Source organism: Armatimonadota bacterium (genome assembly GCA_016223145.1).
Taxonomy (GTDB): Bacteria; Armatimonadota; Fimbriimonadia; order Fimbriimonadales; family Fimbriimonadaceae; genus Nitrosymbiomonas.
This window is the reverse complement of the sequence record JACRPN010000004.1, coordinates 1-57,671: the sequence shown is the minus strand read 5'-3', so window position 1 is coordinate 57,671 and position 57,671 is coordinate 1. Positions and strand designations below refer to the sequence as shown.

Genomic DNA, 57,671 nt, shown 5'->3' with positions numbered 1-57,671 from the left:
ATGGGGCAATGAAGACTACGCTGACGGGCAGTTTCAGAAGGTGAAAGAAGCGTTTGTGGACAAGGGGGTGCCGGTTCTCCTGGGGGAATATGCCGTCGGGCTGAAGAAGAAGTTTCCGGGCATGAGGCCGTTTCAGCAGGACTGGGTGAGCTATATCACCCGCTCGGCGTACCGGCACGGCGTGGTCCCGATGTACTGGGACGTCGGGTATGAGACCGGACTCTTCCATCGGACGACCGGTGCTCAGCAGGATCCCGAGCTGATTCGGATCCTCGTCGAGGCCTGCAAATGATCGGACTTGTTTGTGCGGCCGTGCTCATTGCTTCTCATCAAGGGGCTACCATGCGACAAATACAAGTTGACATCCGGGCCGTCGAAGGACCGCTCACGGGAATGTTTCGCGCGTGCATCGGGGCCGGAAGGGCGAACGAAGGTCTTCGTGCGGATTGGCAGCGGCAGCTCCGACAGGCAAAGCAGGCGTGCGGTTTCGAGTACATCCGGATGCACGGCCTACTGTGCGATGACATGGGCGTCTATCACGAGGAGCACGGCAAGCCGGTCTATAACTGGCAGTACATCGACGAGCTCTACGACTTTCTCGTCGATCTGAAAGTGCGCCCGTTTGTGGAGTTGGGATTCATGCCGAACGGGCTGGCCAGCGGCAAGAAGACGATCTTCTGGTGGCGCGGGAACGTGACGCCGCCGAAGGACTACAGCAAGTGGGCTGACCTCATCGCCGCCTTGACCCGGCATTGGATCGAGCGCTACGGCCTCGTGGAAGTGAAGAAGTGGTACTTCGAGGTCTGGAACGAGCCGAACCTGGACGGCTTCTGGGCGGGCGACCAAAAGGAGTATTTCAAGCTCTATTCGGTAACGGCACAGGCGATCAAGGCGGTCGAACCTTCGCTGCGCGTCGGGGGACCCGCGACAGCAGGCGCGGCATGGGTGCAGGAATTCATCCGCTATTGCGTTGAGAGCCATTCGCCACTGGACTTTATAACGACCCACAGCTACGGCGTCGACGTCGGCCATCTGGACGAATATGGTGGCCGCGGGACCGTGCTTAGCAAGAACCCGGATTCGATCATCGGCGACGTCAAGCGGGTGCGCCAACAGATCAAGGACTCCTCGATGCCCACACTTCCGCTTCATTTCACGGAATGGAGCTCGTCCTATACGCCGGCGGACCCTGTGCACGATAGCTACGTCAGCGCTCCGTACATTCTGGAAAAGCTGAAGTCAACATTGGGCGTTGTCGACTCGATGTCGTATTGGACTTTCACCGACATCTTCGAGGAAGCCGGTCCCCGGGCAACGCCCTTCCACGGCGGCTTTGGGCTCATCAACTATCAGGACATCAAGAAGCCCGCATTCCGAGCGTACGAGTACCTGAACAAGCTCGGGCCCAAGAAGCTGCGTTGCAGTGATTCTCGGGCTCTTGTGGCTGCGGACGACAAAGGCGTTCAGGCCCTGTTCTGGGACTTCACCAACCCGATACCCGAGAATGTCAACAATCAGCAGTTCTTCATTACCGACGTCAAGCCGAAGCCGAAGGGCAATGTCCGTCTTCTGTTCGCGGGTATGAAGGCCGGTGAGTATCGAGTGAAGGTCTACCGGGTCGGATACCGCGTCAACGATCCCTACGCCGACTACCTTGATCTGGGCCGGCCCAGCCAGCTCACCCGCGCTCAACTGGCCAAGATCATGAAGCGAAACGGTGGCGGCCCGATTCGTGAGGAGACCGTCAGGGTTCGCCGGGATGGATCGCTCGTCCGCGAGTATCCTATGCGCGAGAACGACGTCTATCTCGTGACCGTCGAGCCGACGTCATCAAGACCGAGGCAAACGCTATGACCGTTCTTCTTCTCGCAAGCCTGATTGCCTTCCAGCAGCCGTCTCGGCAGATCGTTCTCGGCGCGGACGACAAGCCCGCGTTCGCGCAGGCCCCCTCCGGGTTCGATACGCCGCGCGAGGGCGCTGCCCACGGAAAGGTCGAGGTCGTCGAATACGACTCTAAGTCGGTTGGAGTCAAGCGCAAGATGGTCGTCTATACGCCTCCAAACTATTCGGCCAAGAGGAAGTACCCGGTGATCTACCTCCTGCACGGCATCGGCGGTACCGAATGGGAGTGGCCGGGCGCAGGCCTTGCCAACGTGATCCTCGACAACCTGATCGCGGACGGCAAGGCGACGCCGATGATTGCGGTGATGCCCAATGGCAGGGCAAGGCCCAACGATCGCGCCGAAGGGAACGTGTTTGAAAGCGCCCCGGCGTTCGGCGTGTTCGACAAGGACCTGCTCGGGAGCGTCATCCCGTATGTCGACTCCCACTACGCCACCATAGCGGACCGGGATCACCGGGCGCTGACTGGGCTCTCGATGGGAGGCGGACAGTCCCTCAACTTTGGCCTAGCAAACACAAACACCTTTGCCTACGTGGGCGGGTTCTCATCCGCGCCAAACACCCTGGCTCCCGAGAAGCTCGTCCCCGATCCTGAAAAGGCGAAGTCGCTCAAGCTCCTTTGGGTTTCCTGCGGCGACAAGGACGGCCTGATCGGTATCAGCCAAGGCGTGCATCGCTACCTGAAGGAAAAGGGCGTGCCCCACGTGTGGCACGTCGATTTCGGCGGCCACGATTTTCCGGTCTGGAAGAACGATCTTTATTGGTTCGCCCAGAAGATCTTCCGCGCGGCCGGCCAATCGGCCGAAGCTCCCAAAGCCCTCCGGGACCGTGCCAAGCGCCTCGAGAACGCCGAGGCGTCCGCTTTCCTCAGGAATCACGCTCCCGATGGCCCGTAGACGACCTGAGACCTCCGTAGATTCAAATCGGGCCGGCAAACCCGCCATTCTCTCCATGGGGTGGGAGAGGTGGTCCCGACAGAATCGGAATCGCCCCGACCAGGACTTGTTCTATGGATTACGGCAACGGGGCCCGCTCCATTGTCGGCTATGACTTCGGTCAGATCGGTTCGCCGCCAAACTGCCGCACCGCGGAAAATCGTATCCGTGGCAGGCGGTCCTTTCTGGAATGCGATGTGCAGATTGGGCTCAGGTTCAGCGCCAAGCGGAACAGGCTCAAGTTCGGGACACTAGAGAAAGGCAGTTCGGCCTCAATGATCTGCGCTCTGGCGGGCCACCTTTTCAAGAACTGCTGAGAACCTTGTCGCACTTGCTTTCAGCATGTGCGCCTTGGCGTCGCAAGGGGGCGGCGCACCGAATCCTCGATCCTCAGCAGACCGCGGCCAGGGCTGGAGCCCGTGCAGCATAGGGCGGACTTGCTCCAAGGACCCGCACGATGCTCTCAGTACCAAGCACTCCTCCCATCGATCTCAAGCTCAGCCTCGACATGCGCGAACGCTACGAGCGACGCGCCAACCGCGACTTCCTCAGCTCCGCCCCAGACGACCGAACCGACCTCTACACCCGGTTCCGGCCCACCCTTGACCTGCAGTGCGGCGAAGTCAGCGCGGTGCTGCAGTACCAGTTCGCGTTCGGCCAGTGCACCACCCCCACCTCTTTCAACTCGCCGCAAGAGCAGACAGTGTCGCTTGCCTTCGTGAGGATTCCTCAGCCCAAAGGCTCGATCACGCTGGGCCGGCAAAGGCTGATCGAAGTTAACGACCGCCTCGTCGGGCATCTGGAGTGGAACAACGTCGCTCGATCCTATGATGGCGTCCGCTATGTTCGGGGCCCTTGGGAAGCTTTCTATTTCAAGTTTGGCGTCGGCAAGCCCTTGCCGAAGAACGTCGGCCTCGTGGGTCTCGCGCACAGGAGCAACCTCGGCCAGACGATGGCCGTGCTCAAAACCGACAAGACGGTCGCAGGCCCGACCCGTATCACGACGCTGAACCACTTGGCCAAGACGCGCCGGGACGCTACGGAGTATGAGTTCGAGGCAGCCCTTCAAGCGGGACGCGTCGCCGGGAAGGACCACCGCGCCTGGGCGATCCACACCGGGGCGACCTGGATTCAAAGCAAAGCGAGCAAGGTCTATGTGAACCTGAATGCCGCCAGCGGCGGACATAACCCTAACCGCAGCGAAACCTTCGACAACCTCTACCCTGCGGCTCACAAGTTCTATGGAAGCATGGACATGACTGCGTGGAAGAACATGGCCGAGGTGGCGGGCGGGTGGCAGTTCTGTCCTGAACCCAAAACCGACGTGCACGTTCACGGCCACTACTTCCAGCTTCTGGATTCAAAAGATGCATGGTACGGCAAGATGGGCGCCCCAAACAAGGGTCCGAACGGGGTGTTCCTCGATCCGACCGGCAAGAGCGGAAGGCAGGTCGGGCTGGAACTCGATCTGGACGTTACGCACCGGCTTTCGAAGTCCGCGACTCTGCAGTTTGGCTTAGCGGAGCTACTACCCGGCTCGTTCATCAAGAAGTTGAACGGCGGCTCCGCGAGTCCGCAAACTTGGGTCTATGTGATGCTTTTGCAGAAGACCTAAAGGGTTGGGTGAAAGGAAACTGGCGATTTGCAGGATGTATTCCGGAGAGCTGTAGGTCGTAGGTGGCAGGTCGCTGGTCGCGGGGTCGCAGGTTGCGGGTTTCGGGTCACAGGTCGTGGGGCGTAGGTTGCGGGGGGCACTCCCCTCCTCCTGCTCTGGAGGAGAAGGGGGTTGGGGGGTGGAGGTTCCGGGAGGTGAGTGGCGCGTGCCTCTCACACCACCCACCGTCCATCCTCCCCCGGTCCCCCCTTTGCGTCCTCGGTGTGAAAGCCCGTGCCCTTTCGCTTCAGCCCGCGAACGGGCGATAATGGAAGCAGAGGACCCGGACCCCCATGCCGAAACTGCCAAGCCACTTCAAGAAGTTCATGACCGAGCAACCCGCCGTGGGCGCCGCCTATGGCAAGTTGAGCGACGCCGTAGCCGAGGCGGGCCCGCTCGACGCAAAGACGCGCGCGCTCGTCAAGCTGGGGCTTTCGCTCGGCGCCAAGATGGAGGGAGCGGTCCATAGTCAGGCGCGCAAAGCCTTGGAAGCCGGCGCCACCCGCGAGGAGATCCGCCATGCGGTGCTCCAGGCCACGACGACCCTCGGCTTCCCGCAGATGATGACCGGTATTGCCTGGGTGGAGGACGTGTTTCGGAAGGAAGACGAGCGGGGATAGCCGGTAGCCGCCGGCTTTAGCCTGCGTGGGAAGGGGGTATGGAACACAGGGACACAGGGACAGAAGGGCCCTCTCGAGGCGCTGCCCTAGAGCGACCCCAGCGCCCCTTCGATCCTCTCGGCGGCTTCATCAGCAAACGGAGAGATGCCAGGGTTTTCCAGCCACTTTGCCATCAGCCTTGGGTCCTGCGAGTCGACGACAATCTCGCCGCCTTCCTGCCTCACGACCACCGTGCAGGGTAGAAATACGCCGATCTTTGGGTCGATCGCCAGAACCTGAGACGCGAGCACGGGATTGCAGACCCCGAGGATCGTGTAGGGCTCGATGTCCTTGGCGATCTTGTTCTTGAAGATCGCCTGAACGTCGATCTCCGAGAGCGTCCCAAAGCCCGCTTGCTGAAGCACCGCTTTGACCCGCTCGACCACCTCGGCGAAATCTCCCGCCACCCTGTATTCCGTGCAAAAGCTCATTGCTATCTTCTACCTCAACCCTTCATTGGATGGGTGGCGGTTCCAGGGCAATCGCACGATGACGTGGACCATCGGACACACGTCGGTGAAGCCCGCGAACAGCAACCCCACGCCGACAAAGGCGGTCAAAAAGAGCCAGTTCAGGCTGACCAGAGTTGCGAGCGATAAGCTCGCGAGAACGAGAATGCCGACGGCCAGGCGCACCTGCCGCTCGATGGTCCAAAGGGTTTGCTTCATGGTGAAGAGAGGCAGGGGGCTGGGGCGAGGATTCACATGGGTCCGCCATGGGTGAGGATGAACGAGGGTGTGTGAGGCCGAGCGAGAGTGAATGATTAGGACCACTCCCCCTTCGGCGGGGAGATGGGTGAACAAAGCGAATCGAAGGTCCCGATGCGGTCGCGGCCCAGTGAGGAAGAAGACGCGATGCGAAAGGGTGAACGCGGAAGAGCCTTCCCACACCGCGGGGGAGAGGACAGGCCGTCCGAGCCTGGCCGGATCGGGAGTCGGGTGACAATTCGATTTCACGCTCCGGCAATCGCCCTGCATCACCCCGCGCCGCAGATGCCCGAGTCCAGCTCTTGGCGGACCCTTAAGCGCGCGCGGTGAAGGCGCGATTTCAGGTTTCTCACACCGATCCCCAACCGCTCGGCGGCCTCCTCGGCGGAAAGCTGCTCGATGTCGCGCAGCATGTAGGCCTCGCGATAGGGTTCTGGCAGCCGCTCGACGGCATGCCGAACGCACTCCCTGATTCGCCCCTCATCGAGCATTGCGTCAAAGTCGGGCGCGACAAAGGGCTCCTCGGCGTCGGCGAGCGCCAGGATCGGAGCCAGGGCCTCCTTGTGCTTCATCCTGCGGCAAATGCGGCGGCCGATGGTGGCCAGCCAACCGCGCATCGCACTGGGGTCGCGAAGCTGGTCCATGGCGCGGTAGGCGGCGAGGAGAGTCTCCACGAGCACGTCCTGGGCGTCGTCGTAGTTGCCACAGACGCGCGCAATCTGCCGATAGACCGCGTCTTTGTGCTCAGCGACCAGCCGCTCGTAGCGGCTGTCTGAATCAAGGGTGGGGATGGCGATAAGCTAATGATGGCCTATCGCCGCCTTGCTTGTCCCAGCCTTCAAAATTCACTCCTCGTGCCTCGCGACCTCAGCTCTCCTGCTGGGCCAGGCCCTCCTTCCCCTGAAACAGGAAGTACAGCACCGGAACCGCGAACCTTGAGAGCAGCGTCGAGGCGATTTCCCCCGCCATGAGCGAGATCGCAAGGCCCTGAAAGATCGGATCGAATAGAATCACAAACGACCCCACGATGACCGCCGCCGCCGTGAGCAGCATCGGGCGGAACCGCGTGGCGCCCGCGTCGATCACCGCCTGCTCCAGAGGCAGCCCCTGACGCCGGCGAAGCTCGATGAAATCCACCAGGATGATGGAGTTTCTCACGATGATCCCCGCCCCGGCGATGAAGCCGATGATCGAGGTCGCGGTCACAAAGGCGCCCATCAGCGCGTGGCCGGGGAGGATGCCGATGAGCGTAAGCGGGATCGGCGCCATGATGACCAGGGGCGTCTTGAAGTTTTGGAACCAGGCGACCACCAGGATGTAGATGAGCACCATCACCGCCGCAAAGGCGATGCCGAGATCGCGAAAGACCTCATACGTGATGTGCCACTCGCCGTCCCACTTCATCGTGCTGGCGTCCGTGGTCTCGGGGAGATGCGTCGAGAGCACGTTAAGCTTGGCCCCGCTGGATAGCTTCAGCTTGTCGATGGCGGCATTCATCTGCAGGATCGCATAGACCGGGCTCTCCTGTCGGCCCACGACGTCGCCGGTCACGTAGACCACCGGGAGCAGGTTCTTGTGATAGATGCTCTTGTCTGTGGCCACTTCAATGGGGTCAACGATCTCCGTCAAAGGCACGGCGGCGCCCCCCCTGGAGAGCACCGTCAAGCCTGTCAGGTCCGAGATGCTGCTCCGGGCGCTTCGCTCGGTTCTTAGCGTGATCGGAATGTCTTCGCGTGCTCCCTCATCGTGCAGGAGGCCAACTTGTGCGCCGCTCAATGCCGTTGCGAGCGCGCGGTTGGCGTCCGCCACGTCCACGCCCAGGATGCCGGCCTTGGTGTCGTCCACCTTGAAGCGGATCGTCCGCTGGTCGTCGTCGACGTACCAATCCACGTCGGAGACGCCCTCCGTGGTCTCGAAGACCTCTTTGACGCGCCTGGCCGCGTCGAGGCGGGCCTCCTGATCGGGGCCATAGACCTCGGCCACGAGCGTCTGGAGCACAGGCGGCCCCGGAGGGATTTCGGCGACCTTGACCCTTGCTCCCAGCTTCTTTCCGAGGGCCACCAGGTCACCCCGAATGCGCTTGACGATCTCGTGGCTCTGGGATTTGCGCTCGCCCTTGGGCGCCAGGTTAACCTGGATATCGGCCTGGTAGCTCATCGAGCGGTTGAAGTAGTGCCGTACCAGGCCATTGAAGTTGTAGGGGCTCGCCGTGCCGATGTAGATCTGGTAATCGGTGACTTCCGGCACCTTGGCGCCGTAATCAGCTAGCTGGCGAGCCACGGCAGCGGTCTTCTCCAGGCTGGTACCCGTGGGCATGTCCACGATCACCTGGAACTCGTTCTTGTTGTCGAACGGGAGCATCTTCACGATCGCCGACTTCGTGGCGATCAGCGCGAAGGACCCCAGGAGCAGAAGGATGATCAGCCCAAAGAAACCGAGCCGCGCCTTCCAGGACCGCAGCAGCGGCGTCATGATCTGACGGTAGACCCTGGTGAGAAAGTCCTCCTTGCCTTCGCCATGGTGGGCTTCGTGCTTTGCGGTCTTGAGCAGGCGCACGGCGGCCCAAGGAGTGACCACAAACGCGATTAGCAGCGAGAAGAGCATCGCGGCGCTCGCGCCAACGGGGATCGGGCGCATATAGGGCCCCATCAGCCCACCGACGAACGCCATGGGCAAGATCGCCGCGATGACCGTGAAGGTCGCAAGGATAGTGGGGTTGCCCACCTCGTCCACGGCAAGCACGGCGGTCTTGAGCGTGCCTTGGCGGTCGGCTTCGGGAAGGCGCAGATGGCGAACGATGTTCTCGACCACGACAATGGCGTCATCGACCAGGATGCCGATCGAGAAGATCAGCGCAAAAAGCGTGATCCGGTTCAGCGTGAAGCCATAGAGGTAGAAGACGAGGAGCGTGAGCGCGAGCGTGACCGGGATTGCCACGAGCACGACGAGCGATTCCTTCTTCCCAAGCGCCAGGGCGATGAGAACGGTCACCGAAATGACGGCGAGGAACATGTGATAGAGCAGCTCGCCGGACTTCTCGCTGGCGCTTTCGCCGTAGTTTCGGGTCTCGGTGAGCGTCACGTCGCCGGGGATCAGGGTGCCTTTGAGAGTCTCGACCTTGGCGAGCACGCGGTGGGCCACGTCGATGGCGTTCGCTCCCTGGCGTTTGGCGACGCTGATGGTCACGGCTTGCCGAAGCTCCGGGCCCTTGGCAGGGTCCTTGCTCGCCGGGCCATAGCCGAACTGAACGTAGCTGCGGGCTTCCTCGGGGCCATCGGCGACGGTAGCGACGTCCTCGACGTGCAGGATCCGGCCTCCTTGGGACCCAATTGGAGTCTTGGCCACGTCCTCTCTGGTCTTGAAGTAACCGCCGGCCTTGACGGAAATTTCGGCGTTGCCCTGGCCAAAGGCGCCTGCTTGCGCGCTCTGGTTGGATGCGCCTAGCGCACGGGCGACGGCATCGCTTCCGAGTCCATAGCCCGCCAGCTTGGCCTGGTCCAACGTGACACGGACCTCACGCCTCAGGCCGCCGATGATGGCGGTCTCGGAGACCTCGCCGACGGATTTGATCTGCTCCTCGACGCGGCCGGCGATCTGGCGCAGCTCGTAGGAGCCGAGGGACGGGCTGTGCAGCGTAAGGGCGAGAATCGGGACGTCGTCGATCGATCGAGGCTTGATGATCGGTTCGCCCGCGCCGGGAGGGATGTTGTCGAAATGGGATTGGAGCTTCTCGCGAAGTCGGACAAACGCCCTTTCCTGATCCTGTCCCACCAAAAACCGGACCACGACCATGCCCTGGCCCGGGCTGCTGGTGGAATACACATATTCGACGCCGGGGATCTCCCAGATCAACTTCTCCATCGGGGTCGTCACGCGACGCTCGACGTCCGCCGCCGAAGCGCCCGGAAACGGCACGATCACGTCGGCCATCGGCACGATGATCTGGGGCTCTTCCTCGCGCGGGGTCTTGAGGACCGCGAGCCCGCCAAGCAGGAACGAGGCGATGATGAGCAGCGGGGTCAGCTTCGAATTGACGAACGCTGAGGCGAGCTTGCCGGCTATTCCGACCTTCACTGGCCCGCCACCTTCGCGCCGTCACGAGCGTTCTCGCGGCCGCGGGCGACGATCCGGTCGCCGGGAGCAAGCCCAGAGAGCACTTGGAGACGCTCTCCCAGGGTCCTGCCGGTGGTGATCAGCCGAAGGCGGATGGTGCCCTCAGCGTTGACGGCGAAGATGTACCAAAGGCCCTCCTTCTGCCAGGCCGCCTGTTTGGGGACCAGAATCGCTTTGGTTTCGCCAAGAGGAACGAAAGCGCGGCCGAACATCCCAGACCGGGCCTCACCCTCTTCGGGCAGCGCGATCTTGACGAGGAACGTGTGGCTGGCCCTTTCGCCCTGAGGAACGACCTCGTCCACCTTGCCCTGAAGGTCCGCGCCCGTCGCATCGATGTGGACCGATATCGGGTCGCCGACCTTGAGCCTGCCGATGTGCTTTTCGGGGATCGAAGCCTCCAGCCGGAGCCTGCCGCCCTCCAGAGTGAGGAGCGGAGAGCCCGGGGTCGCCATCGCGCCGGGATCGACGAGCCGCGCCACGATGCGCCCTGCGAATGGGGCGGGAACCGACGCATAGGCCAGGGAGACCCTTGCCGAACCCAATGCGGCCTTCATCTGGGTCGCCTGAGCGCGGGCGCCTTGCACCTCGCTCTCGCGCACACGGTTGTTGAGCGCGGAGGCGCGCGCCTGGGCCAGTCCGGCTTGAGCCTGCGTGAGGCCCGCTTGAGCCTGCTGAACGGCTTCTCGCGCGGCGCGGAGGTCCTCGGTTCGTGTGCCTTCCTGGGCGATGCGCAACGCCTCGGCAGCCGAATCGCGCTGGGCGACGGCGAGCTCATAGGCGTTCTGGGCGACGTCTAGCTCCTTCTTCGGAATGGCGCCCTGGGACGCAAGGCTGGCCACGCGGTCGAGGCGGGTCTTTGCGAGGCGCACGTTGGATTCCGCCTGCTCGAGTGCCAGCCTGGCTTGTGCCTTCTCTTGGGTGCGGGGCCCCGCCAAGGCCAGGTCGAGTTTGGCTTGAGAGGCGTTGACGTTCGCTTGAGCCATGGCCACCTGCGCCTCGGCCTGGGCGATGCGTGCCACGCTGGATTTCGATTCGAGCGCGCGCATGGTCTCGGCGGTCCGGACGCCGGCGAGCGAGGCATTGAGGTTGGCGTTTGCCGCTTCGACGCCCGATGAGAGCTCGCGGCTGTCGAGCGAGACAAGGAGCTGCCCCAAGCGAACGTCGTCACCCTCCCGAACGCTGACCGACGTTACGCGCCCCATGACCTTCGAGCTTAGGGTTGCGTTGAGCTGGGCGCGCACGGCGCCGCTGGCCTCGTAGACCTCGGGGATGGAGGTTTCAGAGACGGTTTCGAGGGTCAGGCCCGAGACGGGCTCGCCTGCGGAGAGTTCGGCGGGAGTGGGTTTGGGAGCACTGCACCCGGCAACCGCCAGCAAGAGCCCTCCCCAAAGGGTTCGTTTATCCATGATCTGCTTGGGAGAGGCCGCGATTTGGCGCAAAGATTCATAAAGCTGCCCATTTAGCCTATGCCCCATGGCATCGGCACGAAAGAGAAATCCCAACAAATTCGCCACCCTAAGGAATCGAGCGCAATCTAGGCGTAGAAGGACGGATGATCGAACATAGCGAGGCCTTGATCAAAGAGGGCAAGTGGGACGAGGCCGAGGCCGCGCTCCAGATTTTCGTCGATGCACATCCGGTTCACCCCAAGGGGCATGCGCTGCTCGCCATGTGCCTGGGGCGCAAGGGCGACATCCCTGGCGCTTCGTTGCATTTCCAGCGGGCTTGGGCCCTGGACCCGACCGATTGGGGAACGGGCAAGAACTTGATCAAGTGCTATGAGTACCACGGGAAGCACAGTGAGGCGCTCGAGGTTGCGCACCGCATCCAGGACCTGCGCCCGAGCGACCAAGAGAATATCGCCGCGATCGCGCGGTTCAAAACGGCGCTCAACATCCTGGACCCGACGTACTGATTTGTGGGTTTTAGGTCTGTTCGGACCCTCAACGCAGGGCTTTGAACTTCAACCCACAAAGTGGGTAGCCACACAGCAAGAGGACTAACGGCAGTCAGGGCTCACACAAAAGGAGGCCACGCAGTGGCCAGCCGGTTCAGAGCGTCCCAGGTGTAGCTCGTGGGCGTGGGAGACGGCCAGCCCGAACCCTGCCTGGCTGTCCTGTTGCCAAGGATGCCGTTCCTATATTCTATGTTCACCAGATTCCCTAAGAGTAGTCTTGTTTCCTATCTCAGCAGTCTGCGACTGCAGCCACCCGAACCCTACACGTCCTCTGATTGCCCACCCGAAGGGTGGCCGGCCGAAGAGTTGTTATAGTCCTCCTCCATCGCCATCTGGCCATCGTAGAAGTACCGCGTCGTCGGGTTGTTCCCGGCCTGGTTTTCGTCATAGTGCCCAGAGCCAAAGAACGGGTTCTCCGGCGGGACCCAGGTGATGGTCAGGCCTTCGATCTTCTCGATTCTCATGCCGTCCGCGCGGTATTCATAGCGTGCGCCGGAGGTCGGTCCGCAGATGTCCGTCGCGCGGTTCAGCGCATCCCAGTTGTAACGCCAGGAACCCGTCTGCTCAAAATCCCGCCAGCTGCGGTTGCCCAGGATGTCGTTATTGAAGTCTACATCCATCGTATATTCCAAGTTTTGCCTCGACTCGACGCGCAACCCCGATGATCGGGGCAGCAACCCGAAACCTACACTCCCTCTGATTGCCCACCCGAAGGAGGGCTCGCCGCATTATGCAGTGGCCCATCGGAAGCTGCCTGCACTATTGAGTTCATCTCCACAGTCGTAATTGGCTCAATATCCGAAGCTAATGTTGCGAAGCGCGACCTAATGAACTCCTCGACTGTTTCCTGCTCAGAGAGCTCCTTAATGGTTATCCAATCGAAGCGCATGCTTCCCGTCAAGAAGGCCGCCCTATTTACTCTCCGTACGAGACCACAACTGAATCCTCCTCGGCGTTGCATGGCGTCTCTTAGCTGACACAGGGACGAATAGGCTTCATTTACGCGTCTTCGAGGTGACTCGTGGGAGGTGCCGGTGTACGCTGAAAGTGCTTTCTCGGCTAATCCACGTAACTTCTTGTCAGCAATCATCGACGAGGGCACATTATCTGGCCCGTCTTCCTTCGCCATATTAAGGAACCAGTGAAGCCATCGCATGGGTTCAGTCTCCGCCGATGTTCTTGCTACCCCAGTCAAGCGAAATCCTATCGATTGGATCAAAAGCCGCAGCCTCTCCACCTAAAAACATGAACCACTCAGCATACTGAAGTAACATCACACCCGCTGCAATCGCCTTTGCACCACCGTGAGCCAAGATGGCTCCGCCGATGCGCGCGAATGGGTTGCTACTTGCCGCAAGCCCTTGACCCATTCTCGAAAGTGCACTTCCGACACCGAACATCATCTGGGCCAGGGCAAATAGTGCGTAGCCGGCCTGATTTGCCACAAGTTGGGCTGCTAACTTAGCTAAGTTCATGCCGCCAATGGTAACTAAGAGTGGCTGAATAGCAGCCTTAAAGGCGTCCCATAGGTCGTTTTCGCCAGATGCGTCAAACTTGTTAACTGGATTATTCGTTGCATATTGGAAGTAGTTTCTCCCATCTTGTGCAGGATCCTCGCTCACAAACCTCCCCGTAGTCGGCTCGTAATACCGAGCCCTCATATAGATGAGCCCGGATTCATCATCCTGAACATGCCCAAGGTTAGCGCAATAGCGTGGTTTGGGGTCGCCGGTGGTGTTCCCGGAACGGATTTTCCCCCAGACGTCATATTCTCTTTGGTCCCCGACCGAATAATATGGGGTGCTGCCCGACCGCCCGATCGTCGCGATCATGTTCCCATGCCCATCAAAGATCGGAAAGCCGACCGTGGTCGTGCTCCCGTTGTACGTCTCCATGTAGTCGATGCCGCGGGCGCCGATCCCGTATCTCGTCAGCAGAGCCGTGTTGTTCGAGTGCGCCTCGTAGTTCTCCACTTGCATCTGCCCGTCGTAGAAGTAGCCCGGCGCGGCAAGACGCGAGGTCTCTCCAAACCTTACTTGCGCTTCTCGCATCCCGATAGCCATTCCCCTCTCCAGGACCATCCCCATCTTAGCTCAAGACGAACCACATTCCGAGCACTCTAGCTCTCCACTACCAGCAGTCTGCGACTGCAGCCACCCGAACCTCACAATTCCTCTGATTGCCCACCCGAAGGGTGGCTAGCCCGTTGCAGACAGTCAACCTCTGACCAATTCCCATATCAAGCCAGTAGATGCTATGAACACAAAGATAGAAGACCTAAGCGCTGCCACTATGTACGAGGCTCTCCGAACACCGGCACTGTATCCAGGCGGCCTATCGCAAACCCGAAGCCGAAAGTAATCATATATTGAGACTGAAGCAAGGGCCACAATGCCGAAAATGAGTATTGCAGTACTGATCGCCCCAACAGTGAGTGCAACAACAAGACCAGCTATCTCAGGGTACGGAGCACAAATTGCTTTCCTTACTGTACGTTCGTCTGCCGATCGCGTCACCATCCCCTGAACAATTGCATATTGCGTCATTGATAGTAAGCCATAAACGACAAACGCTGCGATAGTGGCTACCACAATATCCATGTCATCCTCCAAAGAGAGTATCGAGAATATCGAGGCCTGAGCCTACTAGCTGTTCGTCGATTACGAATGCCTCGACTAAGAATCTGTTCATAACCATTGCCGCGATAGCAGATCCCGCAACAGCTCGGCCTCTACGCATGTACACATCACCTTCCACGATTAAGCCTCTGGCTTCAGCCTTCAACATCTGCGTCTCGAAATTGAATGCTTTGGCTGCTTCAATACGATCGGGATCGTTTGAAATGGGCAAGATTGACGGCCTCCAATCCGCCTGACTTAGCATGAATAATCCGTCACACTTCATTTTGAAGCCTAGGCCGAAGTAGATCGCACCAGCCATCATCAGGGCCAAACCAACAGCATAGGCAATGAGTTCTGCACGAGAGAAGTGGCCGTCTGCATCTACGCAGGCTACAGGGTTATTTAGGGCATATACATACCAGTTTCTGCCATCAAGGTGGCTATCTTCACTCACAAACCTCCCGGTCCAGGGCTCGTAATAGCGCGCTCTCATGTAGATGAGGCCGGACTCGTCGTCTTGCACATGCCCCAAGTTGGCGCAATAGCGGTTCTTCGGGTCTCCGGTCGTATTCCCGGCCCTGATGCGTCCCCAGACGTCGTATTCTCTCTGGTCGCCGACTGAATAGTAAGGCGAGGAAGTAGACCTTCCAATCGTCGCGATCATATTGCCGTGGCCATCATAGATCGGGAATGCGACGGTGGCTGTGCCGCCATTGTAGGATCGCTCCAAGTAGTCAATGCCTCTTGCGCCGATGCCGTATTTGGTCAGCCAGTTGTTCCCGCTCAGGTAGGTCTCCTTGGATTCCACCTGCATCTGCCCGTCATAGAAGAAGCGGGCCGAATAGTCCACGTCTCCGGGGTCGGCTTCGCCCTCCTCATGCGCCAGGCCCGACACGTGGTTCTTGTAGACCCGCATCCCATCGGCCCGATAGATGTAATCGTCATGCCCAACCCCTGAGGAGAAGTACGTCATTCGGTTCAGGGCGTCCCAGGTGTAGCTCGTGGGCGTGGGAGACGGCCAGCCCGAGCCCTGCCTGGCTGTCCTGTTGCCAAGGATGTCGTTGGTATAGCTTGAGTATCCGGGGCTCGCGGTCATTCTGTTCAGGTTGTCGTAGGTCCAGGAGCCTGAGATCGTCGAGTCTGAGGCTCGGTTGCCCGCGTCGTCATAGGTCCAGGTCTGGTACTCGTTCGAGATACCGTCATTGTAGTCTACGTTGACGAGGTAATCCAAGGACGAATCGTAGCCGTAGTATTCCGTGCGGTCGGTGGCCCAACTGCTGCCCGAACCGTGTTTCCAGGTGGTGGCGGTGCGAAGGCGGGTGGAGGTGCTGTAGGTGTAGTCCTGGGCCAGGAGGGGCGCACCGGTGAAGGCGCCGCCGGAATAGATGTCCCAATAGTGCTCGACGTTGGACGCCCTGCCGGCCGGGTCGTAGAGATAGCGTGCGCGGGCTCTTCGCGTGGCGGGGTGGCTGTTGTCATACCACCTTTGGCCAGAGCCGGGGGTCCAGCTGGCGGTCTGGGCAAAGGCGGCGTGGGTGAGGCGCCCGGCGGAGTCGAAGGCAAAATGGAACTCCTCCGACGTGCTGCTCCACGATCCACCTGAATACTGCTGCGTTTTCGGCGCCTGGAACACCCTCTTGGCGCCTTCTGGCGAACCCGCTCGGACATAGTCCAAATACTTCCACATCCGAAACCTCATCAGCTCGCCCAACCTGGCCCTAACCAATCAAGGAGACCTTCCATAGCACGGGAAGCACAAGCATGCTGACCGTGGCAGGCACAGGAATCAACTCGATCAATGCAATCTGAGAAAGCTGTAGCGAAGTTAGAAAAGTTCCTCTCTCGAAATGCACATGGAATCTCCACTGTATAATCCTACAGCATGCAACTATGCTCAGGCCGTAAAGCGGTACGTAGCCACCGGAGTAGGCCCAAGCAGACAAACCAAAGGGCAGGTCCACAATAGCAAATCTGATTGCCCGCTCTCGAAATCGCAATCCCGGATCATATCGCCCGCTATAGCCAGCTCTTAAAGCTTGAATCTCAATTCCACGACCAGCGAAGAAGAAGTAGGCTCGATTAAGCACAGCATATGCAAGCAAGCACAACATTGAGGCGACGATCGACTCCATTCTCTCAATTCCACTCTATGAAGTCCATCGGTCCATCCGCAATAAGAGCCAGGTCCAAGAGCACCACCATTAAATGGTGGAGCCATCCTCCACTACAATTCCCTGGTATCCCCACCCGAAGGGGGGCTAGCCGACTATGGTGCGGGCAGCCATACATAGAGGAGCGATCTGTCACTAATTAAGCATCATGTCCGAACCGATGATCATTATCAGGCCGCAGACACACAGTACCTTTCCTAGCGTGTCTTTCGAATAGACGGCCCGACCTTGGTCTGCTAGCTTTCCAGTAGGACGCCGGACTATCCCGGAGCCAACAGCAAGGCAAAATCCAGCAATTCCTGCGAGAAAGAACGGGATCCTAACATAGTGCCCGATAACAGCGAATGCGACGAGAGGAGATAGCCCAGCGATCGCGCTTCTTGCTATCGCCACAGGCCATGGCTGCGGCCCCATTATGATCACACCCAAGGCAAACATCCAGAACCCGACCGACACCAGAGCAGTAATCAAGGAAGCCCCCACACCCAATTATCAGGATCTCCTTCGGCCGCACCCATCAGTAGCCCAAGACAAGCCAATCCGGCCTCACCGAACATGATCATCCCGGCCCGAATATTCGAGCCTCCAAGTTCATGCTCGTAGATCCAAACGCAAGACGCGGTGACAAGTCCGGCAGCATAATAAGCTTCTTCGTATAGTAAGTATCCGATTAGGAGCATGAGCCCTCCTATCGCCATATATGACCCTGGGTACTCGCCTTTTGGCATTAGTAGCCCGGCAAGTACAAAGGCACCTCCAAAGAACATTAGCTGGGCCGCAAAGAGCCTTAAGTGCATCTCAATCACGCGAGTTACCTGTTCGATCCAAGCAGGCTCATTGCCGCTTGGATCGTTCATTACCGTGGGCATATTCCTGGCGTAGATGTACCAATTCACCGAATGGCGAGCGCTATCCTCACTCACAAACCTCCCTGTCCCCGGCTCGTAGTAGCGGGCGCGCATGTAGATGAGACCTGACTCATCGTCCTGCACATGCCCCAGATTGGCACAGTAGCGGGGTTTGGGGTCGCCGGTGGTATTGCCAGCCCTGATGCGGCCCCAGACGTCGTATTCCCTTGTATCGCCAGTAGAGTAATAAGGAGAAGAGGCTGACCGCCCGATCGTCGCGATCATGTTGCCATGGCCGTCGTAGATCGGGAAGCCGACCGTCGTTGTGCTTCCGTTGTACGTCTCCATGTAGTCGATGCCGCGGGCTCCGATGCCATATTTGGTCAGGAGGTACGCCCCGTTCGAGCGCTCTTCATAGCTCTCCACCTGCATCTGCCCGTCGTAGTAATACTGCGAGATGTAGTCGATCCCTGGGTCCGGCTCACCCTCCTCGTGGATCTCGCCCGACGCGTGGTTCTTCCAGATTCTCATGCCATCGGCCCTGTAGGCATAGTCGTCATGCCCCACGTCGCCGACTCCCGAGAAGTAAGTCATGCGGTTCAACGCGTCCCAGTGCATGTAGCCGAGCATAGCCATGCCGCCCGAGGTGTCGGTCTGCGTCCTGTTGCCCAGGATGTTGACATTGTAGTCAGCGTTCACCGGATTATGCAAGCTTGTCCTCAACTCCAATCACAGCAGTCTGCGACTGCAGCCACCCGAATCTACGTTTCCTCTGATTGCCCACCCGAAGGGTGGCTAGCCCGAGCCCGCATGTAGATCAAGCCGGACTCATCGTCCGTTGGATGCCCCAGGTTGGCGCAATACCTGTTCTTCGGGTCGCCCGTTGTGTTACCTGCCCGTATGCGGCCCCAGACGTCGTATTCCCGGGAATCGCCGACTGAATAGTAAGGCGAAGAGGCGGATCGTCCAATGGTTGCAATCATATTGCCGTGCCCGTCGTAGATCGGGAAGCCTGTGGTGGTGTTCGTGCCGTCGTACTTCGAAATGTAGTCGATGCCTCTTGCACCGATGCCGTACCTGGTCGTGGTGTAGGTCGAGGAGTTGTTGTAGTCCTCCTCCATCGCCATCTGGCCGTCGTAGTAGTAGCGGGTGGTGGGCAGGTTTTGGGACCAGTTCTGGTCGTAGTGCCCAGAACCAAAGAAGGGGTTCTCCGGAGGAATCCAGCTCAGCGTCAACCCCTCCACCTTCTCATAGCGCATCCCGTCGGCACGATATTCGTACCGGGCCCCCGCCGAGACGGTGGCCGTGATCTTCATTCGGTTCAAGGCATCCCACTCATAAATCGCTCCGCCGGTGGATTGATCGTAGTTCCGGTCAAGCCGGTTTCCCAGGATGTCATTCCGGTAGGTGTGCTCAATTCTCCAGCACATTCATTTGCTCATAGGTTCGTTGCACGTTCGCCCTTGCATTGGAGAAGTAGCAGTGCTGTGAGAAGAATCGCTTGGCAAACGCCAACTATCAACAGGATCATGGTGTTCGACGTTCCGTCAATAAGAGAGGCGTACGCAACTGCTAACGGCAAGCAGGCTGCAATCGCAAACAGGCGACTCACGCCTATGGACAAAAAGCTCCCATACTGAGTAAAACACAACAAAACAAGTAACACACGCACCGTCTTGTGCAGGAACAACGAAGCTCCCGGAAAGAGCCATGCTGAGATAGCAACCAGGATGACCACTACATGCATCGTTAGGTGCAGCGCAATTACGGATTTGGTGCCCATTGATCTATCAGTTTATCCATTTCGGAGTCAATCATCGCGATGAACGTAGCAATTGTGACGGCATAGACTGCCGACACGAAGACAGCAATCCAAGCATCAGCTTTACTCCTTGCAAGGTTCAGCAAAGCCGCCGTTTCTGTGATCCATACCTTTCCGAGAAGCATGGACACCGAAGTAAACAGACCGTTCTGAACCGCCTTTCCGAGAATGCGAGCTGGGCTCAGGTTCCCCGTGCCACGGTCTGACTCCACGATGGCTTCCTTAATGCCACCATACATTGCAGCTCCGATACCTATAGCAAACACCCAGTCCAGAAATGAGTCAAGTACGAACGCCTTACCGTTCGGATCAACTCCTGAGACTGGATTGGAATCACCGTAGACGAAATAGTTGAATCCGTCGCGAGCCGGATCCTCACTTACAAACCTCCCCGTCCAAGGCTCGTAGTACCTCGCCCGCATGTAGATGAGGCCGCTTTCATCATCCGTGGGATGCCCGAGATTCGCACAATAGCGGTTCTTCGGGTCGCCGGTGGTGTTGCCAGACCGGATCTTGCCCCAAACGTCGTACTCCCTCGCATCGCCTGTGGAGTAATAAGGCGAAGAGGCAGACCTTCCAATCGTGGCGATCATATTGCCATGGCCGTCGTAGATCGGGAAGCCTACCGTCGTTGTGCTCCCGTTGTACGTTTCCATGTAGTCGATGCCACGGGCGCCGATCCCGTATTTCGTCAGCAGAGCCGTGTTGTTGGAGTGAGCCTCGTAGTTCTCCACTTGCATCTGTCCGTCGTAGTAATACTGCGAGATATAGTCGATCCCTGGGTCCGGCTCACCCTCCTCATGGACCATACCTGAGGCATGGTTCTTCCAGATCCGCATCCCATCGGCTCTATAGGCGTAATCGTCGTGCCCGATGCCTTCGGTGTAATACGTCATCCGGTTTAGGGCGTCCCAGTGGTAGTCAGTCCCAAGGTAGCCCGACTTGTCCCGGTCGGTCCGGTTACCAAGGACATCGTTTGTGTACGTGTAGCCGCCGGCGCTCGCGGTCATGCGATTGAGGTTGTCGTACGTCCAGGTTCCTCCGCCTGAGAAGGTGGAATCGCTGGCCCTGTTGCCGGCATCGTCGTAGGTCCAAGTCTGGTACTCGTTGGAAAGGCCATCGTTATAATCTACGCTCGTGAGGTAGTCCAGAGCCGAATCATACCCATAGTATTCGGTTCGGTCGGTCGTCCAGGAGCCAGACGCCCCATGCTTCCAGGTTGTGCCCGTCCTAAGGCGGGTCGTGCTGTCGTAAGCGTAATCCTGCTTGAGGAGCTTGGTCGAGGTGTAGCTTCCGCCCGAATAGGCGTCCCAATAATGCTCGACGGCGTTGGCCCTGCCTGCGGGGTCGTAGAGATAGCGTGCTCTGGCTCTGCGCGTGGCGGGGTGGTTGTTGGTGTAGGCGGTCTGCGCCTTAGGTCCGAGACACCGGACCCCGTAACGAGTTCTCGGTCTCCATCCCCCTCACCCGGTTCACTGCGTTTACCGCCTCTCCCCGAGGGTGCGAGGTGAGAGGCCCCCGCACCCCAAAACCCCGGACCCCACACCCTACACCCAACACCCTTCACCTTGCACCTCCATACACCCAGAAGCCCGGCGCGGGGGCCGGGCTTCCGGTGAGGGAGGAGTGTCCGAGTTAGTCGTTCTTGGGAGGAGTGTCAGTCGTTCGATGACCCTTCGATGAGAGTCAAGCGCAGGCTATTCTGCGTTGCCGTTCCAATATTTGTCCTTGATCGCGACGTCCGTGCTGTCCACCTTGAGCTGGTTGACCGCGCGGACCTTGGCGTGGCCGTCCAGCCAGGTCACGATCACCTGGTCCTTGCTGAACCTGGGCCAGAGCTGTCCTTGGCTTCGGGCATCGGGCCACACGCCCACCCATCGGCTGGGCGGCTCGATGCGGGAGTAACCGATCGCCGAAACGACCGTGCTGCCGCCGGGGCGGGTCTTGTCCTTCATCGTGGCTTCGGCGAACATGACCGTCGAGGCCGGGGCGCTCAGCGAGGTCGCCGAAAGGCCCGTGAAGTAGTAGGGCGTGGGGTTGGTGCCGTTCGGGTCTTGGCCCATGATCTGTCGGTTCAGGTAGCGGTAGTTGAACCCGTAGCTGGGGTTGGCGCCCATGATGTAGTAGTGGAGCTCGTTGTTTTGGTCGAAGCGTCCACGGCCCTGGCTGTCGACGAGGGCGGGGTCGTCGGCGCGATCGTTCGGGCAAAGGAAGATGCTCTCATTGGTGGTGTAGGGAAGGAGGAGCACCGGCCAGTAGTAGAAGCCCTGCGTCGAGGGGATCGTCAGGTTGTTCGCGTCGTAATAGTAGAGCGCGGGGGTTGAGTCGTCGTAGTCGTTCAGATACATCATGCTGGCCATGCCGATCTGGCGCATGTTGCTGATGCTGACGGTCTTCTTTCCTGCGTTCTTGGCGGCCGCGAAGACGGGGAAGAGGATCGCGGCCAGGATCGCGATGATGGCAATCACCACGAGCAGCTCGATGAGGGTGAAGGCTTTTCTTGCTCGCATGGTAAAGATTCTGCGAGCTTGGGAGTTCAAGTTTTTGACAATTCTGATGATCCCTGTTCAAGGATATCCTGACAGAAATGTATCGGTATCTGGGGCATGGAATCGCCAGAATGCGCAAATCTGACGATTGGCTCAATCCAGGAGGATCGGTCCCTCGTATCCGGCAATGCCCAGGTGTGCGGCGACCGTGCGGCCGATTGTTGCGAAGCCCTCGATGTCCCCCAGAGGGTTTTCTCCCGGCGCCGTCGCGCCTACAGCCACACCCGGCACGTACTCACGCGTGTGATCGGTCGAAGCGTCGGTGGGGTCGTTTCCGTGGTCCGCGGTCAAGATCAGCAAGTCGTCGGGTGTCAGTTTGCCGATCAGGGGGCCGAGAACTTCCCGATCGAACTCCTCCAGGCAGCGCGCGAAGCCCTGTGGGTCGTTTCGATGCCCGTAGCGCATGTCGGTGTCCTCAAAGTTGGCGAAGATGAACCGCGCATCGGTTTCCAGCGCCCCCCAGAGCATCTCGGCGTGCTCGGCGTTGTTCTGGGTGCGTCGAACTTGCCGAAACCCCCTGCCCCCGAAGAGTTCGGGAACGACCCCGATGCCGAAGACGTCTCCGATCTCATCCGCCAGGTTGCGGGGCGGCGTCATCGGGAAGTCCTTGCGGTTGTCGGTTCTTGTGAACCCCGATTCGGGGTCTCCAACAAACGGCCTGGCGATCACGCGCTGAACGCCATCCGGAGGTACGCAGAGCCTGCGCGCAGTCAGGCACCATTCGTAAAGCTGTGCCACGGGCACCACCGCCTCATGGCACGCGATCTGGAACACACTGTCGGCGCTGGTATAGACGATGGGGAATCCTGTCTCGACGTGGAGTTTGCCGAGCCGAGCGATGATCTCAGTCCCGCTGGCGGGGCAGTTTCCAAGCGTCTGCGTGCCGATCGCTGCTTCGAACTCCTTGAGAAGTGGAATCGGGAAACCGTTCGGATAGGTTGGAAAGCGCTCGCCTAGCACGACGCCCATCATTTCCCAGTGCCCCGTGACCGAGTCCTTGCCGCCCTTGGATAGAGGCTGGAGGCGGGCCCAGCTGGAAAGGGGGAGTGAGGGGGTGAGAGGGTGAGACGGTGAGTCGTGGAGACGGTGAGACGGTGAGTCGGTGAGGGAGGCGAGGCCGTGAAGTGCGATTTCTGCTGCAGGGATCCCGCCTGCCGCAAGGAATCCGATCTCGGCAAGGTACGGCGCAGAAAATCCGCCGGCCGCGTCCCACACGTGCCTCAAGGTCGAGGGTTCGCCGACGTCGCCGAACTCGTGGGAGTCGGGGGCGAACCCGGCTCCCACGCCATCGAGCACAATCACAATCGCCCGTTTCACGGGGCTATTTTGACTTCAAGAGGTCGCGAATCTCACCCAGCAGCTTCTCTTCATTCGAAGGCTCGGCGGGAGCTTCCGGCGCCGGCGGCGCCTCGCGCTTCATCTTGTTGATGGCTTTCACCACGAAGAACACGGCAAACGCAACGATGATGAAGTTGACGGCCGCATTGAGGAAGAGACCGTAATTGAGGGTCACGGCGCCCGACTTCTGAGCGGCTTCCAGCGTGGCATTCTCTGGCGCTTGCGCTCCTGGGCTAAGGGTCACAAATAGATTGGCAAAGTCCACCTTTCCCATCAGCAGCCCAATGGGCGGCGTAACGATGTCTTTGACAAATGAAGCGACGATGCCCCCGAAAGCCGCCCCAATGACCACGCCTATGGCGAGATCGATCATGTTGCCCTTCACGGCAAACTCTTTGAATTCCTTAAGCATTGTTCTATCACCTCCAAGCCCAACGGACCCCCGCTAGGACAGGCACGGAAAGCAGGGAGTTCCAAATACCTCGGTTTACTTCTGCCGCCCGCTATGAACGGCAATCTCTGTGAAGATCCTCGTGGTTGCGAATGACTTCGCCGCCACACGATCAAGTGTTCGACAGGGCAGGAGGGTTTCCTCCTGCCCTCGGCCGCGTCAGGATTCGGCCCCGGGGGCATTCCTGCAAGGCTGTTCCCCCGGCCGGGTAACTTGCTCATCCCCCAGCTGGGCTGCATTCCGAGGCCGAAGTCGATCACGTTTCCGCCATACAAGTCATATGACTGAACATACACGCTGCCCGGCAAGTTGTATTGCAGCAGCAGGCGCAATCCGTCGGGGCTAAAGGTGGGTCTGGAGAGATGCGGGTCGCCAAACACCAAGCGCTCATCCATACCGAACTGGTCACAAATGACGATCTCTGAACCACCGCGCAAGACGGCTAGCATCAATCCGTTTGGACTCAGGCTGGGCTCGGCATAGTCGATGGTGTCGTTGACCAACACATAGGTGAACGACGGAAAGGCACTGTAGGTCTTCGCGATAGCCTTCTTGGAGCTGGCGGTGGTCTTCTCGAAGTAGATGGACTCGCCATCGGGTGTCCAGCAAGGGATTCTCGAGGCGGTGGTGTCGGCCGTGAGCTGTCGTATGCTCCCGCTGGCGACGTTGACCACATAGATCTGCTTCACGCCGTTGGCGCCGGTGGCATCAAACGCGATCTCCGACCCCGTGGGGTCCCATTGCAGGTGGTTCACGGAGAGCGTGCCGTCCGTGATCCTTCGCTGTCCGGACCCGTCGCGGTTTGCCACCCAGATTTCGCCGCGGCCCTGTGCGTTGAACTGTGCGAAGCAGAGCATGCCGGTGCTGTTGGAGACGTTGGGCGAGTAGACGAAATTGGCCGAGCTAACAAGGACTCGGTCGTTTGACCCGTCCCCGTCTCGGGCGTGTATGGTGTGCAGTGTCGGATCACAAAAGGCAACGTAGGTGTCTTTGGGCCCGAGATCCTGCAGAAGGAAGGGCTGCATGATCTGGAACGAGCCCAGATTGAAGTCCTTCTGCTGCTCCCAAAGTGTAACGGGGCCGATCTTGAGGCTGCCGCCTGCAGAGAAGCCAAAGTCCGCGAGTCCTTCGACCAGGAATCCGGGTACGGGAGCGCTTTGATAGCTGACTCTTGCCAGAGCCTTTACCACGTCGGCAGTCACGTGAAGTTCGCCGATGCCGAGAACACTGGCGGCGACCTTTGGCCGAACCAGGCTCACTCCCATCTCCAAGGCGCCGCGATAGGTAGGCGGCTTGATCTTTAGAGTGGGGGTGAACTCGTTGATGAGTTGCCACCCTCCGGATGCCATGTACCGTACGCCGGCGCGAGCGTGAACGCCCGCCTTAAGAACGAACTGGCCTTGGGCATCGAAGCTCCCCTCCAGCCGCATCATCAGTTGAACGTCGCAGTTGATTCCCAGGGGGCCAAGCGCCGTCACCGGAATGCTCACGTTCAGTGAAACGGGAAACTCCCTAACGAAAGAGCCTGAGAGTTTCCCTTGGGCCGACAGCGAACCATCGATATCCACAAACGGAGCCACATAGAACTCATTCACCGATATCAGGCTCTTGTCAAGGCGTGTTTCGATCCCGGCGTTCAGGTGGACTTTGCCATCCACTCGCACGATCGGTTCGTCGCTATCGTTGTTCAGCCGGAAGTTGGCCAGGACAATGTCGATGCCGCCATCGCCTCGCGATGCCCCGCTGCCCTTCGATCGAGACTTTCCGGGAGCCGAGAAGGTCACGCCAGGCGCAGCGGGCTGAAGTTTCAAGAGGTCATCCGTCGTAAACGGCACGTGTTGCGAGATGTTCGCGGTAGCAAACACGTCTTCGAGGCCGGCTTCCGAGGTTTGAACAGTCGTCATGTCACCGACCGTGTCGGCGCTGACCACCTTCCTTACAAAACGCTTGGGGCCAAGTTCGTTGTGCACGATAATGTTGCCCGGGACGACAGCAGGCCCATTTCTCAGGACAACGGTCGAACTCGTGACGGAGTCAACGTCCGTTCCGGTCTTGTCGAGGTCGATCACGCCTGCCCTAAGCGTGAAGCCGTTCAGGTCTGAGCCACGTCGGCCGGGGAACTTGCCGTTGCAGCCTGTCAGCAACAGGGATCCGAGAACGGCGCACAAGGCGAATGCCTTGAAAAGGAACTCATGGGTCTTCATGAAGTTTTGCTCCGACTTCCCGGACCATCCGGGAATTTCGTTGCATTCTGCACAGCGACCGTCAAGGGATCGTCAATAATCCCGAAACCGAATATCGGGGCTTCGTGGTTTACTTTTGCGGACTTAAGTCCGCAACAAGGGAATCGGCTTCCTGGGGCAGCGAATGTCCGAGCGCGCCGATCGCCTGAAGGGACGTCATGGATAGGCCCATCAGAAGGTCCCGAGCTCGTGACGCCAGGTTGAAAGCCTGGTCCCGTCGACCCCTTGCGAGAGCTAGCCGAGCCATCAACAGCATTACGCTTGCCTCGCCGTCCGCCGACTGGTTCTGCAGAAAGATCCTTAGGCTTCTGCCAAGCGCCTTTTGTGCCTCGTCGAATTCGCCCAAGAAGAGGGCAGCGTTTCCGATTCCTCGAAGAGAAGTTGCGACGCCAACCGCATCGCTTAGGCCCTCGCGAATCTCCAGAGCTGCCTTGTGATGAGTGATCGCCTGGTCGAACTTCCCGCGACGGCACAATAGATCGCCATAGTAGGTCAGCGCAACGGCAAGGCGGAAAGGCAGTGCGGCTCGCTTCAAGGCCCTGATGCAGGATTCGTATCCGGCGAGAGCAGCTTCCTCTGCGCCGGCTTCCTCCAAAATTCGAAACAGCCAAGTGCGGGTGGCGAGGGCTTGAGCGGCCACTCTGCCTTCGAGGAGCCTTAGGCCTTTCTGGGCCAAGGCGGACCCCCTGGCGGTATTGCCTTGCCGAAGGCAGATCAGAGCCTGAAATCCGATGGCCTTGGCCTGCATATCGACATCCAATTGCTGTTCTGCGAGCCTGGCTCCTTCCTTGGCATATTGATCCGCCAAGCCATAGCGCTCATCACAGAGCGCGATGTTCGACGCAACATCGTAGGCTTCGATTGCGATGGAAGGGAAGCGCCCGGCCTTTGCCAAGCGGAGCGCCCGCTGGGCGGACTCGGCCGCTAAGGTCGGGCGCAAAGCAAGGAGTGCGATCCGAGACCTCAAGATGTGCGTGCGAATCTGGTGGTGAAGGTCCAACCCTTGGCTCGGCAGCTCATTGAGGGCAGCGCTGGCATCAAAAAGCTGGCCCTGTGCTTGAAGCAGCATGGCAATGCTGAGCCATGCAAGGGGGCGGTGAGGGGCCTCTGGATCGTTCGTCGCTCCTTGAAGAACGGATCTTGCCACCGCGATCCCGCCTTCGATCTGGCCTGCTTCGACCCAATAGGGAACGAGCGTCAACGAAAGCTCCGCCGCCTCGCGGGGCTTGCCCCGAGCGAGGAGCAGCTCAATCGCCTCGGCGCACGGGCAGCCTTGCGCTTGCGCCGAACTCGCCGAGGACGCATGCTCCGGCTCATGGGCAAACGCAATGGGTGCGATTTCGGGGACCTCGATGCCGAGTTCCGAATGAAGGAGCGCCTCGAATTCCCGTCGCTCGCGCAGAGCGTCCACGTCGCGGCCGAGCAGTCTTAAGGCACGGACCTTAAGGTTTCGTGGTGCTTCCAAGTAGGGGTCGAGGGCAATGGCTCTGCAGGCGTAAACCAAGGAGAGTTCGGCGTCATCGTTAAGCCAACTCTCGCCGACGAGCAAGATCGCCTGTATGGCAGCCTGTCCGCAGCGAATCCGATAGGGGAGCAGCCATTCTTCTTCCTGGCCCTCCAGCAGTTCGCCGCGAGCCAGGTCCGCAGCGGTTCTCGCTGCTGCGAGCTTCTCATGCGGCCCAAGAAGCGCGTCCTCCATCTTTAGGACCTTTTGGATGTCCGACTGGACCAATTCGGTGAGGCCGATCGCGCCTCTGTCCGCATGAATGGCCCGGCTCCCCACGAGCTTGCGGACGCTAAGGAGAGCTTGACGCAAGTTGTGAAGTGCGTCTGCAGATGAATGGTCGGGCCAGAAATGCGTGCAAATCCTGGCCCTCGTGACGGGTTCGTTGTGGCAGGCCAAGAGCGCCAATAGCCCGGGCACATGCTTGGAGCCAAATTGAGTGACGGACCGATTGCCGATTCGCACGTCTGGCGTGCCCAGCAATCTGAGTTCGATTTTTTCGTCAGGTAGACGGCTTAGGTTCCGGGCCTTCACAGGAAGCTCTCTATCTCGGTCTCTATTCCAAAGGATGTCGGTCGTTTTGGGTACGCGTCCAAGCGGCGTAAAACCGTTCGCGCGCTGCCTTGGCTCGGGCCACGCAGTTGTCACCGACAGCGTTAAGGTGTCCCATCTTGCGGCCCGGACGCGACTCGGCCTTGCCGTACCAGTGGACAAAGACGCTCGGGTCCTCAAGCGCGGCCCGAAGACCCGTTCGGTGGTCGCCGGCGCCAGGCTGTCCCAGGAGGTTCGCCATGCAGCAGTCGTCGCCGGCGTCGGTTGCGGGGGGCAGGCCCATCACTAGCCGAACGTGCTGCTCGAATTGGCTCACGCCGCCCCAGTCCAGGGTGTAGTGGCCAGAGTTGTGGGGCCTTGGGGCGAGCTCATTAACGAGCACCGAGCCATCCTCCATCTCGAACATCTCGACTCCAAACAGGCCGATTTTGCCTACGGCTCGCGCCGCCGCCATCGCCACCTTGGTGGCGTCGGTGTCCGAAGGGTAAACGAGGTCGCAGACGTGGTCTTTCTGCTCGGTGACCATCGTTGGGAAACTCCCGTCACCATGCGGCGACAGGAACACCATCTGAGCCAATTCCCGCTTGAACGGCACGTAAGCCTCTGCCAGCCAGCCGCCCGCGCCCCAAAGGTCGCGATAGCCCTCGAACTCCTCCGCGCTCCGGGCATAGCGGGTTCCTTTGCCGTCATAACCGCCGAATCTGGCCTTGAGCACGCAGGGAAACCCAAGTTCCTCCGCGACGCCGACGCCGCTCTGTGGAATGGCCATTGCGTGGGGTGAGGCGACCCCGGCCTTCTCCAAGGCCCTCCGCTGGAGGAGCTTGTCCTGAATCGTGGCGAGCGCGTCGATGTTTGGGACCAGCATGTCCAGGGGCTTCCGAATGCTCTCGAATGCTTCGCGGATCGTCGAAGCCGGGATGAACTCGTTCTCCAGTGTGACGTGCCTGGAACGGCCGACGAGAAGCCCAACCTGGGCTGGGTCCGCGAGCTTTCCGACCAAGGCTGGCGCGACCCCCGAAGCCGGAGTGATCTCACCGGGATCCAGGCTGATGCAAGTGAGCCCCATGCGTTGGGCTGCTTGGATGCTCATGCGGGCCAGTTGGCCTCCACCCAAAAAGCCAATGTCGTAATCTTTGAGGAAGGCGACCTTCGCGCCTCTAGAATTAGCGTCTTCGATCAAGAATCGTCCTCCTCGACGATCTGCTCCCTCCGGATGGCCAAGTGGGTGGCATGTTCCATGTCCCAGGGCCGGATCGGGCCGACGAGTTCGGCGTGGGTCATGGCCATCTCGTGCACGAACGAGCGCTCTATGAAGAACTCCACGATTGGGTCGATCGGCGTGTTGCTTGGGTTGGCCAGTCGCAGGCAGATCTGGACGGAGTCCATGCTCGACGCCTCGCAGGCGAGCCCGGACACGTCCTGGAATCTGGGGTCTCCCATACTTCGCGCATCGGCCATTTCACGCACCAGCTCCTCCGCCAAGTGCTTTGCATCGGGACGAAACGTGATTGCTAGCTCGATCTGGAAGCTGCTTCTCCCCAGGAGGGTCGCTCCCAGGTAGTGGTGGGCAGCGGTTGGCCCGAAATCGGGCCGAAGCTCCCGATCCAGGAGCCCTCCGAACCCGCCCTCGGCGAGCGCACCGATCTCGCCCCTTTCGCGGCTCCGCTCCGAAAGCTCAAACAGGAACACGGGCAGGCTGTATCCCTCCGAAAGCTTGTTGCCCAAGCTGGCGACTGCCGCCTCGACGTCGGCGTCGGCAGGGAGCGAACCCGACTCTCTCAGCGGCACGATCCGGCACTGATCCAGCCCGCCGGTGCGCGGGTAGGAGCCCAGGTGCCGTTGCAGGTTGATCGCTGGAAGGGCAAGCTCGGCCAAAGTTAGCAGGGCGCCTTCCACCGCCTCAAAGGGGCCGCTGAAAGCTGTGGTCGTTCGATTGTGGTCGAGGTTTGACCCGCAATAATGGACGTCCACGCCGCTTGAATCTAGTGCTTCGCGAAACGCGCGGAGCAGCGCCCGATCCCTTCCAAACGACCAATGCGGAACGGCGAGGACCCGCATTTACATTCCGGCGATGTTATAGCCGCTGTCAATGTAGAGGATCTGCCCGGTGACGCCCCGGCTCAGGTCGCTGATGAGATAGACGCCGGCAGCGCCGGCCTCTTCCTGCCCATACGGGCGCTTGAGCGGGGCCTTGTCATGGACGTAGCCGATCATGTCGGTGAGGCCCCTTACGCCTCGTGCTGCCACGGTGTTGATCGGCCCCGGCGAAAGGGTGTTCACACGAATGCCTCGCACGCCAAGGTCCACGGCAAGGTAGCGGACGGAGGCTTCGAGCGCGGCCTTGGCGACTCCCATCACGTTGTAGTTGCCGACGGCGCGCTGACTGCCCAGGTAGCTGATGGTCGCCACGCAGCCGTCGTCGTTCAAGATCGGCTCCAGCGCCCGGCACATCCGCACCAACGAGTAGCACGAGACGTCCAGGGCAAGCTGGAACCCGTCGCGCGAGGTGTCGATAAACCGCCCGACCATGTCCTCCTTGTTGGCGAAGGCTGCGGAGTGGACGAAAAAGTCGATCGTGCCAAACTTTGCCTTGACGGCCTCCACCAGCGCCTCGATCTGGTCTTCGTAGGAGAAATCCACCGTAAAGAGAGACATCCGGTCGCGGCCCTCGATCAGCGGCGACACGCGCTCCACCATGCGCTCGCTCTGCGCTCCGACCCCCACTTCAGCGCCATGCTCGGCGGCTTGCCTGGCGATGGCCCAGCCGATGCTCTTGTCGTTGGTGACGTTGAGGACCAACCCTTTCTTGCCTGTGAGAAGCATGGGGTGATTATGACGGAGAGGCGGTCCCCAAGGGCGGAGTGATCAAAAGGGCCGGCTCTTCGACGATCTAAACACCCATAGGCAGACCTGTATGTTCTTCGATGAGCTTTCTGAGCTCGTCTGTCCTCGCTGAGTCGGCCTCCACGAGTGGCCGCCGGACGCGCGCCGTCGGCAGCACTCCCCAAGTGTTGAGAATCGCCTTGTGGCTGGCGGGCTGAAGGCTCTTGCGGATCGCCTCGATCAGCGGAAGAACCAGGGTGAACTTAGCCTCGGCAGACTCTTTTCGACCGGCCAGATAATCCTGAACGAGCGCAGAGATCGGCAAGGCCAGAACGTTCGAAGCCCCGCTGATCGTCCCGGACCAACCAGTCTCCAGAGCTTCATAGAGTAGCGTCTCGTCGCCGACAAATAGGCGTTGATCCTCCCTCGTCATGGCAGTGTGATATCCGGCGAGATTCTCTCGCTCGCCGCTCGAATCCTTCGCGCCTGCCATCCGCTCGTGGCGCGCAAGTTCTGCCATCAGGCCGTGCGAGATGGCCATTCCGGCCCGCTTTGGGAAGTTGTAGACGATGACGGGCAAGGGGGATGCGTCGAGCAGCTCCAGGAACCAATCCCGGACCCCCATTTCTGAGGCTTCACGAAAGTAGAACGGCGGCATGACCAGAGCGCCGACGGCGCCGGCATCAGCCGCCCTTCGGCAGAGCCACTTCGCCTCTTCGACGCTGGGAGTGGCAATGCCGAGGATCAGGTCGAGCTTGCCTCGCATCGGCATGGCCCTTTCCATCAGATCGCGTTTTTCGGTTGCTGAGAGGGAAGGGCCCTCGCCGTTTGTGCCCGCGAGCACGGCGCCCGTGCATCCAGAGCTCTCGAACCAGGCGAGCAGCTTGGCGACGCCCGCCCAATCGATGCGCCCTTTTTCGTCGAGCGGGGTTACGGCGGCGGGATAGGTGCCGGGCTGAATCATGTTGCGATTATGTCGGAGCCGCGCAGGCAGGGATGCCTGCGGTCCGGGGTGCAGCCAAGGATGGCTGCACTCCTGACCGGGGCGAAGGTAGCCTTGCGGCCATGGCGCAACGGTTCCCAACCTCTGGCTTTGCGGACGAGATCAGCCCTGATCTCGATGTGCAGCTTTCCACGCTCAAGCGGCTTGGTATCGGCGGCATCGACGTGCGGGGCCTGGACGGGCTGAACGTCTTGCAGCTTTCTCCGCAGCGGCTGTCGGAATTGCGCGAGGCGGCTGAATCGCAGAACATCGCCATCCAGTGCGTGGGGTCGCCGGTCAACAAGGTCCTTGTTTCGTCCGAGAACCGGAAAAACGAGCTTGAGAAGCTGGCGCAGTCCGTTGAGGCCGCCAAGGTGCTCGGCACGAAGCGGATTCGGATTTTCACGCCTGAGACAGGTGCCGGAGACGATGACGACGCGAACTGGCCCGAGGTGCGTTCCTGGATGAAGGAGATGGTGGATCTGGCTCAGGCCAACGATCTGATCCTGATCCACGAGAACGACGCGCGGTTTTTTGGGGCCTATCCCAACAACTGCCGACGCCTGCTCGAGGAGTTCTCAGGACCCAACTTTCGGGCCGTTTTTGACTTCTCAAACGCCGTCCTGATCGGCTATCGGCCTTTTCCACACTGGTTTCCTTGGGTCTTGCCGCACCTCGATACACTCCACATCAAGGACTCCGTGGAGGCCACCGGGGCCATCGTGCCAAGCGGCGAAGGGGATGGGCAGATGGTCGAGACAATGCGCTGGCTGATCGCGAAGGGATGGCGCGGCACGCTGACGCTCGAACCGCACCTCAGCGCCAAGGGACCGTTCGGCGGCTTTTCCGGCCCGCAGCTCTTCGAATCCGCGGTCAACGCCCTGCGAAAGACCGTGGCCGAAGCTGGAGGAGTCTGCTGAACTTTGTCGAAGTGGGAGGAGTGCGGGCTTCAGCAGAAGTGAAGGGATGAAGTGATGAAGGGATGAGGAGCGATCGGACTTGAGAGCGGGAGAACGACGGGCGTCCTACGGGTTATTCGAATCTGAACCTGGACGGAGTGCTCTCGCGACAGAAGTGCTCGAAGTTAAGGAAGGAGGCTTGGTCAAGAGCCATCGCGATCTTCGAGTCTATCAAGAAGCGTTCAAACTCGCGTCCGTGATCTTCGGGGCCACAAAGCTATTTCCGCCGGAATAGCGATATTCACTTACAGATCAAGTGAGGAGATCTTCGAGGTCTGTAACTGCGGCAATCGCCGAGGCATGGAGGAAGAGACGCTACCAGGCTGCCTTCGTAAGCAAACTCAATGAAGCGGAAGCCGAGGCGGCTGAGACCCAGTCTTGGCTTGAGCACGCTGAGGCGTGCGGATACATGGGTGCTGAGCAGAGCAACGCTATGATCGAACGATATGAGGGCCTAATCGGGGCGCTCGTGCTGATGGCCAAACGGGCAGAGGACTGGACAAGATGAAAGACTTCGCCGCAGCGAAATCTCCTCATCGCTTCATCTCCTTTTCTCTTCACTCGTTCCCTCCAAAACCACTACGGACATAGTTCAATGAAGAAGAAAGTACAGTTCGGCGTCGTCGGATGCGGTGTCATCCACGGGATGCACTGCGATGCCATCGCAAACATCGAGGGAGCAGAGCTTGTCGGTGTCTGCGACATCATCAAGGACAAGGCCAAAGCGGCCGGAAAGAAGTACGGTGTGCCCTCTTTCACGACCCTCAGCGGGCTATTGCCCAAGGTCGACGCCATCACTGTCTGCGTGCCCAGCGGGCTCCACCACAAGATCGGCATCAAGGCGGCTCAGGCCGGAAAGCACGTGCTCACCGAAAAGCCCATCGACGTCACCTATAAGCAGGCGAAGGCTCTTATCGACACCTGCAAAGCCTCGAAGGTCAAGCTCGGCGTCATCAGCCAACACAGGTTCGCCCAGGACATCCGCGCGCTTCGTGAGGCCGCCCAAGGCGGGAAGCTGGGCAAGCTGATCATGGGCGACGCCTACATCAAGTGGTATCGGACCCAGGCCTACTACGACTCAGGCGATTGGCGGGGCACCTGGAAGCTGGATGGCGGCGGATGCCTGATGAACCAGGGCGTCCACTACATCGATATGCTCCAGTGGATCATGGGCGGGGTGCAGTCGGTCCAGGCGGTGACCCGAACGGCGGTCCACGACATCGAAGTCGAGGACCTCGCCTATGCCTTGGTCGAGTACAAGAACGGCGCGGTCGGCCTCATCCACGGCTCGACCAGCACCTATCCAGGGTTCAGCGAGCGCCTTGAGGTGCACGGCCAATTCGGCTCGGCGATCATCGAAGGCGACCGGTTCAAGGTCCTCAAGGTGGACCCCGAAGCGCCAAAAGACACCAGCCCCTACGGTGGCGGCGTCACCCAGCAGCCAACCCCCAAGATCGACGTCCACGAGGAGAAGGCCGAGGGGGCGACCGGCGCCTCCGATCCATCGGCGCTCTGGTCGGAGCAACATAGGCTCCAGATCGAGGACTTCACACGGGCGATCCAGGAGAACCGGGACCCCTATATCACCGGCGACCTGGCGATCGAGCCGCTCAAGGTGATTCTCGCCATTTACAAGAGCGCCAAGTCCGGTGGAAGGCGGGTCGAGATCGACTCGATCAGGTGATCTGCTATCCTCACGGCATGAGGTACGCCCGCGCCGTCGCCCTTCTTCTCGCCCTTTCCGTGTGCTGTGCGGCGATTGCAGATATCAAGGCCGAACTGCAAAAGGAATACACAGCAATTTCAAAGGCTTTCAAGGCCAACGACGTCAATGGCGCGATGAAATGCATGGCAGCTGACTTCAAGGTCTTCTTGCCCGACGGAAAGTCCGCCGACCGCAGGGCCGTTGCGGCGAACTTCCAGCAGCAGATGAAAATGATGAGCAACGCGGTCTGGGAGCGCAAGGTCAAGGAGGTCCGGCCGCAAGGGAAGAACTCGGTAGCTATCGTGGACGGCTTCATCAAGGCCGACGTGAAAGACCCTCAGGGAAAGGTCCACAAGTTCGAGATGAGGTCCACCGTCGAAGATCTTTGGGCCAAGACGCCGAAGGGTTGGAGCCTGCTTCTCTCGCGGGTCACCAAGAGGGAGTCCAAGTTGGACGGCAAGGTAACGGGCCGGTAGTTCTTCACCCCTGCCTGTGCGGCAGCGCCACCCTAAAGGTGGACCCCGTTCCCGGTTCGCTCTCGATCTCAAGCTGGGCGTCGTGGGTCGCCGCAAGCTCTTTGACGATGCGCATTCCCCAGCCCGATCCGCTCGCCTTGGCCCACTCGCTGCGCGCATTGCCGCTCAGGATTCGCTCGATGACCTCGCGCGTCATGCCGGGACCGGTGTCGTGAACCTCGATCACGTGCTTTCCTCCGGCAAATCGGTAGCGGATCACGACCTCGCCAAGGACCGCATCCTCCTCCCCGTCCACCGTCTCTCGCCAATCCTCGGGCGCCGTTTCACGGACCGCTTTGATGGCGTTTCCGACCAAGTTCTGCACCATTCGGAACACGAATAGGTCGTCGTGCAAGGTGGCCGGGCCATCCTTCTCGATGTCGTAGCGCAACGCAACCCCGTTCTTGTGTCCCTCGGCTTCCAGATAAGCCGCGCTGGTTTGGATTGTGTTCCCGAGCGGCGCGAACTTGAAGTTTGGTCTGAGCTCTTTGCCCGCCGAGAGGTCGGAGATCAGGTGCGAGTAACCCACGATCCGGTCCACCGACTCTTTGAGCTCCTCGAGCATGGACTGAAGGGATTCGACGTAGAGCTGGGAACCCTCTTCAGCGTTCGAATCCTTCAGTTGCGTTTTCAACCCGTCCATCGCCAGCTCTGAGAACGAGATGTTCGCGTAGAGGCTGGCCGCGAGGTTCCCGATGTCGTGGCTGACCTTGCCCATTCCGAGCAGAGTCGAGGCGCGGGTGGCTTCGTCGGTCAGCCGCGAATTGAGAATCGCCATGGTAGAGACCGCCGCGACGGTGTCGAGCACGGCGGCATCGGTCTCCGAGAAGCAGCCCTCGACCTTGTTCACGAGCTGGACCACGCCGATCGGCTCCTCGCCTTCCATGTTAAGCGGCGCGGTGATCATGGATTTGGTCACGATGCCCACCGCAGCCTCGATCTCGCCGGTCTCGCCCGCCCGCTGCTGAGTGAGCTCGGTGATCTCAATTTTGCGGCTCTGAAACACCTTCCCCGCGACGCCAAAGTCGTCCGGGATGTCTTTGAATGGCAGCCTTTCGCGCACCGCCTCGGGCAAGACGTGCCGGAAGACCAGCCGGCGGTTGCGCTCGTCGTGGATGTACATGGTGCCGCCCGAAGCGCCCACCGCGGTCACGCAAATGGCGAGCACGTCTTGAAGCAGCGCGTCTATGTTTCCGCTGGAGGCAAGCCTACGCGTCGCTTGCTCTACCGAGCGGATCATCCTTTCATGCGCATCAAGATTGGCGGCCAAATCCATGTGGAGCAAAGTCTACTATTTTGGCTGGGGTCGCGCGCAACGCAGGCTAAAGAACACCCCTCATGGCAAGATACGAGCGCATTTGCGCTGCGGTGTCATCGTTAGGGTCGATGATGCAGGCGTTCCACCCGCAACTCGCTGCCGCGGCGATGTAATCGGGGTGGTCCTCGAAGTAATAGTGGTCCACTGGCGCGAGACCGCGCATCGCCTCGAACCGGCGATAGATCTCCGGGTTCGGCTTGGCAAGCCGAACCTGGTGCGAGGCCAAGGGCAACGCCAGGCCCGAGATCGCGGGGTAGGTCCCCGAACCGTGAAGTACCGGCCAATGAAGCTCGTTGGTGTTGGATAAGCACCCGCAAGTGACCCCAGCGGCGCTGAGCTCGGATGCCAGTTGGGCCGTACCGGCGTAAGCCTCCGCCAGCATTCCGTTGTGAACGGCAATGGCGTCTTCGGCAGATGCCCCACCAAGAAATGCCTGGAGTTCCGTCACGTAGTTGGAGGTCTCGACGAGCCCCTCCTGATAGGGGTCGAGGAGCCCAAACGCGCCGTTTTTCAGCTTGGCGACATCCTGCGGGAGATCGACGCCGACGGCCTCCGCGCATTCGCCCCAGGTCTGGCGAATGCGGACCAACACGCCGCCGATATCGAAAACTACGCAGGGCATCGCACGATCATACCGGCACGGGCTCAAGACGAAGCTTTGCCATTCTGTGCTTGATGCCTCCGCCTCTTCCGAGGTGGAGGCTTCGACAGCGGCTCTTCAAGTTCTAAGCCTCCACCTCGGAAGAGGCGGAGGCATCAAGTTGTGGCCGACCCTCCCTTGCTTTTTGGGCCGCGAGAGTTCATAATTCAAGCCCGCGCGGGGGTGTAGCTCAGCGGTTAGAGCGCCGGCCTGTCACGCCGGAGGTCGCGGGTTCAAATCCCGTCATCCTCGCCATCCCCGTTCATTTGGGGTGCAGCGGAGCCTTCAAGGTTCCGAAAACAGAGACCAAGCGCCGCGGTAGCTCAGTTGGTAGAGCAAAGGACTGAAAATCCTTGGGTCGCCGGTTCGAGTCCGGCCTGCGGCACCATCTTCTCATCCATAATCCCGTCATCGTGCGGATGCGGCTCTTTGCTACTCTCGGTTTCCTGCTGCTTGCCGTGCTGGCGGTATGCCAAGAGCGTCCTCTCGAATACCGAGACGTAGTCCGCGTTGAGTGTTCTGAGAGCGTGGACCTGCTGGGCACATTCGAAGTGAGTCGGGACGGCTACGTCGTTTTGCCGATCCTCGGTTCCGTTTCTGTGGTTGGGCTCTCTCTTCAAGACGCCGCGGCGCGGATACGAACACTCCTCGACGGTTCCGGCATGCGCTTAGCCGGCAGTCTTCGGGTGACCCGGTGCGCCTCTCCGCGCCGCCCGATTGAGTTCACGGGGTCGGTGGCGCTATCGGGTTCGCTGCCGGCCGGCAAAGAGTGGCGGCTCTCCGATGTGGTGGCACTGGCGAAGCCACACGAGGCCACCGACATGCAGTCCATACAAATCGTCGACTCTCTTGGCAAATCGCAAACGGTGGGTTACGCTCTTGAAACCAAGGGAACCGAGAGGGACGTGAGGCTCAAGCCGGGCGACCGCGTGATCTTCAAACCCGCCGTGATCCCGGATTTGGTGAGCGTATTGGGCTCCGTCGCTTCCCCGGGAACGGTGCCGTTCAAAGAGGGCATGACCGTTCGTGATGCCATCGCCGCCGCAGGCGGGATGCTGCGCGACGCCAACCCTGAAATGGTGCGGCTTGAGCGCAAGCAGGTGGTGGTGGACACGGTCAACGTTGGCCTTTCATACGACGCGAAGGTTCAGCGTGGCGACGTGGTTCGGGTGCCTAAGCAGACGGTGGTGCCGACCGTGGTGGTCAGCGGCGCTGTGATTCGCCCGGGCCCGGTGGCGCTCGGCGAGCAGATGACGCTTACGGTGGCCCTACGTGGCGCTGGAGGCATCTCACCGGCGGCCAAGCCCGACGTGGTGATTCTGGTTCGGCGGGTGGACGGCAAGGCCGTTCGCTCAACCCACTCATTGGAGAAGATTCGGCGGGGCCAGGCTGCCGATCCGATTTTGGAGCCCGGCGACGTGATCGAAGTGCCGTTTCGGAACGCCAAAGGCGGCCTGCATTGAAGGTCCGCTGGGACCCGGCAAAGGGCGCGCGTGAGCCCCTCGCCGCTCTCGACCGAGTTCCTTTGGAGGAATCCGGCGAGCCGTTGGTCTCGCTCCTTGAGGGTGCGCCTACCGCCATCATCGCCCGCGACACCGTGATCCCCTACCTCCGGCGGACCGCCGCCGAGATGCTCGAGCGCGCAGCTCGATCCTTGCCCAAGGGCTATGTGATCGGGGTCACCGATGCTTGGCGGCCGTTCGAGCGCCAGAAGCGCATCTATGAGTTCATGCTCCGATGCGCCCGCGAAGCCTATCCAGACCGTCCCGATGCAGCGCTGAGACGGACGGTCAACCGGGTGGTGCACGCCTACGACCGCAAAGCGCCACCGGGGCATTGCACCGGTGCCGCCGTCGACGTGAACCTGCTGGACTTGAATGGGAACACTTTGGACGTCTCTGCGCCTTTTGACCGTTTTGCGGCTTCGAGAACCTACACCCTTGGGCTCGACCGCCAGGCGCAGGAGCGGCGGACGATCCTGGTGGAGGCGATGCTGGGCGCCGGATTCTCCAACTGCCGCGACGAATGGTGGCACTACAGCTATGGCGACGCCGCGTGGGCCGTTAGGCTTGCGCAGCCGGTCTGTTTCTATGGCGTCATTGGGCTGGATCCGAAGCTCTATGTGGAGCAAGAAGCCAAAAGTGAGGAGATGTTCAAGACCCGTGAAAACCCGTTCTTGCCCGATCCTGTCAAAATTGCTTGAAAAGGAACGAAACTTTGCTTGACTTTCGTAGTTAAGACTATCAAGAGGGCCGTTCGAAGAAGGCTCGGATGGCCAGGGAGGCGCATGGAGGCGCGATCCGCTGACAAACCACAAGAAGGCAATTTAGGGTCGAGGTTCCCGCGAACCAGGACCGAAGGCCTATACTTTACGCGTTTGTTTGGCAAATTGTGGCTTCCAGGTATGCGTTTCCCAGGTTAGGCGATCTACAATACAAGTAGGCCGAATATGCGTCGGACTTGGAAAGCATTGGCGATGGGAGTTTTGGGGGCGTTGCCGCTGGCGGCAACGGCTCAAACACCCTTTGACGCCACACAGACGCTTCCCCAGGCCGACAAGCCCACCATCGGCGGCACACCCACGATCGACTACATCCGGCTCTCCGGCGATCGGCCGGGCGTCCCCTTGCGCTTTGGCGGCGTGGTTCCTGGTTCTGAGCGCGTCGAGCTCGACGGCAGGGTGCTGACACGCAACGTCGATTACCGCCTCGATTACGGCTCGGGCATCCTTTACGTGGCCACTCCGGTCAAGCCCGGCCAGGCGCTGACGGTTTCCTATCGATACGACAAGTCGAAGGAGACGGCATCGGCGAACTCCTTTGGCGGCGCTGGATCGTTCAAGTTCGAACTGGTGCCCTCGGCGCTGAAGATGGTGGTCGGCTTAGGCGTAGCGGAGCGTGTCGGCTCCCAGGTTCTCAATTCGAACCTCTTCGGCTGGAACAACAGCTTCAAGCTTGCGGGCGGCAATCTGCAGGGCCTGTACCTCTTCGGCGACCGCCAGCTTCAGCAGGCCCAGTCGGCCTACGAATTCGCGGCGGCCGGTCCGAAGCAGGACACCGGCAAGTCGCACTTCACGCTGCAGAACTTCTCCACGAAGGTTAACGGCGGTGAGATCACCGCGAGCTACCAGGACATCAGCAAGAACTTCGCCGGCTTTGGCGCCGCGCAGGATTCGGGAATCGCCGCGGCGCAGGTTCAGCAGCTTCAAAAGGAAAAGGGGCTCACTCGCACCAGCCTGAACATGACGAACGTTGGGGTCGGCGATCTCAAGCTGTCCAATTCGTTCAAGACCGTCAACGACGAGGGCGCGGGCATCACCTGGCGCAACATGGGCGTTGGGTTCGGCGGTTTCGGGTTCACGTGGGGCTCACAGGCGGTCGACAAGAACTTCAAGCGATTCAACGACCTCGCTGAAGGCGATCGCGGCCAGCTTGCCAAAGAGGTGGGAATGTCCCGCAACTGGTATGGCATGAGCTATGCCGGAAAGGGCTTCAAAGCGACCCTCGACGAGAGCAAGGTGCTCGACCCCAACGATCACGGGGTCATGCAGCGCAAGTTCGCGCTGGATTCCTCGATGCTTAAGCTCAACGCGAGCTGGCAGGATGTCGATTCGGCATTCAGCCGCGTGGGCAGCCTCCCCGACGCCGAGCGCAACCGGCTGACGCGTGAGATCGGCACCGAGCGGTCGGCTTTCGACCTGACTTCTAACGCGCTCAAGCTTGGCGGCGAACCGATCAAGGTTTCTCAATCCACCCTAGGCAACGACAAAGGCGAGTTCAAGGCCGAGGACGTTGCTCTCGGCGGGAAGACTTGGAAGCTTGATTACAGCGCCCGTGGCGCCAGCAAGAACTTCTCCAACTGGGGCGCGATGCAGGACGCCGAGCGGATGGAACACATCAATGCCATCGCCCGAATGTATCAGCCGGGTGGGTTCGGCATCGGCGGCCAGGAAGTCGGCAAGTTCTTTGGGAGCTCGGGCGTGGAGCGGAGCCTCACGCGGCTCGCGCTCTCTCCGATCAAGGGGCTGACCTCCTCCTTCGACCTTCTGAGCATCGAGAGCGCCGCCGGCTCGGCCGAGGTGCAGACCGTCAACATGAGCGCGAAGGGCTTTGCCCTGGCGTTCCGGGGCCAGTCGATGTCCGACAAGTTCGACACGCTGGCGTCGCTCATGGACTTTGAGCGGGCGCGCCTGGGCACAATCGTCGGCCTCGACAAGCGGGACCTCTCGGCCACCTTCCAATTGCCAAAAGGCGGCAAGCTGGCGCTCTCGACCATGGACGCCGAAAGCCCCATCGGAGACGCCTCGCGTCAATCGCTGAGCCTGCAATCGGGCAAGCTGGAAGTCACGGCAAACCAGCGCAATGTGGACTCCGGCTTCACCGGGATTGGACAACTGGTGGACCCCGAGCGCGACCTGCTCGGCAGCCTGCGCGGCTTCAACGAGCGAGACGTCAAGGCGTCTTGGCAGCTTCTGCCAAACCTGAAGCTCGAAGCGCTTTCGTTCGACGCTTTCAACGACGTCCTCGACCAGTCGCGCAACCAGCAGCGAGTGGGGCTCAACTTCACGCCGGCCAAGGGTACCGACGTCGGGATGACGAGCTACCGCGCGAAGAACGACGACCTCACGGGTTTGCTGTTTGCGAACGCCCTTGATCAGCTTTCCATCTCGCGCAGCCTCGGCAAGTTCGGCTCCATCAAGTACTTCAAGGAATCGAACGTGTTCGACGGCACGCTCGCTGCCAACCCGGACTCGGAGACCGAGCGCTTCACTTACGAGACCAAGCTCAACGCCAAGACCTCCTACAAGACCGAGCAGACCCGCACCAACTACGACGACGGCGGCATGCAGAACGTCAGCGAGCACACGGTGAGCACCGAGCTCTCCAAGCGCACGGGCATCAGCGTCAGCAACATCGAAATCGACCGCAAGGGTGAAACCAACGATCAGCGTAAGAGCATCTATGGGTTCTGGTACGACTTCGGCAACGGCCTGAAGCTCATGTATGGCATGAACCGACAAGAGACCAACGGCAAGGGAACCGAGGTCACCAACATGAGCCTGACTCCCGGCTCGATCGGCAACGTCTCGATCGGACAGTCCGGCTACGTCGAGACGCAGACCGACGACGTGAACACCCGCTCGCAGGGCAACGTTCAGCTTCAGACGAACAAGCCATTCAAGCTTGGGTTCTTCTCTGACCTCAAGCTGAACGCCGCCATGGATACCTTGGCCGACCGAAACAAGTGGCAGAAACAAAACCGTGACTTCTCGCTGACGGGCAAGGTGGGTTCCAACTCGTTCCTCTATGGCTACAAGAGCCAGATCCACACGAACGGTTACCACGCAATCGACCGCTCGTTCGCGTTTGTGACGGACCAGGATCCCAAGCGCTCGATTGTTGCGAGCCTTCAATACAAGTTGCGCACGCTGCCTTGGGACGAGCAGATCATGATCCGCAACTACAGCGTCACGCTGAGGCCGTTCAAGGACGTCGAGCTCTCGAACCAGATGCTGACGAACCCAACCGTGGACCGCCCCGATCAGCTCCTTGGATCCGTGGTCCAAGCTTCGCGGATGAACCGTTGGAAGCTCGATTTCAAGGGCAAGGGCGACGTGCGGTTTGGCGGGCAGTGGGACGAGATCATGGACAAGGCTCGGCCGCGCTCCCGAACGGGTGGCGTGAACGTGACCCTGTTCGCGAACAACCCGTCGCCCCTCAAGTTGTTCTATGGCATCGAGCAAGCGGACGACGCTCAGGGCAATCGCAAGAACGCCAGCCGCTACTACCTGCAGTTCGACCAGAAGCCCGGCCCGAACCAGCTCTTCAGCGTGTTCGTTGGCAACGTCAACTACGACTGGGCAGTCACCAACGGCAAAAAGGGCGACAACTGGACGGTCCGCCTGGACTGGCAGTTCCGATACTGATACGGGTAGGGAGGTCGGCGGGCGCACAAGCCTGTGAGGCGGCGACCTTCATGTCTTGCGTGAACCTCTACGCGCTTCCGGTCCTGCCCACCTGCCATTCGGTGGCGATTGCCAAGACGGCAAACGAAAGGAGGGTGGAGTTCCGGGAGAAACACAACCTGCCAGGCTGATTACCCCAGCCCCGGCAGCAGCTGCTTCAGTCCGCCGACCAGGTATTCCACGCCGATGGCCCCGACGATCAACCCCATGAGACGGGTGAGGATGTTGGTTCCTGTCGTTCCCAAGAGCTTCCCAAGGGGCGCGGCCAAAGACATGGCCATCCAAACGAGCAGGCCCGTCGACAGGATCACGATGTAGACCATCGCTTTCTGGCCCGTGTCCCGGCCCTCGTTCATGTAGAGCAGCACCGTGCTGATCGCGCCGGGACCTGCCAGCATGGGGATGCCGAGCGGCACAAAGGCGATCTGGCGACGGTCCGCGGCTTCGGTCTCCTCTTCGGGCGTGACCTTCGTGCGGCTTGGGCGCACATTCAGCATGTCCATCGCCATGAAGAGAAAGAGGATGCCGCCTATCACCCGAAAGCTGGCGACGCTGATCCCGAATAGGCTGAGAATCTGCTCGCCCGCCGCCGCCGAAACCAGGAGCGCGATGGTGCAGGTGAGCGCTGCGAGGCGCGCTGTACGCCCGCGCTCGGTGGGAAAGTCGCCCGTCATGCCCAAGAACAACGGCGCCGTGCCGATCGGGTTGACCACAGCGAACAGCGAGACGAGCATCTTTAGCAGCGTGCCGAAGTCGAGCAACGATTGATTGTACTGGGCACGGTCCCAAAGAGGCTCTGGAACGGCCCTGTGAGGCGGGTAGAACGATGGGCATGCTGCAAATCGTGGATGGTTCTTCGCCTGCTTGGATCGAAGAGGTCCGCACGCTGTTCCTCGAGTATGCCGAGAGCCTGGGCTTCGACCTTTGCTTTCAAGGTTTCGAGGAGGAGCTTGCCACTTTGCCCGGCCTCTATGCGCCTCCTTGCGGATGCATCCTGTTGGCGCTCTGCGACGGTGGGGCCGCGGGCGTGGTGGCGATGCGCCCGCTCATCCGGAAGTCCGGTCCCTGCGACGCTCCGTTCGGCGCGACGGAGCATGGCGCCCAGGTGGTTGGGGACGGCGTCTGCGAGATGAAGCGGCTCTGGGTCCGGCCGGCTTTCAGGGGACGATCCCTGGGGCGGAAGCTGGCTGAGGCCGTGGTGGAGGCCGGTCGCCGCGCAGGCTACAACGCCATGGTGCTGGACACTTTGGAACGTATGGAGGCCGCGAGAGCGCTTTACGCCTCCCTTGGCTTCGAGGCGATGGACGCCTATTACGAGAACCCCCTTGAAGGTGTCCACTACATGCGCAAAGAGTTCTAGGGGGTGAAGGGGCTCTCACGTTACCGATGGGTTACCGACGAGCTTGACCAGCAGCCAGATGTCGATGAGCACCATCGGCACGATGCAATACACGCCGATACCTGGGAGCAGGAAAGCGCCGAGCAGGAGCAGCAGCCAGATGCTCCCGAGAATCAGCGCCTCCTTGGGATACAAGTCGTTCTGGACCAGCGCCCACACGACCAGGATCACAAAGAGCACGAACGGCGTCAGCACGAACGGAAGTACGGTGCGGTGTCCCGGCAGGTTGCTGCGAGAGCCTGCTCTCGATTTCGCTTTTCGCCGCTAATGTGGACCTTTGAAGCAGCATCCGCGCCACCGGCGAGAGGGGTGCAGGTTCAGTCATTCGGGCTAACGATTGATCTCGCGAATGGCGGCAAGTTGGCGCTCAAGGGATGTGGATGGTTTCCGCGCAGCGCGGATTGAACTCAGCATCCGGCGTATCTCTGCGACCGGCATGGAGCACCATCTCTTTCGGGCTCTCTCGCTTTCTTGCAGGGAGTCCCTTAGCACTTCGGGTATGGCCTGCTCCCAATCAATCCGCGCCGTCGCATCGTAGTCGCCGGGACTTAGGCCGAGTGCCTGGCTCGTCTCGTTGTCGATCGTCGCAACCTTGTAGTGCTCGCCCATGTGGTACGCGACACACGTCATCGATTGGCCCTCGCAACGAACCCTTAGTGGAACACCACCTCGAATCGAGACGAGCTTCCATTGCTCCGGATGGATGTAGACGCTGGCTCGGTTGTCAAACCACATTCCTAGGATGCAGGGGATTTCCGGATCGTCCTTGGGTGCAAGCATGGCTCTGTTCTCCGTCGCTTCACAAGGTGAGCTGATCAAGACCGTATTCAAATCCGATTCACTATAGCCCACTGCTTCAGCCCATACTGGGCGGCTCATGACCCGTGCCATGGGGCTTCCCAGCTTGTGGTAGTCGTATGAGTCACAGGCATCCCGTTTTCCCTAAGCCGCCGTTTCCAATCCAACTCGCAGTGGATTCGTGTCCTGACGCTCCACGGCCAGGTCACGCTCAGCCCGTGCCGTCGAAGCACTCTGCAAACTTCGGCCGCAATCCCACGCTGAAACCACGATCCTTTGCGGGTCGACCCATACGAAAGAAACACGCCGTACCCCTCGGTAGCCGATTCCGAGTCTTGCTGATGGTAGAACGTATATCCGCGAACCCGGTGCCCTGCTTCCCGCGCCTTGGACATCTCGTTCCAGATTTCGCTGTTTCCGCACGTTTGGCAATCGGTAAAGTCCTGCCGAGCAACAATGCCCGAGTTATCAAGTTCTTGGAACGCCGCGTCTAGCTTGTCACAATCGGTAATTGGCGGCCAACTCCGTTGTTCTTCCAGACGCGCCGCCCACAACTCGTCAGTCTGGTTTATGAGGACGGGATGCATGGCGTCTGCCTCGAAGTCATCTTTAAAGACCGTCATGGCGATCTCCACAATTTCGAACTTGGAGAAAAGCCCTACATCAACCTGAAGCCGGACAAACTCTCGGAGTTCAGCTTCATCGGTGCCTTCCATAGTCGACTTCTTTTGCCTCCCTTCTTCCACGATGATGACCCCATAAGGCTGCGACCTAACATCCAGAATACAGCAAAATCGTAGAATTCCTAGAAATGCACCAGTTGATCGTCCCAGCAGGTCTGCAGGTAGTCGAGCTGGCCGGTGTGGTTCACAAGGTGGTTCGCCGGAATCGTCATGAAGAAGAGGAAAGGGGTAGGGCCGATTAGGGTGTCGATGGTCGAGTCAATCCACTCCGGTTTGACGGTATCGAGCGCGGCCAGGGTCTTCGCGGTGCCCTCGCGCAGCGCAGCCTCGGCCTGCTCTCTGGTGGTTATGCTCGCAATGGCGGCTTGGATCGGACCCAGGAAGTCCTCGACCTGTTCAGGAAACTCGCCCGTCGCGATCACGCCGACGAAACCGGCGCTATAGCCCGCGCAATGGGCCGCAATCTCGAAAGCGCTCTTGGCGGTCGGCACGGGTTTCCAGTCAAGCATGTCTTCAGGCACGAAGCTGAGCACCTTCAAGAAGTGCTCCATGGCCTGGCTTGCCCGTCTCTTGGCGGCCGCGATCACATCATTCATAGGGTGTGATACATTTTGGCTCAGAGCGGAATTGAGCAAGGGTTCCTAAACTGCGAAATCCCCGGCGAACCAAATCTCGCGTGGCGGACCAGGAATGGAGAGGCTTCGGGCGCCTCCATGCTTTTGAGGCCGCGTCGTTGGGTGGGTCACCCTTGCTTGCCCGTAGACTTCGGGTGGCTCCACCATTCATGGTCGTGTGATTGGAGCTATGCCCCCCGCCATCTAACTGCTCCTGCGCAGACCACACGCAAGGGGTGACTCCACAAACACCAGCCCAAAGGTTGGAGCCACCCGATGCCCAAATCAGGGAGGTAACCCCACCCGGAGGGTGGCCGGCCGATGGTTGCCGAAACCTGTGGTCTCTTTCCAGGCAAATTCGCTGTAGAATACTTGTATGTCCCTGACGCCGTTTGAGCGAGGCGACAGCAAGTCGGGAATAGTCCAGGCAGTACCCTGGCACACCCAGATGTTCTCTCGCGACTACCAACGAGCGGACGATCCCGAACTCGCGATCGAAGGGGCCTGCCGCGCCGAACGGAATAATCTGGCTGCAGCGAGAATCGGCCTGCCAACGGTCGGTCAAGTTCTGGAGAACCAACATGGAATTCGATTCCAGGTCAAAGAGCACCTTTACCTGCCGAACGTAAATACGGCCCAGCGTTGGCGCATCGGAGAGAAAGGCCTGCCAGATGACCTCTACCCTGTGATAGAGCCGCTGAATCTGTCTGCACGGTTGATGGACTTCATCGGCAAAGTGGACCGATGCACGACCAAGGTCTTCATCCCGGTCGACACGATGCCCGGATTTCGGAAAGACGCGGTTCCACGCCACAACGCGCTTCACACCTCAGATGCCGAGGCCCTCCTGATCTTCCTCGACGCCGCAACCCTTCACGAGACGATCCTCGCACACGAGGTCGGCCACGCCTGGGTGCAGTATGTGGACCAATGCGAGGATGAGCGGACATTAGCTGATGTCTCCGACCCGGCAAGGCTGAACCAGCTCAACTTCATCCAATCGTACGTGCTCGATCTCAAGGTCAATGAGCTGCTTCGGCGCAAGGGCTTCGACATGGATCCCATCGATGGCGACGATGCGATTGCCATGAACAACATCGCGAAGCTTCTCGATTCCGGGTTTTCACCGCCAACAAAGCGCGAGGCTGTCTTCGGTGCCTTGCAGTTCGCAGAGCAGATTGTCGAGCGGGAGCGAGGAAACCGGCCCGGACTCATGCGTTTCGACGATGCCGTTTCGAAGCTAGAGCGACATGAGCCCGAAATCCACAGACTTGCTTTCGGAATGGCAGAGGCTGTGTTCGAACATGGGATTGAGAGCAAGAAAGCGATCGGAGAAGCTATAGATCGATGCTTGAGGCTCGCCTTCGAGTTCTCGGGAGATCCGCTCGACTTCGAGAAAGACTTGGTCGTTCCTCCAGATGAGGAACCCAACTTCGATAAGTGGCCGGATTGGATACCGGGCGCCATCCCCAGGGTGAAGTGCCAGATCGGGCGGGTGATGGCTTTGAACGATATTACGGATGAAAGCACTTGGACGCTTGCGTGCAATCCAATCAGCGGGGCAAGCGTCTCGTTCGAGCTATCCGACGGCGCGGTTCTCGGCCCCTGGTCGATCTCCACGCCATATAACGTTTGGCACCGTAATCAAATGAAGGAGCTTGACAACATGAACAAGAGGGCCAGTATCCGAAATGGCGGAGATAGGGAGCGAGTGATGCAGTTGAACAAAGAAAACCAAGAGCGCATGAAAGCGGCCTATGCCATACCGACGTTTCCCAGTTGGCCGGGCCAATCGGGTCAGCCCCAGCCGCCAGGCGGCCCCCAGATGCCTAACCCCGGCGGGCCATTCCCAGCAAGTATCCCCGGCAGGAGGCCGTACATGGCAGGGCTGGGGCGGTTCCTGACCGAAGCTAGGCTTGCTGAAAGATTAGGTGGGGAGCATCCCTATGGGTATGCGCTGGATAATCCTACAACGTATACGGATCCAAACGGGCTTCAGCCCAAGGGCCATGGTAAGCCGAGATTTGGTGCGGGACTTAGGGAGTGTAAGAAGAAGAAGACAAAGGAAGAATGCTTCAAGTGTGCGTATGACTGGTATCAGGGCAACATGGCGTTTCAGCCAAAGAAGGCATGCGACAATGCCAATTTGTGGTGTGGCACCAGGAAGAAATGCGGCCCGCTAGGAATCGAGCCGAAACCTTCAGGTGGAGGCTGTTTCAGTATCCTCAGCTACGCAGAAGATTTGCACCAGTTCTCCGACAAGATCGCACATTGCTGGGCAGTATGCATGACAGAACGTTGCTGGGGCGTTGGGTGTCTTCACGGGATCCGGTATCCGTTTGAATCCGATCCCCTCGATAAAGCCGCGGAGGAGTACGGACTATATTGCGCAGGTGAGGATTCAGATAAGCTTATGCAGCCATCTTGTCTCTCATGCTGCGCCAGCAAGACGTATAACCTACCCAACGAGCCCTGATGAAAGTTTCTTGGATCGGCATGTTGCGTGCGCTCCCTGCGGCAGCACTTGTAGTTGGCATCATCTTCTTGGGTGTTTGGGTTGGGATTGAGAATCGGAAAGTGACCCTCATGCGTGAATTGTCAGTCGGAATGCCGGACTTCCAAGCAGAAGAACTCCTTGGCCCACCAGTTAAGAAGTTTGAAGCAAGGGACCCCTTCGGGACGCCTTGTATCTTAGCCAAGTTTCGATTACCGGGATTCCCGTATTCTGAGAATGTGTGGATTGTGGTTAGTAATCACATGATTAAGTCAGTTATCTACACTGAGGGTCCATCTGGTCAGGATCTGATCGGTCGATATGCAAAGCTAAGAGAGGTTCGTGATCAGCAATAGCTTGGCCTTGAGCATGTTAGATTCGTTACCTGTGTCTCCGTTCCCGCACTTCTAAGCGTCGGGTGGCCACGCAGTGGCCTGCCGCAGATAGAACGCAAGAGCAACCCGAACGGCCGTGTTAAGCTTCGAGGGTGTCGTTTTGGAGCTTCGTCGTGGTCTATGTCGCTGTCGGCGGCATGGCCACCGTCTTCCTGGGTGTCACACTGGCGCCAGCCGAGCGATGGAAGTGGCTCAGTCACCTTTGGGCATACTCCATGCTGCTCGCATCAATCGGTTTCTTACTCTTGTATTGGGTCGCCATGTCGGCTGCGGGCTGAGGGGCGCAGTCTACCTTCGGCGCAGCAGGTAGCTCTTGTACGCCATCAAGCCGGCCAGGCCAACGAGAACTCCAAAAACAAGCCACGGCATGGAAGACTGCCCCGCGCCGAGTTTGCGGGAAATCAGGGTTAGCAGCAGGACGGAAAAGAGCCCCGCCATCACCGCGACCTGCATGCGTTGGGGCGTCCCATGATGCGTAACTCCCATGATAAAGGGTGACTCAGAGCGAGCACGCAGCTCAGCATTCTCGCGCTCCAGCCGGTCCAGACGCTCCTTGATTTCTGCCTGGCTCCTCGACTCCCTCAGCTCCTGAAGCATCGCCGCAACCGTCGCGGGCTCGACCTGCAGGGTTTCCGCCACGTCGGCGACGGTGGGCTGGTTCGACCGGTTTGCCTGCCGTTCGCCAAAGCGCTCGATGAGCGCCCGGACTTCTTCAGGGCTCACGGGTTCAAGCGGATCGAGCGCGTGGCGTTGTTCCACGTTCACATTCTACGTGATCTAGAACGACAGGCACGGGACTTACCGGCTTCGTGGGCATGAACTAGGAGCCGCCCAACGCACCTGATTTCAGTTCTTCCAGAACGGACCTCAAGCGCGTCTCTTCTTGGCCCGTCGCGGTCTCCAGCAGCTTCTTGATCGCCAGAATCTGGGCTTCCTTCAGCGCGTCCTTTGGGCTGATCTTGACGTCCGGCGTCACCCCGGTACCTTCCCAGTTCGTACCCGTGATCGGGTTGCGGGCCATGCCCACCGGGATGAACGCTGAAAAGTGGTCGTTGAGCCGAACGGTGCCGCCAGGATTGGCGCCGCCCCAAGTGTTTTCGCCCAGAATCACGGCCCGTTTCTGGTTCTGAAGGTCATAGGCGAACTCCTCGGCGCCGGAGCCGGTTCGCTTGCTCACGAGCACGTAGATCGGCTTGTTGAGGTACTTCGCGCCTTTCACGGCGCGGGTGACAAACTTCTCTGTGGTGGTCTTTTCACCGCGCCTGAACAAGATGTCGTTGATGTGTGTGGGCTTGTCGAAAAGGTAGCTGCAGAGCAGGTTGACGGTCCTCGGGTCGCCGCCGCCGTTGTCGCGGATGTCAAAAATCAGGGCGTCTGTGTCCTTTACAAAGTCCATCGCTGCCTGGATTGGGCGGGCCGCGTCTTCGGGACTGAAGAACCCGAAGAACCGGATGTAGCCGAGGTTGCCGCCCAGGCGCTTGACTTCTTCAAAACCCGCATTTGTCAGTTTGGTCTGGCGTTTCTGAGCGGCGATTTCCTCGGCGGAAGGCTGTGAGACCTCCTTGCGCTGGGGCAAGACGCTTGGGCTGTACCGCACGCGGAGGTGCGCATCGCCGCAAATGGCGTTGATGTGATCGCCCAAGGCCTTTGCGAATGCCGCGCCGTCGGTGATCGAATCGTACGCTCCCTTCTTCAGATTCTCATTGAGCATGTCGGCGACCGCTTGGCCCTTGGCTTTGACCACATAGCGCTCGATCATCTCTTTCCCAAGCCGGTTGACCACTTCGGTCTTGTCGGACGCGGTGAGGTCGGCACGGGCCAGGGCGGCAAGAACGGCCAACGAGATGGCCACGAGGGAGCGATTTCGTATCATGAACTCGAATACGGCTCTCGGGACACTGACAGTTTCAGGGTCGTGCGGTTCGGGCCCTTTGGCCCTTAGGGCTGGGCTGTTTCGCCGGCCCGCCTCTCACTTTCGCTTCAGTTGGCGAAGAATGAGGATCACAGCCCCAAGCCCAAGCGCAACCATCCAGAAGAACTCGGACTCCTCCAGTCCAGGTCTGCCCATTTTCGGCATTGTAGCATCGGAGCTCACACCAGTTCCATCGGAGCGATCTTCCGACGCTGAAGTAGGAAGACCTCTTTCAGGCCTAGCCCTTTGAGGTCCAGTTCACCCTGCGGTTCCAGGTCATGGGTCTCCGCCAAAGCCTCTCGCACGGCGCGCGAGACCAGGATTTGGCCCGCCTCAGCGCTGGATTCCAGCCTGGAGGCGAAGTTCACCGTGGGTCCCCAGATGTCGTACATCAGGCGCTCCGTGCCGAGGACACCAGAAATGAGTGGCCCCATGTGGATGCCCATCCGGATGGAGATGCCCGCCGCGTTGGCCGCTCCGCGAAGCTCCAACGCCAGGTTTGCAACGTTGGCGACATGGTTTGGGTCTGGGTCGGGAATGCCGCCGGCTACCATGTAGCAGTCCCCGACGGTCTTGATCTTCACCGCCGGCGACTCTTTCACGAGGGCATCAAAGCGGGAGAACACGTCGTTGAGCATGCCCACGACTTCGTTGGGTGAGTGCTTTTCAGCAAAGGGAGTGAAGCCCACCAGATCGGCAAAGAGAACGGTCGCGGATTCATGCTGTCTGGCGATCGTTCCCGGGTCGCGACTGAGTTGATCGGCGATAGTGGGTGGCAAGACGTTCTGCACCAGCGCCTTCGTCCTTTCCTTTTCGGCCCGAAGCGAGCGTTCGAAAAGGAAGCTCTTCCGGTCGCGAACTTCGTTGAGGTAGGAGGCCAGGCACAAGAAGATGGCCTCAACCACCATCAGCGAAAAGAACAGCACCGTTTCGTCAGCCCACATGCCACGATACGAGAACGTCCAGGCTCTGGCTGCAACCATCGCAGTGCCGAATAGTAGCGCGGTCTTGAAGCGCGCCTGGAGCGTCGCGATGACAATGATCAGGTAGAGGAGGTTGAAAATGATGCCTGCTGCCGGAAGCGCAGACTTCGCCGTGAGGCCTATGGCGATTTGGCTCAGGACAGCGGCAACGGCGAGGGAGGGCGTGGCCAGGTGCCTAAAGCGGTGGAGAAAGGCCAGGCCCAGCAGCACAAAGAAAACAAGGGTGAAGGCGTAGTCTACGGCTGCGACGGCCCGGTCGCTGTTCGGGTCTCGACCCAGAAGTCCAGCCAGCCCAAACAGAGCCAAGACCGTGAACACAACACGCACGCGTCCGATAGTGGCGGCTGTATGCTGCTCTACAAAGGCCGCTTCAACTTCGGGCTCAAAGTGCAGACGCCGCACCTGTCGCAGCTGCTCATTGCTTAAGGATTGATCTTGGCCCTGTTTCACAGAAGGGGAAAGGTTACCACTGACAATCGGCCACCAATTGGTTATCGGTCCCTCATACCCACTCCCCGGCACGCATCAGCGGCACCGTTGAGCCATCCTTCAGGATGCCGTCCACATCTACCTGGTTCGAGCCGATCATCCAGTCCACGTGCACGATGCTGTCGTTCGCTCCTCTCCTGAGCCGTTCCTCTGGCGACATTCCGGCATGGCCCTTCAGGTTATTGGCGTACGAAGCGCCGAATGCGATGTGCGAGGCCGCGTTTTCGTCGTAGAGGGTGTTCAAGAACAACACTCCCGCCTGCGCGACCTTGCAGGAACTGGGCACGAGGGCGACTTCGCCCAGTCGGTTGGCGCTTTCGTCGGTCTCCAAGAGCTTCGCGAAGGTCTCCTGGCCCTTGGCCGCCGTCATCTTTACGGCCGCGCCCCCAGAGAACTCCACCTGAATTCCGTCCACCATCTGGCCGCGCAGGCTGAGCGGCATCGTGCTCGACACCACGCCGTCCACCCGTTCGCGGTGCGGCATGCAGAACACCTCTTCTGTCGGGATATTGGCGGAGCACAGCACGCCATTGCGGGCGCGGCCGCGCCCGCCAGCCCATTCATGGCCCTCGACGAGCCCGATGCGCAAGTCGGTCCCTGGGCCGGTGAAATGGAGCGCGTCGAGGCGCAAATCGTTGAGCATCGCCACGCGCGTCTCAAGCTGCTCGCTATGAGATCGCCAAGCGCCGATGGGGTCTTCTTCCAGGACCCGTGACGTCAGGAAGATCGCATCCCAAAGCTTGGCGACAGCCTGATCTGGAGCCAACCCGGGGAAGACCCGCGCGGCCCACGCGGGGGAAGCCGCTCCAATCAGGCTCCAGTTGATTTCGTCACCCGTGACGATTTCGCTGATGACCCGCCGCGCCGCTCCCTGGGCCTTGCCTTGTGTCGCCACCTTCTCCGGCGGAACCGATGCCAGCAGGGCAGGGTCTTGGCTAAGGATCCCTAGGCGTGCGGCGTTCTGCCGATGGGCCGTGGCGATGGCGTCTATCAGCCAGCTTGGGGCGTAACCAATCGCTTCGTCGCTTCCTTCGCGATAGCGGATAAGCGAAAGCTCCGAGTCGGCCCACAGAACCTCGACGTTCTTGGCGCCCGCCCTGTACGCTTCGGCGGCGATGAGGTGAACCAGCGGAGTAGCCACGGGCTCGGCGAAGACCAGCAACTCCTGACCTCGGTCAAGTGCCAGCCCCTCAGAAACCGTGAGTTTGGCGTAGAGGGCAAGGTTTTCTTCGAAGGTTCTCATCGGGGAAGAGTGTAGCGCAGTGACGGCAGGTGGTGGCCTTCCGTTCAGCGGTCGGCCACTCAACCGACAGTCCGAGTGCTGCAGTTAATCCGTCCAAATGCGCGAATCTTCCCTGATCCTCAGCCGGCGCTTGCCATCGGCTGAGGGCAGGGATGCTTCGAAACCGGTGTCCGTCACCTGCGCTCTCAACCCCTTGGCCCTCTCGGCCAATTGTGCTGTCAGCAGTTGCTTCAAATCATCGGTGAACCTGCCGTGCGCTTCACGGTAGCGTCGCTGAGCGTAATAGACCTTGTGCAGGAGATCGCGCGCCGCCCAATCGGGATCGGGTCGGAACGGCTCGGCGCCGGGTTCCCTTTCGGAGAACTGCAGGTAGCCCCAATGCTCGGGGCGGTGCATGTCGATCACGCCCTGGGGAGACCAAACCCAATTGTCCTCTGGTAGGTTGGGACGCTTTTTGTACTTGCCCTCGACGATGTCGACGTGCCACTCCACTCGTGAGAAGTTGATCCGCCACTGGTCGCCGGGCTTTGGAGGGCAATCGCAGCCGGCGATCTCGCCAAGCGCCTTCCAGGGTATTGCGATCTCGACCGACCACCCCTCGTCCCTTTGTCCCGGTATCCCTCCTTCGGACCTCAGACCTGCGACCTCGGACCTGTCCCCCGGCTCATTGATCCTGCCATCCACGTGCACCGCCACCTTCAGCCCAGGAATCTCCCAACCGTTGATCGCGGGGCCGCCGTCCTTGTAGGGTTTGGGGAGCAGCAGATCCCACTCCGTTCCAAAGGCGTTGACCTCGATCTCGCCATAGAGGTGGTTGTCGCCGTTGGGGTCGATGAACACTTCGAAATCGTTGTCCTGGAAGATCACCGAGTCATGCTCGGTCAGTGTGGCCCAGACGTCCAGCTCCTCCATTTCCGCGCCGATGTAGAGGTAGTGGGCGTCCCAGAGCATCTTGGCCCGGGTGCGGAACCGAGGTTTGGGCTTGAGGTTGCCTTCGATGTCCTGAAAGTCCTCGGTCCAGGCGGCGCGCGACCACTGGAGGTCGCTCAGCGAGCCGTCTAGCCTTGGTGGGGCCACGGCGCGAACGCAAACGTAGCCTTTGGGGTGTGGAGCTATCTTGTCGGGGTAGGGCTCCTGGATCGGCACGGCCACTAGAGTTTCCCCGGTCCTGGCTGTTTCGCGCCATGGCGCAAAGGCGCAAAGGAGCGCCAAAGGGCCGGCAATTCCGAAGGACTTCAGCGCGACCGCTAAGTTGCATTTGGCGTGGATCTGAGTGGATGGGCCGCTCATCACAGCACTCGGAACTCGCTGGGGATGTTCAGCGCAACGTAGGTATCGATGGCGAAACGGTCGGTCATGCCGGCCACATAGTCGACAGCCCCCTGGATGCCCTGATAGCCCTCGGGGAGGTTTCCTGGCTCCAAGAAGTGCGCGAACAGGTCCTTCACCATTCGCTTGGCCTTGGCGATGTCCGGATACACCACGGGGTACTGCTCGTAGACGTTCAGGAACAGCCACTCTTTGAGGTCGTTCATCGCCGTGAGCATGGCTGGCGACAGCACCACGGCAGGACGCTCGAGGCTGTTCGTCACCACGTCCTCGACCATCGCGCCGATTCGCTTGCCTTGCGTCGGCCCCAGCGCCTGGAACCGCGCCGGGATTTCCGAGATGATCCCCGAGCGCACGGCGTCGTCGAGGTCGTGGTTCATGTAGGCGATGCGGTCGCTGATGCGCACGACCGCGGCCTCGAGCGTGCTGGTGGGCTCCCCATCGGCATCCGTTAGGTCCTTTCGCCCCTTGCTGTGCCCGCCGACGCCCTGGCGCACCTCCTGGCTCAAATTGAGATTCTCAAGGACGTCGAGAACGCGAAGGGACTGTTCGTAATGGCGAAAGGAGGAAGGGACGGTCGGAGAAAGGGACGAAGGGACGGAGGGACGGAGGGACGGAGTGGCCTGGGGTGGTCCGGATGTCCCTTGGCCCCATTGTCCCTCTGTCCCTGCGCTCATCGCTCCCAGCACCTCATCAAGCGCCGACTCGCCGGCGTGGCCGAAAGGGGTGTGCCCGACGTCGTGGCCAAGCGCGATCGCCTCGGTGAGGTCCTCATTGAGCCGAAGCGCACGAGAGATGGTCCGCGCGATTTGGGCGACTTCGAGCGTGTGCGTCAGTCGCGTTCGGTAATGGTCGCCCTGGGGGTCGATGAATACCTGCGTCTTGTGCTTCAGGCGGCGGAAGGACTTGGAATGCAGGATGCGATCGCGGTCGCGCATGTAGCAGGTGCGGATGGGGTCTTGTGGCTCTTCTCGCTCCCGTCCTGCCGATTCTGAGGATAACTGCGCAAAAGGCGAGAGCGCCCGGCGCTCTTGTTCCTCGATCGTTTGGCGAATGGCGTCTTGCATCAGAACTTCCCAAACCGCCACTTCAGCAACGTCCAGAACGCTTCGGGGGCGTCGGTCCAACGGATTTTCTTGCCTGCCGTCTTTGATCGCGGCTCGTACTTGATCGGCACTTCCACGATCCGCTGCCCGAGCCGAAAGGCCTTGGCGGTGACCTCCGGGCAAAATTCGAACCTCACGCACTCCAGGTTCATGCGGAGCAGCAATTCGCGGTCGAACGCCTTATAGCAGGTGGCTTCGTCGGTGATTTTCCGGAAGTAAAGGAACCGTACCGACCAGGCCAGCAGCAGGTTCACCAGTTTGTTGGCAAATGCCATTCCGGCCGGGAAGCCGTGCAGGAATCTGGTGCCGTAGATCGCCTTCTCCTTGCCTTCGACGATCGGCCTCACCAGAGCAGGAATCTGCTCCGGGGCATACTCCAGGTCGGCATCTTGGATGATTACGGCCTTACCGGTCGCGAAGGGAAGAGCTTTGCGGATCGCTGCGCCCTTGCCGGTGCGTTGCTCGTTTCTGAGGACGGTGATCTGAGTGCCGTATTTGTCGAGGATCACGGGCGTCTTGTCGTCGCTGCCGTCGTCGATCACGATGATCTGCTTTGAGATCGGCATTGCGAGGAGCCGCTCGACGACCTCGCCAATCGTGGCCTCCTCGTTCAACGCAGGAACGAGAACAGTCACGTCGGGCGGTGACGTTGCGGGCATCGGTGCATTATGGACGCTTGTGGGAGATGGGTGGAGGTGTGGAGGGGTGGAAGTATGGAAGGTGAACCCGATCGATATTGTTGCACGGATGCGATGAACAGGAGGATCCGCGTTCCAGACGAACCTGTAGTTGGAGCAACATGCCACTAGTCAAGGACTTCAAGGAACTTAGGTGCTATCAGGATGCGTTCGCAGTTGCGATGCGCGTCTTTGAGCTATCCAGAGATTGGCCCAAGAGCGAGGAACGGAGTCTCACTTCTCAGAGCAGGCGTGCCACGCGTTCGATCGCGGCGAACATCGCTGAAGCGTGGGGCAAACGACGCTATGAGGCTCACTTCGTCGCCAAACTTTCAGATGCTGACGCGGAATGCCACGAATCTCGTTCGTGGATTGATTTCGCAATGGCATGTGGCTACATTACTCCAGCGGAATTTGACCTTCTCGAATCGGAGCTTAAGAAGATATCTGGCAGCCTTGTCAAAATGATGTCGTCGCCATCCTCCTGGTGCGGTCCCGCTACCAAAAGGAACTAGCCCGTCCGCAGTTGCCACATCTTCCACCCCTCCACCATTCCGCCCCTCCATCCCTCCACACCTCCGCCCCCCCATCCCTCCACACTCCCAAGAAATGCCCG

52 protein-coding genes, 2 tRNA genes and 1 pseudogene (1 of these 55 running past the window's edge) are annotated in these 57,671 nt (G+C 60.1%); 21 read left to right on the top strand and 34 right to left on the bottom strand.

Translation table 11 applies throughout. The features are described 5' to 3' along the window. The 6 genes from HZC36_01545 to HZC36_01520 all read left to right on the top strand — a co-directional run. Window positions 1–292 carry the end of a glycoside hydrolase family 5 protein gene (locus tag HZC36_01545; protein MBI5705652.1) on the top strand. Its footprint begins 812 nt before the window's first position, so the window shows 292 of its 1,104 coding nt (coding positions 813–1,104); the start codon falls outside the window, past its left edge; it ends in the stop codon at window positions 290–292. After that, on the top strand, window positions 289–1,854 hold the full coding sequence (locus HZC36_01540) for a glycoside hydrolase (protein ID MBI5705651.1): 1,566 nt from the start codon (window positions 289–291) through the stop codon (window positions 1,852–1,854). The genes HZC36_01545 and HZC36_01540 overlap by 4 nt, the downstream gene beginning before the upstream one ends. Beyond that, window positions 1,851–2,798: an esterase family protein gene (locus tag HZC36_01535; GenBank protein ID MBI5705650.1), complete on the top strand. Its 948-nt coding sequence runs from the start codon at window positions 1,851–1,853 to the stop codon at window positions 2,796–2,798. Before HZC36_01540 ends, HZC36_01535 begins: the two co-directional genes overlap by 4 nt. Before the next feature lie 113 nt (window positions 2,799–2,911). Further along, a complete protein-coding gene (locus HZC36_01530; protein ID MBI5705649.1) occupies window positions 2,912–3,154 on the top strand; it encodes a hypothetical protein in 243 nt (80 codons plus the stop codon). Between the two features lie 140 nt (window positions 3,155–3,294). After that, a complete protein-coding gene (locus HZC36_01525) occupies window positions 3,295–4,452 on the top strand; it encodes an alginate export family protein (GenBank protein MBI5705648.1) in 1,158 nt (385 codons plus the stop codon). 332 nt (window positions 4,453–4,784) lie between these two features. Then, entirely contained in the window at window positions 4,785–5,111 is a 327-nt protein-coding gene (locus HZC36_01520) for a carboxymuconolactone decarboxylase family protein (protein MBI5705647.1), read from the top strand. 86 nt (window positions 5,112–5,197) lie between these two features. Here HZC36_01520 and HZC36_01515 read toward each other — a convergent pair whose 3' ends face one another. The 5 genes from HZC36_01515 to HZC36_01495 form a co-directional block, all read right to left on the bottom strand. Next, window positions 5,198–5,581 (bottom strand): DUF302 domain-containing protein, encoded by a 384-nt coding sequence (locus tag HZC36_01515; GenBank protein ID MBI5705646.1) that lies wholly within the window; start codon window positions 5,579–5,581, stop codon window positions 5,198–5,200. Between the two features lie 9 nt (window positions 5,582–5,590). Further along, window positions 5,591–5,818 carry a DUF2892 domain-containing protein gene (locus HZC36_01510; GenBank protein MBI5705645.1) on the bottom strand — a complete coding sequence of 76 codons (228 nt, stop codon included), beginning with the start codon at window positions 5,816–5,818 and terminating at the stop codon, window positions 5,591–5,593. Window positions 5,819–6,126: 308 nt separating this feature from the next. Beyond that, on the bottom strand, window positions 6,127–6,654 hold the full coding sequence (locus HZC36_01505) for an RNA polymerase sigma factor (protein MBI5705644.1): 528 nt from the start codon (window positions 6,652–6,654) through the stop codon (window positions 6,127–6,129). 70 nt (window positions 6,655–6,724) lie between these two features. Next, the gene (locus HZC36_01500; GenBank protein MBI5705643.1) at window positions 6,725–9,931 is read right to left on the bottom strand and encodes an efflux RND transporter permease subunit; all 3,207 of its coding nucleotides are present in this window, start codon (window positions 9,929–9,931) and stop codon (window positions 6,725–6,727) included. Further along, window positions 9,928–11,376: an efflux RND transporter periplasmic adaptor subunit gene (locus HZC36_01495; protein MBI5705642.1), complete on the bottom strand. Its 1,449-nt coding sequence runs from the start codon at window positions 11,374–11,376 to the stop codon at window positions 9,928–9,930. Before HZC36_01495 ends, HZC36_01500 begins: the two co-directional genes overlap by 4 nt. 146 nt (window positions 11,377–11,522) lie before the next feature. Between HZC36_01495 and HZC36_01490 the strand changes: the two genes are divergently transcribed. Further along, window positions 11,523–11,885: a tetratricopeptide repeat protein gene (locus HZC36_01490; GenBank protein MBI5705641.1), complete on the top strand. Its 363-nt coding sequence runs from the start codon at window positions 11,523–11,525 to the stop codon at window positions 11,883–11,885. A gap of 302 nt (window positions 11,886–12,187) precedes the next feature. Here HZC36_01490 and HZC36_01485 read toward each other — a convergent pair whose 3' ends face one another. The 15 genes from HZC36_01485 to HZC36_01415 form a co-directional block, all read right to left on the bottom strand. Beyond that, window positions 12,188–12,547 carry a hypothetical protein gene (locus HZC36_01485; protein MBI5705640.1) on the bottom strand — a complete coding sequence of 120 codons (360 nt, stop codon included), beginning with the start codon at window positions 12,545–12,547 and terminating at the stop codon, window positions 12,188–12,190. Window positions 12,548–13,087: 540 nt separating this feature from the next. Further along, entirely contained in the window at window positions 13,088–14,014 is a 927-nt protein-coding gene (locus HZC36_01480; protein MBI5705639.1) for an RHS repeat-associated core domain-containing protein, read from the bottom strand. A 514-nt stretch (window positions 14,015–14,528) separates the two neighbouring features. Next, a complete protein-coding gene (locus tag HZC36_01475) occupies window positions 14,529–16,235 on the bottom strand; it encodes an RHS repeat-associated core domain-containing protein (GenBank protein ID MBI5705638.1) in 1,707 nt (568 codons plus the stop codon). 951 nt (window positions 16,236–17,186) lie between these two features. After that, window positions 17,187–18,203 (bottom strand): RHS repeat-associated core domain-containing protein, encoded by a 1,017-nt coding sequence (locus tag HZC36_01470; protein ID MBI5705637.1) that lies wholly within the window; start codon window positions 18,201–18,203, stop codon window positions 17,187–17,189. Window positions 18,204–18,328: 125 nt separating this feature from the next. Further along, on the bottom strand, window positions 18,329–18,997 hold the full coding sequence (locus HZC36_01465; GenBank protein MBI5705636.1) for a hypothetical protein: 669 nt from the start codon (window positions 18,995–18,997) through the stop codon (window positions 18,329–18,331). Between the two features lie 334 nt (window positions 18,998–19,331). Continuing rightward, window positions 19,332–20,399 (bottom strand): RHS repeat-associated core domain-containing protein, encoded by a 1,068-nt coding sequence (locus HZC36_01460; GenBank protein ID MBI5705635.1) that lies wholly within the window; start codon window positions 20,397–20,399, stop codon window positions 19,332–19,334. Window positions 20,400–21,086: 687 nt separating this feature from the next. Further along, a complete protein-coding gene (locus HZC36_01455; protein ID MBI5705634.1) occupies window positions 21,087–21,899 on the bottom strand; it encodes a prepilin-type N-terminal cleavage/methylation domain-containing protein in 813 nt (270 codons plus the stop codon). A 132-nt stretch (window positions 21,900–22,031) separates the two neighbouring features. Continuing rightward, the gene (locus tag HZC36_01450) at window positions 22,032–23,255 is read right to left on the bottom strand and encodes a phosphopentomutase (GenBank protein ID MBI5705633.1); all 1,224 of its coding nucleotides are present in this window, start codon (window positions 23,253–23,255) and stop codon (window positions 22,032–22,034) included. A gap of 4 nt (window positions 23,256–23,259) precedes the next feature. Further along, a complete protein-coding gene (gene mscL, locus HZC36_01445) occupies window positions 23,260–23,688 on the bottom strand; it encodes a large conductance mechanosensitive channel protein MscL (protein MBI5705632.1) in 429 nt (142 codons plus the stop codon). Continuing rightward, on the bottom strand, window positions 23,658–25,931 hold the full coding sequence (locus HZC36_01440) for a hypothetical protein (GenBank protein MBI5705631.1): 2,274 nt from the start codon (window positions 25,929–25,931) through the stop codon (window positions 23,658–23,660). The genes mscL and HZC36_01440 overlap by 31 nt, the downstream gene beginning before the upstream one ends. A gap of 109 nt (window positions 25,932–26,040) precedes the next feature. Next, window positions 26,041–27,786, bottom strand: coding sequence for a tetratricopeptide repeat protein (locus HZC36_01435; GenBank protein MBI5705630.1), 1,746 nt, complete (start codon window positions 27,784–27,786; stop codon window positions 26,041–26,043). 244 nt (window positions 27,787–28,030) lie between these two features. After that, window positions 28,031–29,206: an ATP-grasp domain-containing protein gene (locus HZC36_01430; GenBank protein ID MBI5705629.1), complete on the bottom strand. Its 1,176-nt coding sequence runs from the start codon at window positions 29,204–29,206 to the stop codon at window positions 28,031–28,033. Beyond that, on the bottom strand, window positions 29,203–30,084 hold the full coding sequence (locus HZC36_01425) for a hypothetical protein (GenBank protein ID MBI5705628.1): 882 nt from the start codon (window positions 30,082–30,084) through the stop codon (window positions 29,203–29,205). The genes HZC36_01430 and HZC36_01425 overlap by 4 nt, the downstream gene beginning before the upstream one ends. Continuing rightward, on the bottom strand, window positions 30,085–30,849 hold the full coding sequence (locus tag HZC36_01420) for an enoyl-ACP reductase (GenBank protein MBI5705627.1): 765 nt from the start codon (window positions 30,847–30,849) through the stop codon (window positions 30,085–30,087). A 67-nt stretch (window positions 30,850–30,916) separates the two neighbouring features. Further along, complete coding sequence (locus HZC36_01415) at window positions 30,917–31,813, bottom strand: dihydrodipicolinate synthase family protein (protein ID MBI5705626.1); 897 nt, start codon at window positions 31,811–31,813, stop codon at window positions 30,917–30,919. A 101-nt stretch (window positions 31,814–31,914) separates the two neighbouring features. Here HZC36_01415 and HZC36_01410 point away from each other — a divergent pair, with 101 nt between their 5' ends. From HZC36_01410 to HZC36_01395, 4 genes and pseudogenes are all read left to right on the top strand, one after another. Continuing rightward, window positions 31,915–32,751, top strand: coding sequence for a sugar phosphate isomerase/epimerase (locus HZC36_01410; GenBank protein MBI5705625.1), 837 nt, complete (start codon window positions 31,915–31,917; stop codon window positions 32,749–32,751). Window positions 32,752–32,905: 154 nt separating this feature from the next. Next, window positions 32,906–33,298: pseudogene (locus HZC36_01405) on the top strand (four helix bundle protein). A gap of 87 nt (window positions 33,299–33,385) precedes the next feature. Then, a complete protein-coding gene (locus HZC36_01400) occupies window positions 33,386–34,474 on the top strand; it encodes a Gfo/Idh/MocA family oxidoreductase (protein MBI5705624.1) in 1,089 nt (362 codons plus the stop codon). Window positions 34,475–34,491: 17 nt separating this feature from the next. Next, the gene (locus HZC36_01395) at window positions 34,492–34,971 is read left to right on the top strand and encodes a nuclear transport factor 2 family protein (protein MBI5705623.1); all 480 of its coding nucleotides are present in this window, start codon (window positions 34,492–34,494) and stop codon (window positions 34,969–34,971) included. 4 nt (window positions 34,972–34,975) lie between these two features. On the opposite strand, the gene HZC36_01390 is transcribed toward HZC36_01395, so the two are convergent. Together HZC36_01390 and HZC36_01385 are read right to left on the bottom strand one after the other, a co-directional pair. Further along, complete coding sequence (locus tag HZC36_01390) at window positions 34,976–36,286, bottom strand: GAF domain-containing sensor histidine kinase (GenBank protein ID MBI5705622.1); 1,311 nt, start codon at window positions 36,284–36,286, stop codon at window positions 34,976–34,978. 46 nt (window positions 36,287–36,332) lie between these two features. Then, a complete protein-coding gene (locus HZC36_01385) occupies window positions 36,333–36,950 on the bottom strand; it encodes a hypothetical protein (protein MBI5705621.1) in 618 nt (205 codons plus the stop codon). A 197-nt stretch (window positions 36,951–37,147) separates the two neighbouring features. Here HZC36_01385 and HZC36_01380 point away from each other — a divergent pair. The 5 genes from HZC36_01380 (at window position 37,148) to HZC36_01360 (ending at window position 42,894) form a co-directional block, all read left to right on the top strand. Then, a tRNA-Asp gene (locus HZC36_01380) sits at window positions 37,148–37,223 on the top strand. Window positions 37,224–37,280: 57 nt separating this feature from the next. Continuing rightward, window positions 37,281–37,356, top strand: a tRNA-Phe gene (locus HZC36_01375). Window positions 37,357–37,381: 25 nt separating this feature from the next. After that, window positions 37,382–38,431, top strand: coding sequence for an SLBB domain-containing protein (locus HZC36_01370; GenBank protein ID MBI5705620.1), 1,050 nt, complete (start codon window positions 37,382–37,384; stop codon window positions 38,429–38,431). Next, the gene (locus HZC36_01365) at window positions 38,428–39,171 is read left to right on the top strand and encodes a hypothetical protein (protein MBI5705619.1); all 744 of its coding nucleotides are present in this window, start codon (window positions 38,428–38,430) and stop codon (window positions 39,169–39,171) included. Before HZC36_01370 ends, HZC36_01365 begins: the two co-directional genes overlap by 4 nt. A gap of 246 nt (window positions 39,172–39,417) precedes the next feature. Further along, entirely contained in the window at window positions 39,418–42,894 is a 3,477-nt protein-coding gene (locus HZC36_01360) for a hypothetical protein (protein MBI5705618.1), read from the top strand. Between the two features lie 170 nt (window positions 42,895–43,064). Here HZC36_01360 and HZC36_01355 read toward each other — a convergent pair whose 3' ends face one another. Beyond that, window positions 43,065–43,694, bottom strand: a complete 630-nt coding sequence (locus HZC36_01355; protein MBI5705617.1) for an NAAT family transporter — start codon at window positions 43,692–43,694, stop codon at window positions 43,065–43,067. A 65-nt stretch (window positions 43,695–43,759) separates the two neighbouring features. Between HZC36_01355 and HZC36_01350 the strand changes: the two genes are divergently transcribed. Next, window positions 43,760–44,293, top strand: coding sequence for a GNAT family N-acetyltransferase (locus HZC36_01350; protein ID MBI5705616.1), 534 nt, complete (start codon window positions 43,760–43,762; stop codon window positions 44,291–44,293). A gap of 15 nt (window positions 44,294–44,308) precedes the next feature. On the opposite strand, the gene HZC36_01345 is transcribed toward HZC36_01350, so the two are convergent. The 4 genes from HZC36_01345 to HZC36_01330 form a co-directional block, all read right to left on the bottom strand. Next, window positions 44,309–44,527: a hypothetical protein gene (locus tag HZC36_01345; GenBank protein ID MBI5705615.1), complete on the bottom strand. Its 219-nt coding sequence runs from the start codon at window positions 44,525–44,527 to the stop codon at window positions 44,309–44,311. A 135-nt stretch (window positions 44,528–44,662) separates the two neighbouring features. Beyond that, window positions 44,663–45,112 (bottom strand): hypothetical protein, encoded by a 450-nt coding sequence (locus HZC36_01340; protein MBI5705614.1) that lies wholly within the window; start codon window positions 45,110–45,112, stop codon window positions 44,663–44,665. A 95-nt stretch (window positions 45,113–45,207) separates the two neighbouring features. Next, window positions 45,208–45,846, bottom strand: a complete 639-nt coding sequence (locus HZC36_01335) for a hypothetical protein (protein MBI5705613.1) — start codon at window positions 45,844–45,846, stop codon at window positions 45,208–45,210. 89 nt (window positions 45,847–45,935) lie between these two features. Then, on the bottom strand, window positions 45,936–46,409 hold the full coding sequence (locus tag HZC36_01330) for a DinB family protein (protein ID MBI5705612.1): 474 nt from the start codon (window positions 46,407–46,409) through the stop codon (window positions 45,936–45,938). Between the two features lie 394 nt (window positions 46,410–46,803). Between HZC36_01330 and HZC36_01325 the strand changes: the two genes are divergently transcribed. The 3 genes from HZC36_01325 to HZC36_01315 all read left to right on the top strand — a co-directional run bounded on the left by HZC36_01325 (window position 46,804) and on the right by HZC36_01315 (window position 49,594). After that, the gene (locus tag HZC36_01325; protein MBI5705611.1) at window positions 46,804–48,903 is read left to right on the top strand and encodes a hypothetical protein; all 2,100 of its coding nucleotides are present in this window, start codon (window positions 46,804–46,806) and stop codon (window positions 48,901–48,903) included. Then, window positions 48,903–49,277 carry a hypothetical protein gene (locus tag HZC36_01320; GenBank protein ID MBI5705610.1) on the top strand — a complete coding sequence of 125 codons (375 nt, stop codon included), beginning with the start codon at window positions 48,903–48,905 and terminating at the stop codon, window positions 49,275–49,277. Before HZC36_01325 ends, HZC36_01320 begins: the two co-directional genes overlap by 1 nt. A 131-nt stretch (window positions 49,278–49,408) precedes the next feature. Further along, window positions 49,409–49,594: a hypothetical protein gene (locus tag HZC36_01315; protein ID MBI5705609.1), complete on the top strand. Its 186-nt coding sequence runs from the start codon at window positions 49,409–49,411 to the stop codon at window positions 49,592–49,594. A 10-nt stretch (window positions 49,595–49,604) separates the two neighbouring features. Here the strand turns inward: HZC36_01315 and HZC36_01310 are convergent, their stop codons facing one another. From HZC36_01310 to HZC36_01280, 7 genes are all read right to left on the bottom strand, one after another. Continuing rightward, a complete protein-coding gene (locus HZC36_01310) occupies window positions 49,605–50,075 on the bottom strand; it encodes a hypothetical protein (protein ID MBI5705608.1) in 471 nt (156 codons plus the stop codon). A gap of 61 nt (window positions 50,076–50,136) precedes the next feature. After that, window positions 50,137–51,189: a S41 family peptidase gene (locus HZC36_01305; protein MBI5705607.1), complete on the bottom strand. Its 1,053-nt coding sequence runs from the start codon at window positions 51,187–51,189 to the stop codon at window positions 50,137–50,139. 218 nt (window positions 51,190–51,407) lie between these two features. Further along, window positions 51,408–52,613: an adenylate/guanylate cyclase domain-containing protein gene (locus HZC36_01300; protein ID MBI5705606.1), complete on the bottom strand. Its 1,206-nt coding sequence runs from the start codon at window positions 52,611–52,613 to the stop codon at window positions 51,408–51,410. A gap of 100 nt (window positions 52,614–52,713) precedes the next feature. Then, window positions 52,714–53,943, bottom strand: a complete 1,230-nt coding sequence (locus HZC36_01295; protein ID MBI5705605.1) for an aminopeptidase — start codon at window positions 53,941–53,943, stop codon at window positions 52,714–52,716. A gap of 84 nt (window positions 53,944–54,027) precedes the next feature. Continuing rightward, entirely contained in the window at window positions 54,028–55,233 is a 1,206-nt protein-coding gene (locus HZC36_01290) for a carbohydrate-binding family 9-like protein (GenBank protein ID MBI5705604.1), read from the bottom strand. Beyond that, window positions 55,233–56,339 (bottom strand): HD domain-containing protein, encoded by a 1,107-nt coding sequence (locus tag HZC36_01285; protein ID MBI5705603.1) that lies wholly within the window; start codon window positions 56,337–56,339, stop codon window positions 55,233–55,235. The genes HZC36_01290 and HZC36_01285 overlap by 1 nt, the downstream gene beginning before the upstream one ends. Then, entirely contained in the window at window positions 56,339–57,037 is a 699-nt protein-coding gene (locus HZC36_01280; GenBank protein MBI5705602.1) for a glycosyltransferase family 2 protein, read from the bottom strand. Before HZC36_01280 ends, HZC36_01285 begins: the two co-directional genes overlap by 1 nt. 140 nt (window positions 57,038–57,177) lie before the next feature. Between HZC36_01280 and HZC36_01275 the strand changes: the two genes are divergently transcribed. Continuing rightward, window positions 57,178–57,570 carry a four helix bundle protein gene (locus HZC36_01275; GenBank protein ID MBI5705601.1) on the top strand — a complete coding sequence of 131 codons (393 nt, stop codon included), beginning with the start codon at window positions 57,178–57,180 and terminating at the stop codon, window positions 57,568–57,570. Window positions 57,571–57,671: the final 101 nt, after the last annotated feature.

Bases quoted from the DNA above. Each gene is read 5' to 3' on its own strand.
- HZC36_01400 (MBI5705624.1), top strand. From the start codon at position 33,386: ATGAAGAAGAAAGTACAGTTCGGCGTCGTCGGATGCGGTGTCATCCAC.
- HZC36_01425 (MBI5705628.1), bottom strand. From the start codon at position 30,084: ATGCGGGTCCTCGCCGTTCCGCATTGGTCGTTTGGAAGGGATCGGGCG.
- HZC36_01360 (MBI5705618.1), top strand. From the start codon at position 39,418: ATGCGTCGGACTTGGAAAGCATTGGCGATGGGAGTTTTGGGGGCGTTG.
- HZC36_01495 (MBI5705642.1), bottom strand. From the start codon at position 11,376: ATGGATAAACGAACCCTTTGGGGAGGGCTCTTGCTGGCGGTTGCCGGG.
- HZC36_01410 (MBI5705625.1), top strand. From the start codon at position 31,915: ATGGCGCAACGGTTCCCAACCTCTGGCTTTGCGGACGAGATCAGCCCT.
- HZC36_01325 (MBI5705611.1), top strand. From the start codon at position 46,804: ATGTCCCTGACGCCGTTTGAGCGAGGCGACAGCAAGTCGGGAATAGTC.
- HZC36_01465 (MBI5705636.1), bottom strand. From the start codon at position 18,997: ATGTGCTGGAGAATTGAGCACACCTACCGGAATGACATCCTGGGAAAC.
- HZC36_01305 (MBI5705607.1), bottom strand. From the start codon at position 51,189: ATGATACGAAATCGCTCCCTCGTGGCCATCTCGTTGGCCGTTCTTGCC.
- HZC36_01460 (MBI5705635.1), bottom strand. From the start codon at position 20,399: ATGACCGCGAGCGCCGGCGGCTACACGTACACAAACGATGTCCTTGGT.
- HZC36_01515 (MBI5705646.1), bottom strand. From the start codon at position 5,581: ATGAGCTTTTGCACGGAATACAGGGTGGCGGGAGATTTCGCCGAGGTG.
- HZC36_01525 (MBI5705648.1), top strand. From the start codon at position 3,295: ATGCTCTCAGTACCAAGCACTCCTCCCATCGATCTCAAGCTCAGCCTC.
- HZC36_01275 (MBI5705601.1), top strand. From the start codon at position 57,178: ATGCCACTAGTCAAGGACTTCAAGGAACTTAGGTGCTATCAGGATGCG.
- HZC36_01390 (MBI5705622.1), bottom strand. From the start codon at position 36,286: ATGGATTTGGCCGCCAATCTTGATGCGCATGAAAGGATGATCCGCTCG.
- HZC36_01340 (MBI5705614.1), bottom strand. From the start codon at position 45,112: ATGCTTGCACCCAAGGACGATCCGGAAATCCCCTGCATCCTAGGAATG.
- HZC36_01510 (MBI5705645.1), bottom strand. From the start codon at position 5,818: ATGAAGCAAACCCTTTGGACCATCGAGCGGCAGGTGCGCCTGGCCGTC.
- HZC36_01385 (MBI5705621.1), bottom strand. From the start codon at position 36,950: ATGCCCTGCGTAGTTTTCGATATCGGCGGCGTGTTGGTCCGCATTCGC.
- HZC36_01480 (MBI5705639.1), bottom strand. From the start codon at position 14,014: ATGGGGATGGTCCTGGAGAGGGGAATGGCTATCGGGATGCGAGAAGCG.
- HZC36_01415 (MBI5705626.1), bottom strand. From the start codon at position 31,813: ATGATTCAGCCCGGCACCTATCCCGCCGCCGTAACCCCGCTCGACGAA.
- HZC36_01475 (MBI5705638.1), bottom strand. From the start codon at position 16,235: ATGTGGAAGTATTTGGACTATGTCCGAGCGGGTTCGCCAGAAGGCGCC.
- HZC36_01330 (MBI5705612.1), bottom strand. From the start codon at position 46,409: ATGAATGATGTGATCGCGGCCGCCAAGAGACGGGCAAGCCAGGCCATG.
- HZC36_01295 (MBI5705605.1), bottom strand. From the start codon at position 53,943: ATGAGAACCTTCGAAGAAAACCTTGCCCTCTACGCCAAACTCACGGTT.
- HZC36_01420 (MBI5705627.1), bottom strand. From the start codon at position 30,849: ATGCTTCTCACAGGCAAGAAAGGGTTGGTCCTCAACGTCACCAACGAC.
- HZC36_01470 (MBI5705637.1), bottom strand. From the start codon at position 18,203: ATGGCTATGCTCGGCTACATGCACTGGGACGCGTTGAACCGCATGACT.
- HZC36_01540 (MBI5705651.1), top strand. From the start codon at position 289: ATGATCGGACTTGTTTGTGCGGCCGTGCTCATTGCTTCTCATCAAGGG.
- HZC36_01290 (MBI5705604.1), bottom strand. From the start codon at position 55,233: ATGAGCGGCCCATCCACTCAGATCCACGCCAAATGCAACTTAGCGGTC.
- HZC36_01530 (MBI5705649.1), top strand. From the start codon at position 2,912: ATGGATTACGGCAACGGGGCCCGCTCCATTGTCGGCTATGACTTCGGT.
- HZC36_01455 (MBI5705634.1), bottom strand. From the start codon at position 21,899: ATGCGAGCAAGAAAAGCCTTCACCCTCATCGAGCTGCTCGTGGTGATT.
- HZC36_01320 (MBI5705610.1), top strand. From the start codon at position 48,903: ATGAAAGTTTCTTGGATCGGCATGTTGCGTGCGCTCCCTGCGGCAGCA.
- HZC36_01440 (MBI5705631.1), bottom strand. From the start codon at position 25,931: ATGAAGACCCATGAGTTCCTTTTCAAGGCATTCGCCTTGTGCGCCGTT.
- mscL (MBI5705632.1), bottom strand. From the start codon at position 23,688: ATGCTTAAGGAATTCAAAGAGTTTGCCGTGAAGGGCAACATGATCGAT.
- HZC36_01280 (MBI5705602.1), bottom strand. From the start codon at position 57,037: ATGCCCGCAACGTCACCGCCCGACGTGACTGTTCTCGTTCCTGCGTTG.
- HZC36_01335 (MBI5705613.1), bottom strand. From the start codon at position 45,846: ATGGAAGGCACCGATGAAGCTGAACTCCGAGAGTTTGTCCGGCTTCAG.
- HZC36_01395 (MBI5705623.1), top strand. From the start codon at position 34,492: ATGAGGTACGCCCGCGCCGTCGCCCTTCTTCTCGCCCTTTCCGTGTGC.
- HZC36_01520 (MBI5705647.1), top strand. From the start codon at position 4,785: ATGCCGAAACTGCCAAGCCACTTCAAGAAGTTCATGACCGAGCAACCC.
- HZC36_01490 (MBI5705641.1), top strand. From the start codon at position 11,523: ATGATCGAACATAGCGAGGCCTTGATCAAAGAGGGCAAGTGGGACGAG.
- HZC36_01535 (MBI5705650.1), top strand. From the start codon at position 1,851: ATGACCGTTCTTCTTCTCGCAAGCCTGATTGCCTTCCAGCAGCCGTCT.
- HZC36_01485 (MBI5705640.1), bottom strand. From the start codon at position 12,547: ATGGATGTAGACTTCAATAACGACATCCTGGGCAACCGCAGCTGGCGG.
- HZC36_01285 (MBI5705603.1), bottom strand. From the start codon at position 56,339: ATGCAAGACGCCATTCGCCAAACGATCGAGGAACAAGAGCGCCGGGCG.
- HZC36_01350 (MBI5705616.1), top strand. From the start codon at position 43,760: ATGGGCATGCTGCAAATCGTGGATGGTTCTTCGCCTGCTTGGATCGAA.